This is a genomic window from Streptomyces sp. NPDC059788 (genome assembly GCF_042732265.1).
Lineage (GTDB): Bacteria > Actinomycetota > Actinomycetes > Streptomycetales > Streptomycetaceae > Streptomyces.
In genome coordinates this window covers 43,332-98,907 of sequence record NZ_JBHWHY010000012.1, presented here as the reverse complement: position 1 = coordinate 98,907, position 55,576 = coordinate 43,332, and the positions used below count along the sequence as shown (strand labels likewise).

Genomic DNA, 55,576 nt, shown 5'->3' with positions numbered 1-55,576 from the left:
GCAATGGTGTGTGAAGAAGGTGGCCGCCCCTTGCCGAAGGGGCGGCCACCGTCATGGCGGCAAGTGTGGGGGCCAGGGCCTTCCGACGGGTTGAGGTGACGCCTCGAAGGAGCGTGCGCGCCAGCATGGTGGTCTGCCCCGGGCGCCGACTCCCGCGGCGGCTGATCGCAACAGCCGCCGCTCTGAGACCCGCCCTCTTAGTGACCCATGGCCATCCCGCCGTCGACCGGGAGGTAGGCCCCGTTGGTGAAGGCGTTGTTGGCGAAGAGCAGCACCGCCGCGGCGATTTCCCCCGGCTGGCCCGGCCGCCCCACCGGTGTGCGCCGTACCAGTTCCTCGCGGCGCTCCAGAGGCAGGGCAGCGAGCATGTCCGTAGTGACGATGCCGGGCGCCACCGTGTTGGCGGTGATGCCCCGCTCCCCGTACTCCAGCGCGACCGAGCGAATGAATCCCTCCAGGCCAGCCTTGGAAGCGGCATAGTTGGCCTGCCCCGCCACACCCATGGCACCGCCGACCGATGAGATGGCGATGATCCGGCCGGTGCGGGCCTTGAGCATCGGTTTCAGCGCGCGCTTCACGACTCGGAAGACGCCCTTGAGGTTGGTGTCGAGGACGGTGTCGAAGTCGGCCTCGCTCATGGTGATGAGCAGTCCGTCGGCCACGACGCCGGCGTTGGCGACCAGCACCTCCACGGGGCCGTGTGTCGCCTCGACCTCCTTGAAAGCGCGCTCGACGTCCTCCGGGTCGCGGACGTCGCACTGGATGGCCAGAAGCCGGTCGTCCTGCGGAGGGTGGGAGCGATAGGTCACCGCCACCTTCTCCCCGGCGTCCGCGAACGCCTGGGCCGTCGCGAGGCCGATACCCCGGCTGCCGCCAGTGACCAGGACCGAGCGAGCCTTTTTGGGCAGGGTCATGTCATCCTCTCCGTATGCCGTCCCGGTCCCCCGGGAAACCGGCATGTCGCACTGTCTCGTCTACTCGGCCACAAACCTGGCGAACAGCCCTGGCACGTGGCCTGCTTGCCCTCTCCTCGAAAGGTGAGAGCGAAGTGGTGCGGCCCCCCTCTGCCTGTGTGTCACTTGCCAAAGTTGGCATGTGTTGTGTGTCGTCGATCGGGCCGGTGCGCCCTCCCGGGTGGCGGATCACCGTATAACGGTCTAGGAGCCGCCCCTCCTGCAACAAGCCGGTAGGTTGTTTTGCTCTGTGCACTCCATCCTGAGGGACGGCACTTGACCAATCAACGACGGACTAATTCCAGAACCAGAACTTCGTCTATTAACGGCAAAGGCAAGGAGAAAAACATGGGCCGTCTTCGCAGCCAGGACGAGGACGGGCGTCGCGCATTCTCACAGCTGCTCAGGACCCGACGGGAGCGCATGAAGCCCGAGCAGCTGGGGCTGCCCCCACGATCAACAGCCCGCACCGGACCGCCGGTGCCCGGCGTGACGCAGGCTGAGATCGACATCGCAATGAATTCCGGCATCGGCGTCTACCAGAAAGTCGAGTCGGGCGCGTTACGGCCCTCTCCCGGCTATCTGCTGCAACTAGCCCGGACGATGCGCTTCAAAGAGTCCGAATACATGCAGGCGCATTTACACTTGTACGGCACCGAGCCCAAGGCGGAACTGTTCCCCGACTCCGGCACCGTCATCCCGGCGGCCTGGGAGTACGCGGTGCACGGACAGCTCCACATGTCCTATGCCCACGACCGGTCCTGGCGCGTGCGATTCCACAATGCGACCTTTCGGACCATGTTTCCATCCGGCCAACCGCCGACAAACATGGCCGAATGGTTTCTGTTCTCCGACGAGGCCCGTGATCACGTCCTGATGGACTACGACCGCTCCTGGGGCCCCTTCCTGATGCCGCAGGTCCGGCTGGCGCTCAGCCGGTGGAAGGACGATCCCGAGCTACTTCGCATCTACGAGCTGATCCTGGACGACAAGTGCGCGCTGCGTCTGTGGGATCGCGGCGAGACCACGTATATGCACCCTGACGGGGACCGGCGCCCGATGAACCACGGCACCTGGGGGGAGGGCGAAGTGCTCCTGCTCGCAGGACAGCCCCTGTCCAGTCCCGGCGCCCGGCAGATGACCCTACCCTTCCTCCGCGGCGGCCAGGTGCTGATCCCGCCACAGGAGCCGACCGTCCCAGAGATATCCCTGGCCTCATCCTGACCACCTCGTGTGCCCGGTTCCCGCCGTACGTCGTACGGTGCAAACCCCGCCCATAAGCTCTCTTGCAGCGATACCGAGAGCTCCTGATCAGGAGATTCGTCCGTGGTGCACGTGATCCGACGACCGGTGTACGTCAACCGTCCCGGCATAGCCGAGGCAGACTACATCGTCGAAAATTCGCCGATTGTGGAGGACATCGCCACCTGGTTCAACCGGAAAGAAGACGACAGCGCCGAAGTACGCGAGGCGAAGTACGCGACGGCCAAGGAGGTCGCCTCCCGCATTGCGGGCCAGACCGGCGTCACCTACCGACGTTTCAACCGGCCCCTGCACGAGGTTGCCGAGCCCATCCCCATGCGCGAGCGCAATGACCGCGCCGTCAGCGCCGTCAGGCAGCTGTCCTTCACCGCCGCCGAGCGGGCGCTGACTGCCGCGGGCATCGACGCCGCCGACATCACCGGCCTCATCACGTTCAACGCCACCGGTGACCGTGCCCCAGGGCCTGACGCCGCGGTCATCAACGCCCTGGGGCTCCGTCCCGACATCTTCCGTGTTCCGATGACGCAGCTCGCCTGCGCCGGCGGGGCACACGCCCTTGGCCTCGCCGCCCGCTTAGTAGGGCCCGACGACAAGTTCCTGGTCGTCGGCGCGGAGGACCTCAGCACCTCATACCAGCGCAGCGACAACACGGCCATCGAGCACATCGCCTACAAACTGCTCTTCGGCGACGGTGGAGCTGGAACCGTCGTGAGCGGCGAACCGCTTGCCGACCCGGGCCTGGTCATCGAGGAGACCTGGCAGTACCTCCAACCCGACACCCTGGATGCCTACGCCACCCGGCATGAGGCCGACGGCCTGCATTTCGACAGCACCAAGGAGGCACTCAAAGCGGTCTCCGCCGTCCTGCCCCACCTGCCCTGGCCGGGCCAGGAGGCTGAGTTCGCCGTGCTGCACCCCGGCTCCCGGAAGATCCTCAACCTCATCGAGGAGAAGGGCGGTGTCTCCCCCGAGGCGGCCCGCCTCTCGCACGAAGTTCTGGCCAACGGCGGCAACGGCGGTGGGCCCACGGCGCTGCGCATCCTGGACCGCCTCCACGACGACCCGCCCGCCCCCGGCGCCTGCGGCCTGAAGATCGGCTTCGGGCCCGGGTTCTGCGCCGTGGCCTCCCGCGTGCGTTGGATTGCCTGACCCCGCACGCTCTTTCCGTCTCCGCACGATGCGGCTGGCGCCCCCAATGATGGTGGGGGCGTCAGCGCTTCGACGGTAGCGGACCTGACGCTTGGTCACATTTGCAATCCACTCAACGGCCGGTCCCAAATGCGGAGTTCCCGGGGCCAATCCGGGGCCTCCGAAACCCTCCGGCCAAGCCCCACCGTACGCCGTGCCCCGCGCTACGGCAGCCGTTCCCGCACATGCCGCAGGCCCCGTCACGGGCCGCGCCGCCGGCGGTACCACCAGCGGCGCGGCGCCGACGGCGGCCAGTGCCGCGGCGGTGAGGAAACCACGGCGGTCCAAAAGGGTTCCCTCGGTGGTCCACGGTGAGGCCCATACGGCGCTGTGGTCGCGGATGCCGAGGAGGAGCCAGTGCGGCCAGGCCCGTGCGCGCACTTCGTCCGCTGGGATGCCCAGGACGGCGGCCATGGCGAGTTGCGTGGGTTCGGTGGGGATCTGGGGGCGTACGGGGCGGGTCCAGCGGGAGAGTTTCTCCTTGCCAGTGTGACGCGGCGCGGTCCGGACGGGAACACGGTCCGGACTGAAGGCAACCGGAGCAACCTCCTCGGCTCTTTCGGACGGGTGGGCGGAGCGCTGTCATAGCGGCATGGCAGCGCCGCCACCCGGGCGGTGCTCCACCGAGGGGGTCTCGCGATGCAGCAGCCCCAGACCCCGGCGCCGTGGGCGCGGACGACGAAGGCGGTGGCCCCGACCGCGCCGAGGGTGACCGCCGCGGCGGTCACCGCCCTTCAGAGCCGGGTGGCCCGGGTGGCCGCCTCCGACACGCTGGAAAGCGCGCCGTTCAGTTACCACCACTGACCTGCTCCGGTCCCGGGAAGGCGTGGCCGCCGTCGCGCACCATGGCGGAGGCCACGCCTTCCGTCGTATTCGCCTCATTTGGAGGAGCACGATGGACTGCTCGCTGATGTTGACGTTCCTGGGCCACCAGACGTGGCTGGTGGAAGGTGGCGGGCGCCGGGTCCTGGTCGACCCGGTCCTGGGCCCCGGATTCGGGCTCTCGCCCGCGCTGGAGTTCCGCATCTGGCCGCCGCGCGAGATCGAGACGAGCCGAATGCCGGAGCTGGGGCAACAGTGCCCTCAAGAACTGTGCGCCGGCCTGGCCGACCGCCTCCGGGCGGTCGGCAGCGTGATCACCAGCCGGGCGCACCGGGTAAGCCGAGAGGTACGCTTGCCAACTTTGCCCCATCGGGGGCAAAGTTGGTTCCTCGTGTCCCCTGCCCCCCGGAAGGGCTGCACCATGAGCGCCAGTCTCGCCAGCGGCATCGCCCAGGCTCTGGGCGAACACGCCGACCAGTACGACCTCGAGGCCCTCACGGCCGCTCTCAGCGCCGGCGGCGCCACTGACGTCGATGACATTCCCGAAGAGGAGTTCTGGGCCACCGTCGACACGCACGCACTGCCCGACAGCCCCGAGCCGAGCGCACTCGATCGGTTCAAGACCGAGGTGGGGGAGGCAGTGCAGACGGAGGCCGGGGTTCCGGCCGTCTGGCGACGCGGGGGCGTGACTCTGAAGATCGAGGGTCACTCGCGCGTCAACATGTCGATGCCGCAGGTGTCAGCCGTCTACCGTGTCACCGTTGCGGGACGTGAGACCGTACGGCTCACCCCTGCCCAGGTGTTCTCCTGGCCCAGACTGTGGGAGACGGTCGAGTCCTACCTGGACGCCTGGACCGGCGCCGTGCAAGAGCGCCGCCAGGTATACGAAGAGGCCGTCCGGGCCGCGGGGGCCGCCCGGCAGGCCGCCCGGCAGGCGGATGCGGCAGCCAAGCGCGCCTACCAAGATCTCACGGTGCTCCAGCCGTCCGGCGAAGACCCGGTGCGGCACGCCACCATGTCGCGGGACGAGGTGGCCGAGTACCTCGGTATCGCACCCGGGTCCGTACGCCGTCAGATGAACCGGTGGGGGATCGAGGCCGACGCGTACGAGCGCGGCGCCTCCAAGAGCGCCGAGGCCCGCTACCCGGCCGCCGTCGTCCAGGCGCGCGCGGCCGCCCGGCCCGGCCAGGGCCGCCGCAGCGACCTCCGCTGACTTCAGCATCCGGCAGTTCGGGGTGTGCTGGATTCGCCGGTACTGCCCCGCCCCGCCGCTGGAATGAGTCACCATTTGTGCAAGTGAGCCCTGCCCGTACCGAGATCGGAGTCTGCCAATGACATGCCCCGAGATGCATCCGGCTCTGGTCCGCTGGGGCTACGTCGAGCCCTGCCCCGGCTTACGGGCGCCGGCGAAGTGGGAAACGGCCCGGCTGGCGGTGCAGGCCGGCGACTACCTGGCCCAGCACACCAACCGCCCGACCCCGTCGGAGAATCCGCCCGCGCACAAGGGCGGAAGCCCGGCCCCGTCTCCGCTCGTCGCGTACGGATGGGTCCGCGCACGCGGCTGGCGGCGGATCGTACCGGCCCACGGGCAGCAGTCGCTCGCGGCAATGGACCCCGCGACAGTGGCCCGCCGGATTACGGCAGCCAGCCAATCCGCGCTGCCCGCCGCACTACGCGGCCTGGTGGACAGGACGGTCCGCATTCTGAGGCACGACCTGGCGGACCTGCCCGACGGAGTGGCCCTCACGCTCAGCCAGGTCACCCTGCCGGACGAATGGTGGGCGTACCTCTCCAGCGGCTGGCTCTCCACCCTCACCGGTGCCCCGGGGCACAGCATCATGCTCCCTCTGCCTCCGGTGCATCAGGACCCGTACGACCGGTACCTGGCCGACGCGATGCGGTGGCTCGATGACGAGGACCGGGTCGATCTCGATCCGGTCAAGGAGGCGTTCGCCGCCCGTACCCCGGTAGCCCCAGCCCTGGTGGTTGAAGCCATGGCCGCTTTGCGCTACGACACACCAGGTATTCATGACCGGCCCACCCGGACAGCTCTGGCGCGCCTGCTATCCCTGTACAGCACGGGCCTTTGCTCCGACGACCAGGAACTGATCGACCTGAACGCGTTCCTCGGCAGGACGCGGGACACGATTTCCGCCAGCGGCGTTCGTCCCTCCTCGGACTAGCACGCGCCAACCATGCGCCGTATCGCGCGATACAATCCTTCTGTATCGCGCGATACTTCTCTGGTAGCGTCGCCGTCATGAACAACGCTTCCGCGGACGGACGGGGCGGAGACCCCGCCCTCTACTTTCCTGACGCTGATACCGCCTACGACGCGTGCCTTCGGTACGCCGACGACATCGCCGCGGTGAGCGACCGCCGTGATCCGCTGGTCCGCGGAGCCCTCCGGGTTTTCGAGGAGGAGGGGCTGGCCGCCAAGACCGTCATCCACCGTGCCACCGGCCTCGGGAGGATGACGATCGACCGCATCCAGGCCGCCGGCGCGGACCTGCCGGAGGTCACCGAGGCACACTTCCCCGACATGCTGCTGTACGCCCATGTGCTCGATGTGCAGGCCGATCGGGTGCGGGAGCAGGCCGCGGGAAAGACCACCGCAGCCGAGCGGGACAATGACCGCACGGTGGCCATGGCCCTCCACGGCATCGCGGACTCGGTGCGCGAAGTGCCAGGACCCGGCGGGGACGCCGACATTCAGGACCTGGCGGCGCGTGCGCGCCGTCAGGCGGCTGGCCTGCGGGCGGGCACGAGCTACCTCGACGAGGGCCGCCAGATCCAGCGCTCCGGAGGCGACTCCCCCTACGCGCAGACGATGGCTCAGCACCTCGAAGCCGTCGCCGCGCAGCTCACCGCCTTCCGGCTCCGCGGCGATGACGCCTTCGCCGACCTTGATGCCGACCTGGTCGCCGAAGCCGAGCGCCGCTCGAAAGCCGAGAGCACCGCGGCGCAGAACGCTCTTCTGGGGGAGCGCTACGCCGCCGCGTGGAAGCAGGGGCGCTCCGTCCACGGCAGCAGGGAGGCCGACGAGACCGCCATCCGCATCGCCGATCTCGCCCGGCGGCGCGACGAGCTCCAGGCGGAGATGGAGCAGCTTCTGGCGCGGGCCCGGCGGGAAATCTGCGGGGACGCCCTGCAACCGGCCGCGCCCGAGGACTGGGACGACGAGCTCCTGTCACCCGCCCAGGTGCGCGAGGTCGCCCAGGACCCGGTCGTGCGCCAGCACCTGACGGTGCTGCTGGGCGAGCAGAGCGTGGCCGACTTCCTCGCAGCCGACAATGAGGGAGCCTAGAGATGACCGAGATCAGCAGCCTAGACATCCTCGCGATGCGCCTGAAGAGCGTTCACCTGGAGGGCATCGATCCGCGGTTCCACCCGGGGCCGCCCGGAGCGCGGGGCCTGGACGGATATCACAGCGGGTCCGGACTGCTGGCGATGGCCACGGCTGGCCACCACCTCGACGACTCGGCCTACGAGGCCCTGGCCAAGCGCGCGTACAGCAAAGGGGGTTCAGTGGGCCTGAAGGGGCCCCGGGCCGCCTACGTGGGGGTGCATCTGCTGGCCGGCCACGTGGCCGCCGAGTCCGTGCTCGCCACCTGCCGGGCAGACGACTCGGCCCGGTGCGACACCGAGCTGATCGACGGCGTGCGCGGCGTCATCACCCATCTGTGGCCGACGCCGGCCGCGGCCTATGCGCCGTGGGACGTACGCATCGGAGGGCGCCTGCACCGGCACGTCCAAAGGTTCGACTACCGCGACTTACACCCCGCACTGTCCGACCTGGCGCGCACGGCCATGTGCCAGAGCGATCGGTACCCGGCGGCTCTGCGAAAGCTGCACCGGAGCGTCGGCCAGCACTGCGAGTACCGCCAGGACCGGCTGGACCTGCTCGGGGAGGCTCTCATGCGACTGCTGCCGAAGCAGACGGACGGCGAGGACCAAGCAGTCACGGAAGAACACGTTGCTCAGCCCCGATAGGCAGGACTCGATAGCTATGCCTGAAGCACAAGAAGGCTCCCCGGACGTCGCCGCGTTCATCGACTGGCTGGTGGAGCAAGCACCCAAGCACGGGTGGGACCAGGCCGTCATCGACTCGCGCATGGAGTACCCCAAGGAACTGCTCAGGCTCGGTCAGAAGATCATCGACCGAACACCGCCCAGCAAGAGGTTCGACCTCCCGCCGTTCGTGTGGGACGTCATGGAACTGGTCGGCAAGCACACGCACGAGCTGAACACGTTCCAAAGCGAGGCCGCCCAGCACTACTTCACCAAGTACACCCCGCGGTAACTCCACGCACTAGAGGCCCGGCCGCACCGAGCAGCCGAGCCCTTCTGCGGTCTGAAGCGAAGCGCTTGCGTGATCGCCCCGCTCTCAAGCGGGCCGGTCAAGCCCACGCCGATGGTTAGCCGTGCACGCTACCAACGGCCGCTGCCGAAACGTACGTCCAACCCGGAGACCAGGTGGGATGTACGAGAACCATTGCCGCCTGCGCCGGTCGCCACGATGGGACTAATCTCTGCGGCGGAGGCGCACTGCCGGGCTCCCTTGGACCCGCATCGCGGGTATGCGGCCCGTCACCGGCACGGGCTGACCTGTCATGGCCGTCTACCGGCCCCGGTCAAGCTCACACCCGCGGAGCGTCCTCATGTTCCCTCTCGCCCCTGCCCGCTGCCTGACCGTTCCCACCGCCGAAGGCGGGGACCTGGTGTTCGCGCACCTCCCTGGAGCCGGGGTATGCGTGTGGGCCAGGGCCCTGGCGCGACGCGTTGACGAATACCCCCGCCGGCCCGGACGGCGTGCCGCCCCCCTGTTCGGAGGCGGCATCCCTCATGCAGGATGGGTGGCGCTGGCGACGTTTTTCACCACCTGCACCGAAGACCCTGCCCCCGGCCCCTCGTGCACCTGTCCGTGCCTCAGATCGTGGGCACCCCGCCGCTCCCGATCCGATGTGGCCAAGAAGGCAGGCAGAGCAAGACCAACAAGGCATTCTTCGTCACGTTCACGGTCTCCCCGCTGTGCACCCTGGGCCCGTGGACCGGGGCCGCTCCCGAGCTGCTGCTGTCCTACGTACGAAAAGGCTCCTACTACCCAGCGGGGCGTTCGCGGGTGAAGCCGCGGCCATCTTCTTGGCCGCCGTCCGGGATATCCTCGGCTTCTTCGTCGCCGGGCTGGCCTTGCCCGCCACCGGCTTCTTGCCGGCGGGCGCCCGACGCGCCTTGCTGCCGCTGGGCCCGGCGGAGGTGCGGGGCTGGGGCACCGCGACAACGGCGTCCTCGCTCGCCGTCGGCAGGAACGCGGGCGTCTCAGGTTCCGCCTCCTGGGCCGCGGCGGTTTCGCCGGCCCGTCAGGTTCTTCCTGGCTCGTGGCCGCCGTGCTGAGCTCGGAGGACGCGTCGCCGGTCAGTACCCGCAGGTGCTGGAGGGCCTGGCGTGCCGATGACAGGCGCTGTTCGACCTCACGCAGCTGATTGCGCAAGCGCTCTTCGCGAGCGGACAGTTTTGGTACTTGCCGTTCGAGGTCGGCGAAGGCGTGCTGGAGGGCGGATGTTTCGACAGTAGGGGTCACTCTGTGTCCTTCGGCCACTGCCTGACAGTGATCCAGACTCCGTACGCGCCTCGCGCCGCATAGGGGCTCCCCCGTAGGCCGCATCTCATCCCTTCGGCCAGAACATATGTCCTGACCGAAGGGCAGCCCACCAGCCTCAAGTCCACCCGAGATTGCCTAGACCTGCGCTTCTTCAACGGCGGCCTGCTCGAGGGCAACAGCGAATACGCCGCCGCGGCGATGCGCGGCCATCTGCCGCCCGCCCCCTCTACGCGGCACTCGGCCTCACTCGGGCCCCACGCATCGCTCCGGTGGAGGCCGACGTCAAGCTGATCCGGTGACCGCCCTGGCCGTCGCGGGTACTCACGTGATCAGCCCCTCAGCGCCCCTGTCCGTGCCGCGAACTCCGCCAGTCCGGGCTGGCGGGCCGAGGAGTAGAGCAGATCCGTGGTGAGGACCTGGACTGATGGGCGCCGGGCTTCCTCGGGCGCTTGGCGTTCGATGGCGCGGAGGGAGGCGAAGGTGCGGGTGTGGTCGCCGAGCTGGTGGTACATGCGTGCGGCATCGGTGTGGAAGCGGGCTCGGCGCTCCGCGGTCGGGAAGGCGGTCGCGTCGATGCGACCGACGACCGGGGCCGCCTCGTCCGGTACGCCGAGCTTGTTGAAGATGCTCAGGCGGAATGACTCGCACTGCGCGCGGGTGGCCTGGATGGTGGCGCCGTCCAGGCCAGGGCCGTAGGGGATGCGCTGCCCGATTTCCTGGGCTTCGTCCACCAACTCCAGTGCGACCGTGCGGTCTCCGTAGTGGGCGCAGGTGTAGCCGCAGGTCAGCAGCATCGCCGCGCGTACGGCCCGGGCCTGGTCGATAGGGTCGTCGGCCAGCTGCCGGCTGGTGCGAAGCAGGAGGTCGGCGGCTTGGCGGTAGCGGCCCGCGCGGCGCATGGCGACGGACAGCATCCGGGTGGCTTCACCGAGCGGGGCGGGCTGGCCGCAGGCGCGAGCGGCGGTCAAGGCCCGGTCCGCCGCGACCCAGGTCGCTTCGGACCTTTGTTTGCTGGCGAATTCTCCTGCAAGGCTGTAGGCGTAGGAGGCCAGGGCATTGGCTTGCTCTCTCGCGTGGCCGGTGAGGTGGTCGCGGGTCGCGTCGGCGGCGGCGAGGAGCAGGGGCAGTTCGGTGCTCAGGGTCTGGTAACGGGCGTGACGGAAGTCCTCCCGCACCCGGCCAAGAGCCCGCTCGAGCCGGCTGATCGGCACGGGCCCGGCGGCAGGCAGATTGAACAGGGCCGTTTCCAGCCCCGCACCCAACTCGCCCGGCGGCTGGTCCGCGGCTGCCCGGGTGCCGGTGAGTAGGACAGCGCTGATCCCCGCTGCTCCGGTGAGAAAACCCCTGCGCCGCACGGTGCCCTCCTGCTGGCTCTCGCTGGTCCCCGTGGTCACCGTAGCGGCCACCGTACGGGTGCATCCTGGGCTTGGCGTATCTGGGACCGGTTCTCGCTCCGGTGGGTGAGCGGCGCCGATCAGCTCATCCGGTGAAATGCCCAGAGCGGCGGCGATATGCAGCAGCGTCACCCCCGGCGGGATGATTTCGCCGGCTTCGACGCGGCAGACCCACGAAGCGGAGTAGCCCACGAGCACCGCGAGCTGCGCCTGGGTCATCTTCGGCCGCCGGGCACCTCGTCGGCCCCGGATCAGTGCACCGAGGTCAGGGCGGCTACTGGCGCGAGCGGCAGCGCCACGCCTCGCCCGGCTGGACGGACGATGAGAAGGCCGAAGAGGCCAAGCTCCGGGGCCGTCGTCTGGAGCTGGCCGAAGCGATCGGTACGCACGACTTCTGGTTCACGCTGGCCGAGGCCGACCGGCCCAAGGTCCGCAGCGCTCTCAAGCACATAGACGACCCGCAGGACGGTGCCTGATCCGCAGGCCACGGCCGTCAAGCATGGTGCGCCGAGAGGCGACCGATGTGAAGCACCCCTACCGATGCCGGGTCTGCTGGAAGCGGGCGCCAATCATGACCGGCGCCGGGATACTGCCGACTGGCTGATGTCACCGCCGTGCTCATGGCCCTTCGCCTACGCAGCCCCACAGCCCCCGCGTCGGCGTGCGCTTGCTGCCCAGGCCGGCTCGACGTGGTGTCTGCGGCGGTCGACGAAACAGCAAGGTCGGCACCGACCTCACTATGGTGACCAGATGCATGCCAAGCGTCCCTTCTTTCCTGTACGCCCGATCCGAGACGTCAAGGCGGTCTACGCCCGGCAGTCCAGCTGCTTCGGCGACTGTGGGGTCGTCACCGTGGACTTCGAGCCCGGAGCCGAAGGGGTCGTGTTCGAAGTGGCCGTTCCTCTGGACATCCACGGCTTCACCGACATCGACCAGGCCGAGCTGTACTCGTTTCAGGCCGCGCTGGAGGAGGGAATCCGCGAAGAACTGGCAGAGCTGGACGCTGTGACCACCGCGGCGGTCACGGTCGTGCTGCGCAGCATGGAGGTCCACGCACAGGACTCCCGTCCCCGGTCCTTCCGTGCGGCCGGACGCATCGCCGTACACGCTGCGTTCGCCCTGACGGAGTCGTAGGCGGCGCGGCGCTGAGTTCTCGGTGTGTTCGACCAGCGCAAACAGGCCCGGGCTGTCCTCGGTGAGCCGGCCCCGCCAGGTCAGACGCTTCAGCTTCGCCCACACCGAATCCACCTTCGCAGCCCCCTCACCCAGCCCGATCACCACTGACACCGCCTTCGACCGCATGGCTCTCATGCGACTGCTGCCGAAGCACACAGACGACGAGGACTGAGACGCGCCCTGAGCCCCGGTCACGATCCGGCTGCGCCACCGCTCCCACCAACTGCAGTCGATCGCCATGCCCCGTGCTCTGACCATCGGACTGCGCTCCAACACCGTCCTCGACGATATTTGTCACGCCAGTGCCCTGGCAGCCCTGCGGTACCTGGCCGACTCGCGCTGTCCGTTGGCCGAGCTCCGTACATGCCGGGCCCGTTCACCAGCGGACGGTGTTGGCAGTGCACGGGAGCACAATGAGAGGAAGTCACCCTTCTGGAGCAACTGGAGCAGGATGGACCGGCGCCTCATTCAGACTGCGGTTTTCGGTAGCCCGGACTCAGACGACCCGGCACTGTGTCCCGAGACGCCCGAGGAACTGAAAGCCTTCCGGCGCGAGCACGACGGGATCACTATCTGGTGCGGCACCCAGTTCGAGGGCGGCTGCGGCCGGCGGTTAACAACCCGGCTATGCATGGAAAAAATATGCCACTTCGCCCATTACGGGAGCAGTGGGGCTGGCCAGCCCTGTGGCCGTAAAGACCGCGGCAAGGACGACGCCAACCACCTCTTCGCCAAGGCGCATTTGGCGTCGTGGCTGCGTACTCAGGGCATCACCGCTGAGTTCGTCTTCCCCGAGCCACTGGGATCCGCGGTGGCAGTCTGCCTTCAGGACGGGCGGTCTCTCCTTCTCCATCTCGACCGGAGCCGGCCCGCCCCGTGGGACTCCAGCACATGGGAGGTCATCCTGGGACCGGGCGTGCGCGACCCCCATGCCCTCACCCGGCGTGGCTACCTCCACCGCGTACGCTTCGTCGACCGCCCCGGCGGCGGCCGCGTCATGCTGTTCGGCACCGAGCTCCACGGCCGGGGCACGGAACACTGGGACGCCTTGGACGACATTGCCCTCGGCCCTGACGGCCTGGCTTCGAGGACCAGGCCGGCGCCCCCCACACACCGGCCCCGTTGCCGCAGCGAGCGGAGTCGGCGGGCGGCGGCAGGGAGATCGTTACCATCGCCCGCCACACCGCCCCGAGTCCCCGGCGCGCCGACCCCGTCCAGACGTTGCTGCGCCACCTCGACACCGACAACGCCAGTCCCAAGAAGATCCGGGCCACCGTCGAGACAATCCATCAACTGCTGGAAACGGACTTGCACCCCGACGACGCCAGCCGCCTGCGCTACGTCCTGCCCAAGTGTCAGCGGCGACTGGAACAGCATGCGCAGCACCGGCGAAGCATGGTTCGGCAGCTGAAGCAGGCTCCGACGGAGAAACTGCATTCGCTGGCCGTCCAACTGCTGCGGGACGACCCTGACGCCTCGCAGGAGGAGAGGGACATCGCCGATTCCCTGACCCTCCGCATGGACAGAAAGCGAGCTGAAAAACGGGCCGCACAACGAGCTGCTGCTCAGCTCGCACGCGAGGAGAAGCGTCGGGCGCAAGAGAAGCGGCATGAAGAGCGGCTCCAAGAGGAGGCGCGGAAACTCGAGGCCATGCGCCAGGCCATGGAGCAGGAACGGGCTGAGCGGGCCGCCGCTGCGGAAAGAGCGAACCGAGCCCGCGAGCGGGCGCATGAGCAGGCCCGTCAGGCCCGTGCCGAGAAGGCGGAAAGACTCGCCCCAGCCGTCCGCGGCGCCCTGAAGAAGGCGGCTCGCGAACATCGCGTCACCACATGGGTCGAGCTTCGGAACAAGACCGGCCTGCGCCAGCTCGAACACCTCAGCCATGAGGACAAGCTCGCACTGCTTACCCTCGTCGAGGCCGATACCGCTGCGGAGGAACCGTTGTGGTCCAGCCTCCTCGTCGAGGACGACATACGTCTTCACCGCGACATCTGCCGGCTTCTCGGCCGCCCGCTGCCCGTCGGCGATGCGGAACTCATTGATCAGCTCACCATGGAACGCCACTGGCTTCACCGCCAGCGGTGACCACCCGGGCCGAGCCCCGGTATCTGCCAGCGGATGGCGGCCTCGGTCAGGGCGTCAGCGCGGTGCATCGAGATTCCAGTACGCCGTCCGGCTTGTGGGCGATGCCAGGAAGGTGTCGCCCACGCGGACGCGCCGCCCGCTGACCGGAGCCGCCCGCTCGGTGACTCGCAGCCCGGAGGCCCCCCGCCCTGCGGCGTCCTCGCTGCAGCGCTGGCGAGGCCCATCCGTCCGGACAGGTGGTCATGCTGTACTCGGCTTTACGGGCCTCGGTATTGGTCTGCGCAGGCCAGGCCTCTTTCGAGGGTGGGGCCGGTGGATGGGCAAGGCGGTCGTCGGTCAGGACGCCGGGCCAGCCGACGTATCGGTGGTGGAGGCTGAGCGGTGTGCCCCAAGGTGAGTCACGATCCCGTTGCCCACGTGCCTATGTCCTGGTACGGCCGACGTCCGAGCAAGAGGACGACGGATGGCCTTGTTCCGCCATGGCGGACCATCACGGAGCCAGGGTCGCACGCGGGCTTGCGGTGCTGCTCACCGTGTCTCTTGAAGTGAGCGGCTGGTCGGTCGCCGAGTTGTCCCGGCGAAGCGGGGTCAGTCGGCTGACTATCACCAATGTGCTCGGCGGCCGGGTCTGGCCCGACCTGCTGACCATCGCCAATTTGGAGCTGGCCCTGGATCTCGAGCTGTGGCCCGGCCTGATGCGCGAGGCGGGAACGGTGGAAGGGAGCACGCAGAGCCGGTCGGCGGGGCCCGAGGCGCGGTGGTGGGCTCCGGAGGACCTGGCCGACCTCCCCTCGGACAGCGCACGGTGGGAGGAGATGCGCGATGTGGCCTTGGCGCAGAGGCGTTGCAACGACGCTCTCCTCGCGACGCTCGGCGATCACCTACAGCCGTACCTCAACGCGGAGCGAGAGGCCATCAACGGCGGGGCCCAGGTCCCCGCGCGTCGAGCTGGCTGGTGAGGCCCTGCTAAGGGGGCGGAGGTGACGAGCCTTAGCTCGCGGCGGGCAGGCTTCGGCGGACGTGCTCGACGAAGGCGGCGACGCGCTTATCCCGCTGCCGGGGTGCCAGTGACGTGGTGAGGTCGTGGACGTACCCGTGAGCGCGAGCGGACCGGACCCGGGACAGGAGCTGCATCGAGCGGTCAGCGACCACCAAGCCCTGGTCCAGGTCGTCATTTTGCAGATGCACGGATGCCTCTACCGCGAGGCGGATTCCCACCGCGCGCGTGTAGCGGTCGGTCGGCATGGCGTCCGCCTGGCGACTCCAGGCAAGCGCGTCGCGCGAGCGGCCCAGGTCCCGGTAGATCTCCGTGGCGTCGGTGGCCAGGCGTTCGTGCGTGTAGTAGTTCATCCACACTGGTTGGGTATCGGGCCGTGCATGGCCGAGCAGGTTCTCCGAGAGGACGAGGGCGGCGGTCGCCTCGTGCGCTTCCCCGGCGCGTGCGTGGGCACGCGCCTGAGCGAGCTTCGCGAACGACAAGACCTTCGCGCCGTCCGGAAGGTTCTTCGCGCGCTCGTAGGCGCCCTCGGCCATGTCCACGGCCTCAGACGGGTGTCCTCGCAGGAAAGCGGCCAGGGACATGGTAGTCAGCACGTAGGCGCCGACCTGGACGTCCCCGGCGGCGCGCGCTAGGCGCAGGGCCTGGATGAAGTGCCGTTGCGCCGCGCCGTGATGCCCAGCATCGAACGCGCTCCAGCCGATCTGACGGGTCAGCTCTGCAGTGGCCCGGAAGAGTGCCTTGCCGGTTTCCTCGGTGTAGGTGCCCTGCAACAGCGGGGTGGCGTACTCCCGCAGGCATGTCGCGATCGAGGACGATTTCCAGTTCCCCCCGCCGAAGCGGGAGTCCGCCAGGCGCGCGTCCTCGACGGCCTGCCACAACTGGTCGAGGTCCCCGCGCCCTACGCACCGGGCGCCGCGGTGGCCGGTGGCGGCGTCGGCCGGAACGGCGAGCCACCGGGTGACAGGGACGGCGAAGGAGCCGACGGCGAAGGAGCGGTTGAGGAATGCTCTGCGGTCCACGTGTCTCCAGAATGTGGTGACGCCGCGTACGGCGTCGGCTGATTCACGCGGGAAATCCAACCCCACGTCAGGGTTCCCGCCTGGCGGTTCGCTCATGTTGATATCGGCGACGCTGACCGGACGCCCGAGGCGTTCTTCCAGCGCAGCGGCGATGCAGGCGGGGACCGGCGGGCGGGGGATCATGCCGCGCTTTACCCAGTTGGTAACACTCGTATGGGTGTACTGCGTCAGAATTCCGGCTTGCCAGGTGAGTTCGTTGACGCGCAGCGCGAGCGCGTCGCGGCTTGCCCCGGATGCCTTCAGCAACCGATCCAGATCTGTGTTCGGATGCCAATTGCGTTCCTGCCACCGCGTCACAGTGCCCCCCAGCTACGGGTTCCGAGAGGCGAGGATAGCGCCGCGAGGGCGGGCGCAGACCGCTCACAGCGTTACCGGTTCATGTGATGTGTGAGCCCCTTCGCGTGAGGAGTCGCCCGCCCGTCCCCGGAGGTTTTCTGGGGTTCCGGCCCAGCCCCTTGGGCCTGGCCCAACTCCTCTTGGAGGCACCAGTGGAACACGTGCTCGTCACCGGCGGCGCCGGCTTCATCGGCTCGCACTTCGTGAAGAGGCTGATCAAGGCCGAGGACATCGCCTGCGTCACCGTCCTGGACGCCCTGACCTATGCCGGTCATATCGAGAACCTGGGCACCGTTTTCCTCTCCGACAAGCTGCGCTTCGTCCACGGCAACATCCAGGACGGCGTAGTGGTGAACGGACTGATGGCGTCCGGCCCTACCGCCGTGGTGCACTTCGCCGCCGAGTCCCACGTCGACCGCTCCTACGACGCGGCGGGTGGGTTCCTGTCCACGAACGTGCTCGGGACGCAGGTCCTCGTGGACGCCGCGCACCGCCACGGCATCGAGAAGTTCGTGCACGTCTCGACCGACGAGGTCTACGGTCCCCTCGCCCAGGGCACCGCGACCGAGCGGGCGCCTCTTCGCCCCTCCGTTCCGTACGCTGTGTCCAAGGCGGCCGGTGACCTGGTGGCGCTGGGGGCGTACCAGACCCTCGGGCTCCCGCTGTGCGTGACGCGCAGCAGCAACAACTACGGGCCCTGCCAGTACCCCGAGAAGATCATCCCCCTGTTCGTCACCCGGCTCCTGCGCGGGATGCCCGTCACCCTGCACGGCCGGGGCCAGCATGTGCGCAACTGGCTGCACGTGCAGGACAACTGTGCCGGGATCGAGGCGGTCCTGCGCCACGGCAGGCCGGGGGAGATCTATAACCTCGGCGGGGGCACCGATCTGTCCAGCAGGGAACTGACACAACACCTGCTGCGCCTGTGCGGCGCGACGTGGGACGCGGTCACCTACATACCCGACCGCCCGGCCAACGACGTCCGCTACGCGATCGACTGGACCAAGGCCCGCGACCAGCTCGGCTACCGGCCCCAACGCCGCCTGGAGGACGGGCTGGCCGAGACCGCCGAGTGGTACCGCCGCAACCCCGACCGCTGGGCTCCGATGTCCCGCAACCTGCTCCCCGCCGTCCCCGTCGCTCGCACCGCCTCTGTCGAACCGGAGGGCGAGCATGTGTGAGCACTGGCCCCACGGCGCACTGATCGTGCTGGGCGCTTCGGAGGAGCAGATCGCGCTCTACCAGGAGGCACGGCGTTGCCGAATCCCGACCATCGCGGTGGACGCGCGCCCAAACGCTCCCGCGCTCGCGTTCGCCGAGGCCACCCTTAAGATCTCCACCCGGAACACCGACGCCATCGCCGAGGCGCTCGGCGACGTGCGCCCCGCCGGGATCGTGGGCGGCGCGAGCGACGCCGCGCTGGCCAGTTGGCACGCCCTGGGCCTGCGGTACGGCACCCCGTATGTGTATCCCAGCAGTGCCCTCGCGGCCGGGGACAAGGCCGCCTTCCACGCGATCGCCGCATCCTGCGGCATCCCCGGGTACGGATGGACCGCGTCGGACGAGCCGGACAAGGTGTGCGCGGAGGCGAAACGGTTGCGCTTCCCGCTCGTGATCAAACCGGCGGACGGCTCGGGCAGCAAGGGCATCACCCGCCTCACCCGCTCCGAAGACCTGCACGCCGCCGTCGCACACGCCCGCTCCTACTCCGCCTCCCAGACCGTGATCGCTGAGGAGCTCATCCAGGGCCGCCCCCTGGCTGTCGAGGTCTTCATGCAGGCCGGCAGGGCGCTGATGACCTGCATCACGGACAAGGACTTCATCGGCCAGAGCTTTGTCGTCAGGCGACTTTGTACCGCGCAGCTGGCGCCGGCGGCACACCACCGGATAGAGGCCACCGCCGAACGGCTGTGCCGCGCGCTCGGCATCGCCAACGGGCCGGCGAACTTCGACCTCGTCCTCGGCACGGACGGCCAGGAACGGGTCATCGAGGCCAACCCACGTCTCGGAGGTGACGGCGTCCCGCGCCTGCTCGCCGCCGCCTACGGCGTGGACGTCGTACGCGCGCTCATCGCCCTCGCACTCGGCGAGCCGTTCGACCACCACCTGACGCCGACGCGCGCCGCGCACGCGGCGCTGGAGCTGACCGGCTCACCGCACGCCACCGAGGGCGAACTGATCACGTGGGAGGGCGTCGCCGAATCCCGCGGCATCCACGGGGTCACCGATATCGAGCTGTACGCCAAGCCAGGCGACCTCATACGGCCGCACGACCAGTCCGGCCACAAGATCGGCCTGCTCGTCGCTGCCGGGCCCTCAGGCACGGACGCGCTCACCGCTTTGGAGACCGCGAGCGCGCTGCTGCGGCCGGTCATCCGCCCGAAGGGGGAATCGTGAACAACCAGTCAAGGCCGGACGCTGCACGCAACGCCAGCCCCTTCCTCCACGGTCACGAGGCGGCGTCCCTCGCCCGCGTGCTGGCAAGTGGCCACTACGGGCACACCGAGGTCACCGAGGAGTTCGAGCGCCGGATCGCACGCTACCTCGGCGTGCCCGACGCCGTGGCCGTCGCCTCCGGAACCGCCGCGCTCCACACCGCGCTCCTGGCCGCCGGCATCACAGCCGGTGCCGAGGTGATCGTGCCGTCCATGACGTTCTGCGCCACCGTGCAGGCCATCCTCGCCGTCGGCGCGGCCCCGCGCTTCATCGACATCGACGCCGCCACCCTGTGCGTCACCCCGGACCTCGTCAGGAAGGCGATCACCGACTCCACAGGGGCGGTGATCCCGGTCCTCTTCGGCGGCCGGGCCATCGACCTCACCCCGATCCGCGCGGAGCTCACCGAGCGCGGCATCACCGTCATCGAGGACGCCGCTCACGCCTTCGGCTCCCGCAACCCCACCAGCACCCGCCTCGTCGGCGGCGACGCCACGGTGCTGACCTGCTTCTCCTTCGGCCCGATCAAGAATCCGACCTGCGGCCAGGGCGGCGCAGTCATCCCCCGCACTCCCGACGAAGCACACACCCTCCGCCGCCTGCGGTTGCTGGGTGTCGCACAGTCCCCGAGCGAACGCGCCCAGACCACCACCTACCAGGTCCACGGGTTCGGCCTGCGCTACCAGCTCTCGGCCCTCAACGCGGCGATCGGCCTCGCCCAGCTCGACCACTTCGAGAAGGCCGCCGCCGCCCGCCGCCACCTGTGGCGCACCTACCGCGCCGCCCTCACCGGCCTGCGCGAGGTCACGCTCATCGACGTCGGCCCTGACCACGCTGTCCCCCACCTGTGCCAGATCCGCCTACCCCGACGGGACGAGGTCTTCGCGCACCTGCGCAAGGCACACATCGGTGTCGGCGTCCACTACCCGCCCAACCACCTCCAGCCCGCCTTCGCGACCTGGCGCCGCCCGCTGCCCGCCACCGAGCAGGCCGGTGAGCAGATCCTGAGCCTGCCCTTCCACCAGCACCTCACCGAGGCCGACATCGCCCACGTCGTACACGCCCTGCGTGCCGCGCTCGATGCGACCGGCACCACCCCGCACACCTAGCAGGGCTCGGGAACTCAGTCGGATGCGGCGGCCAGCAGCACCTCCACCAGCCGGTCCGCCGCATCCGGGCGCCCCTGCGCCCGCGCCGCAGCCGCCATGGCATCCCTGCGTCCGGGGTCTTCAAGGAGCCGGCCAACCGCCCCGCGAAGGCGCTCCCCGGTGACCTCCCCCACCAGTGCGACGGCCGCGCCGGACGCCTCCAGGTGCCGGGCGTTGTGCACCTGCTCGTTCCCGGCCGAGGACGCGAGCGGGATGAACACGGCGGGCTTGCCCAGGGCGGTCAGCTCGGCAAGCGTTCCGGCGCCGCTGCGCGAGATCACCACATCGGCCAGCGCCAGCACGTCGGGCAGCTCCGGCCCCACAAATGGCGTCAGGTGATACCGGGCAGCAACGCGGGCGGGAAACGCGGCCGCCCGCCCAGCCAGCGTCTCATAGTGGGCGGGCCCGCACTGGTGCACCACGTTGGCCCGCTCCAGCAGCCACGACAGCTCCCCGCCGACCACGTTGTTGATCTGCTGCGACCCCTGCGCCCCGCCGGTGACGTACACCGTGGGCAAGGCACGGTCGAAGCCGGGCCCCAGGGCGGCCACGGCCTTGTCCGGGTGCCCGGCCAGCACCTCCGGGCGCACGGGGTTCCCGGTGACAACCGCAAGCGGGCGCACGCTCTCGGGCAGGAGCGGCACACTCGACTCCGAGGACACCGCGATCCGCGAGGCGCTGCCGGCCAGCCTGCGGTTGGCGAGCCCGAGCCGTACGGTCTGCTCGTGCACTACCAGCGGGACTTTGCGCATCCGGGCGGCAAGCCCGGTCGGCACTGCCACGTAGCCGCCTGTCGCGAGCACCACGTGCGGCTGGAATCTCGCGACCGCTGTGCGCGCCTGAGCAACACCGAGCGGTACGCGCGCCATGTCCCGCACGTTCGCGGGCGACACCATCTTCAACGGATTCGACGAACGCCTCACCTTGCCGGTGGCCACCGCAGTGAACGCGATCCCCTCCGCGCCGGCAACGCGTGCCTCCAGACTGTCGGCACTGCCGATCCACAGCACATCGAGCGAGCGCCCCTGCGCCGTCAGCCGCTCCCGCAACGTACGGATCGCGGTGAGAGCCGGGTAGGTATGCCCGCCGGTGCCTCCCCCTGTCGCGATCAGACGGAAGACTGCGGGGGGCCGAGAGGGGATGTCCACACCAGGCACCCTAGCGGCCCAAGCGGCCCTCTTCGCGCGAATCGTCGATCTCCCGCCCCGGTTGCCGACTCGCGGATCGACGTCCGTGCACTTCTCACCTCGGCGCCCTGGCGCCAGCGCTTTTGGCGTGCGCACACGTCGGGCCATGTGGCGCAGCGAGCGCGAGAAGCCCGGGACGTAGATTGCACAATCGCAGGTCGCTTTCATGCGAGTCGGCAGCGGTACAGGCCGTACGGCGCCCCGCGCACGAGGCTTGCCCTGGGGCAGGGGGCGACAGGGCCCGGGTGCCAACGTCGCACGGCGCGCTGCGGCCGGTGGTGTCATGAGGGACTCGGGTGGCCCGGCCGGGCCGTAGTTCGAAGCCAATGCCAGGCCGGGCCCCGCAGTTCGGCCCCGGGCCGCGGTCAGGCCGCGGTCGGTGTGCAGCGGGCGGCGAAGGCGGCGAGCACCATGAAGTCGTTGTCGCGCAGCCCGTGCCGGGGATCGACGCGGTGCAGCAGCGCCGGGGCCGGGTGGTGGGCGGTGACGTACGCGCAGTCACGGTCGGTGATCTCGTCGTCGATCCAGCATCTCCCTCTCGACGGGGGGCTAGTGCGCAAGTCGCAGCGCAGCAGCTCCTCGACGCGCTCGTCACTTGACGGCGGCCCGCTCGATGAGAAGTGCTGCGAACCAATGCTGTACGGAGCGGTCGGCCTGAGCGAGAAACGTGTCGAGGGCGGACTGGTTGGCGAGGCTGAGTTCCAGCGTCTCGACTCGCCCCTCTCCCCCGAGGACCTGGCGCCGGGTTACTCGCACGGGTTCCGCGATGCCTCGCCCCTCAGAACACGGGGCCTGCCGCAGCAATCTGGCCTCACATCCCGCCCATTTCTTCACCCCCGGCATGCTGTTCTACAGGGGGTGTTCACAAGAGCACCTGGCCAGGCACAAGACTCGGCCCCGGTGATGCTCGTTTCCCAGGAGTCGGAAGATCGCTTCCCGGGACCTTCGCTGTCCTGTTGCTTGCCTGCTCGGGTCAGCTAGGTCTGCTCCAGGTACTCCAGGAGGTCTATCAGACCCATCGCTCCGGCCAGTTCGACGGCGCTCAGGTCCGGTGTGACGGCTGCCCGGAGGGCTTCCGACGTCTGCATGGCTGCGCAAAGAGCGATGTTTGCCATCTCGGCTCCTTGGGCGACCCTCAGCCCTTCGCCGACCTTCGTGTAGTCCGCTAGCGCGGCTCTGGCCAGCCATTCTGTGTGCGTGGGGCTCGCCACCTGCCGGAGGTGGTCAATCATCGTGATGAGATCGGGGATGCCCCACACGACGAAGGTGAACCGGTGCGTCCGAGTGGAGACCTCGATCTGCCTCTTGGGGCCCCACGAGGCGTCCCGGACGCCTGTAATGGCGGGCAGAAAGATGCTGAAGCGGCCGCGCAGACGGTTAAACCGGTGCGAGTTGAACACGAGTCGGTAGTTCGTCACATGCAGTCGGCCGCCTATGGCTTCTTTGCCATGCATGCCGACCACCCACATGAGCTGGCCGAAGGCGAACTGGCTCAGCCCGGTCTCGTCGAGGCTGACGACAGCGTTCGCGTTCTTGCTGACGTGCACGACCTCACCGGCCAGCAAGTCGTTCGCAGTGAGTGCCAGTGCCATCGGGCTCCCTTATCCGAGTGGCGCAGCACCCAAGCCGCGCTGCAGGTATCCCATCACGCCCCCTCGGCATCACGCCCAGTTCCCTCTCCAGATGGCTTGATCCAGAACTACTGCCCGAAGTCAGTTCCCAAAGGGCGCTCTTCCAGTTCCTCCGGTCGAACAGTCATGGCGCTCCAGCGGCAGCCGGAAGACGCATGCTGCCTGCTGCATCCCTCGTAGCTCGGCTGGTTGCGTAGTGACCGTCCTGGGGCCTGTGCGCCTCTGGGGCAAAGGTGCTCCCCTGCCCTTTCGTGATCTTCAGCAGTCTGCTGGTGTGCTCTAACGAGCTGCATATAAGCGGCAGTTGTCGCTTGGTGACAGAGGTGATCATCCCCCTCAAGGTTCTGTCTGTCTGGCATACGGTGTGGGCGGGACTCTGGCGTTCTGGCAGAGGCTCTGCATGGTCCTGGGAGTTCAGTTGGGGGCAGGCGATGACATCGCTATTCGAGCGGCTGGATGAGGAAGAGGCCATCGCCCGGGGCGAGCTGTCCGCTCTGAGGGACAAGGTCGCGCAGACAGAAGAACGGCTGGCCCGCCTGGCAGCGCTCGAAAAAGAGGAGCCGACCGCCCGGATCAGTTGCTCGATGAGCGCCATGATGGCCGCGGAGAGCCTGTACATCCAGGCGGAGCAGGCGGCCCACAGGACCCGTGATCCCGACCTCACCGCCATGATCGCCCGAACGCCTCGTCCGGAGGCGCCGTAGCCCGCTAGGGTGAGATCCGCGGCCGCGCCCAACCGCCCACGGGACCACCGGTTGGTGCGGCGGCCCCTTTCTCCCCGCGTCTGCGGGGGTGGCCCTCTGCTCCGCGCAGCCCGTTGCAGAGGTGCATCCGTGGTCCCCGCGCATGCAGGGTTGGCCCGTATACCTTCCTCTCCCTGCTGTTCGGCGCAGGGATGGCATCAGCGCGCCGCGCTGATGTAGCGACCCGTGTCCCGCCCGCGCCGAGAGGCAGTGCCATGACCGAACCCGTCCCCGCCCCCGCCGAGCAGACTGCCGCCGCCGTGGCGGCCGCCTATCCCGGCCTGCGCCAGGCTGAGCCGCACAACATCGGCGACCCCCTGTCCACCGTGAACCTGAACCCTGACCTGACCGCCCGTTACACCTGGGGCGGCTACGACATCCACGTCGCGGTGGGACATGAGGACCACCTCAACCGCGCGGACGTGGAAGACCGCTCTCTCCAGCGCGAGGTCCGCGCCTATGCCACGCTCCCGGTCCCCAAGGTCGTAGACGCCGAGGTGCGCGGCCACGTCGAATGGGGGATGCGGAACCCGCGGCCGGACATCCGCTTCCCGACGGCGTACAGCGCGGCGGCCGCCGCGCTCGACGACTCGCGACTGGCCAGCGCCGTCCTGGCGACGGTGGCGCTGGCACTGGATTACATGCGGATCGCCACCGAGCACGCTGGGCCCCACGCCGCAGACGCCGCCGAGGAAGCCCAGTGGGAACGCGACCGCCCCAAGGGCATCCCCCGGTCTCGGTGGCAGCAGCAGAAGAGGGCGGAACGAGCCGCCCGCCGCGGGGAGCCGGAGACCCCGTAGCAACAACCGCGGTGCGTGCCACTGCTCCGTGTTCTGGCGGGCAGGGCCTGCGTAAGAGCCGTCTTCCCCCAACAGGAGGCCGAGAACATGCCGACCGATCAGTCGACGGGGCACGCACAGCCGCGCGGGCACGAGGTGAAGATCACTCGCCAGGTCATCGGCAGTGGGGACTACCGCCTCTGGGTGAGGGTTCTCCCTGCCCCCGGCTTCGGCGACCGGGCCCGGCGCCTTGGCGGACAGCGCACCAAGGTCAGTCCGCGGTACGAGTACTGGCGGTTCAGCCCGCGCGTTGAGACCGCGGTCCGCGATCTGTGCTTGGACATCTGGGGCACGGACGGCACCTGGGTGACCGACCCCGACCGGGTGAACGTGCACTGGGACATCTGGGACGTACGGGATCAGCAGCATCTGTGGCTGGCCGGGCGTTTCATCGCCGGACGCGACGAGCGCGACGAGCCGGTGAAACTGGGCTGGGGGGTTCGCATTCTGAGCGGTGGGTTCCAGGCCCGGGGCGGTTCGAGGCCAAACCCGCGGGTGGCTCCGCGCGAGTATGAGGACACGGTGCTGGAGATTTCCGACGTGCCGCGGGGCGCCGCCGAGAAGGCCGTCGCCGCGCTCGGCGGTTTTGCGACCCTGGTGGAGCAGGAGCACGCGCACGGCTGGAGTTGGAAAGAGCTGTGGGAACGGCGTGAGCAGCTCCTAGCCGACCTGAGCGCCCTGAACACCGTGCTCAATGGCACAGCGCCGCCCGGTCCCGAGCGCTGCCGCTGCGGCGAGCACGAGTGCATCCCCGATGGCTACAGCGTCGAAGAAGTCGCCCAGTTCGCCGGCGTGACACGACACGCGGTATGCGCCTGGTGCCGCTCCGGCGCCATCCCCGCCGTAAAGGTTGGCGGCGGGCGATGGATCATCCTCAAACCACTGCCCGAGAAGGTCAACCGTACCCGCATCGCGCGGCCCGAACTGGACTGAAGCCGCGTGGCGGGACGGTGTAATACATCGTCTCCCTGTCACGTCTTTCGGGGTGAAGGCAAAACGCCTTGCGCGGGCCACCGCCCGATCCGATGGTGGCCCCCGCCGTACGGAGCACCCAAAGGAACCCGCCGTGGCCACTGCCGTCGCACCCATCGCCGTACAGCTCGCGCCCGAATTGACCCTGGAAGAGGTCAACCAGCTTGCCAGTGCTGGCCCGGCGGCCTTGCACATCACGATCACCCCCGCCCTGGCCAAGGGTCTGCTGACGCAGAACCGCAGGAACCGCCACATCCGCGAAAACACCGTCAACGACTACGTACGGGACATCCAGAACAACTCTTGGCCGCTCAACGGAGAGACGATCAAGCTGTCGATCAGCGGCGATGTCCTCGACGGGCAGCACCGACTGCTGGCCATCGAGAAGGCCGGCACTCCGGTCGAGACGTTCATCGTCATCGGCCTGCCCCCGGAGACCCAGGCGACGATGGACACCGGAATGCGCCGCACCGTCGCGGACGCGCTGGCGCTCAGCGGCGAGGCCAACGCCGCCACCGTCGCCTCGATCCTGCGCCGGGTGTGGGCGTGGGAGCAGGGCGACCGGAAGTTCACCCGGCGCAACTCGCCGACCACAACCGAATCTCAGATGCTGCTGGGGGCGCACCCCGAGATCCGGCGCTCCGCCGAGATCGCCAACCGCACCCGAGCGGCGTTCCCGCACATCCCGCAGTCGGCGTTGGGCACCGCGCACTTCCTGTTCAACGCGATCGACCCGGGAGAGGCCGCGTGGTTCTTCCAGCGGCTGGGCGACGGCGCAGAGCTGCCCTCCGGGCACCCGATCCTGGCGCTGCGCAACCGCGTCACCTCCGAGCGGGCCAAGGAGGGCACCGTGCCGTGGGCCCGACAGCTCACCTACCTCGTTCACGCGTGGAATGCGGTGCGCTCCGACCGCCGATTGAGCCGACTTCAGGTGAAGGCCGGCACGGTCCCGACCCCGAAGTAGCGCCGCCGAAACGGTCCTGCCGATCCGGCCCGCCCGCATGCTGCACCCGGGCGGGCCGCCGTACGGAACACCCGAGGGATCCCATGCAGAAGCTGTACACGGCCAGCACCATCAACGACTTCGTTCTCGACGAGCTGTACGAGACGCTGCGCCTGTACCAGCACGGCGCGTTCAGCGTGGCCTGCCCCGAGTGCCACGTGGGCCCCGGCGAGCTGTGCCTCGCCCGCCGGGCCGTGCACCGCGCCCGTCGCCGGGCGTACCGGGCCAAGTTGGAGGCGGTCGAACTCGTGCCGCTGCTGGCCGCCGCCTGATGCGCTCCGCGCCGAGCAGCCCGTATCTCCTCGCTCTCCGGGACTGCCTCGTCCCGGAGTGCCCCGCTGCCTTCGACTGGTCCCAGCCCTGGCCCGACGGTTGGAAGGGCGCCGCCGGACCCGGCGCCGGCGTTCTGTTCGCCTGTCCCGCACACAGCCCCGTCTGGCACCAGCACCGGCCGGTGACCCGGCACTACCCGCCTGAGGGCGGGGTCGCCGCGGTGTGCGCCTGCGGCTGGATGACCAGCATCGCCCCCACTCTCGGCACCTTGGAGGCGGCCTTCCTGGAGCACCTGGTGCCCGAGCTCACCCGGCCGTCGGTCGGTCCGCATACAGCGCCACCTTCATCTGACACCCCGAGCGGCTGTGAAAGCGGCTCTGGAAACGCCTGATGAGATCCGGCCCGACCCCGTCCCGCAGGTGCTTCACGGTCTCCTCGGAAGACGTACGGGCGTACAGGGTGGTGTGGATGACCGTGACCAGGTGCACCGACTCCAGCACCTCACGCTGCTCACCGTCGAACTCGGCGACCGTCTCCCCCCAGGCACGGGCGATGCCGGGGGCCACCTCGGGGGTCTTGGACTCGACGAGCGGCCACGCGTAGCCGGGCCCCTTCTCCCGGGCCACCCGGAAGGATTGCCACACCTCACTGCCCGCGTGCCCCTCCGGATAGCCCATGTTGCGGGCGAGGGCCGCCCAGCCGTTGCCCTTGATGTAGCGGTGGCAGCGTTCGCACGCGTACCACAGGCCCGCCTCGATCGGGAAGTCCAGCGTTGTGCCGGGGGTCAACTCGACCTGGCGCAACCAGGAGCAACCCGGCCAGTTCACGGGCGAGCCGTGCCCCGGCGCGGCGGCCGGGCTTGTCCTTGGGTGTCGTGTTCACCCGGCGGAAGCTAGGAACACGACCCGGCTTACGTCGCGCCCTGGCGGCTCGGCCTATACCGGCGGCCGCGACACCCCGGACACGTACGCCTTCAGCCCGTACCGAGTGAACTTGCCGCCGGGCACGATCTTCGCCCCGGCCGGCGGGGGAGCGGGGGTCTTTCGCTTCGCGCGGACGCTCTGGTCGCCGCCGATCAAATGCCTGTTGTCGATGGCGGCTGCGCAGTCGCCGCCGACCACGGCCGCGTACGGGCGGCGGCAAGCCCGGCAGTAGGTGTCCAGGGCGTCAATGCGCTGCTGCGTCTTGGTTCGGAAGGAGCCGCGGAAGTCGGCGACGCGGGCCACGGACTCATCGACGATGATCTCGGCGGCGACGACCCAGGTGTGGGGGTGCTCAGGGGTGTCGGTGGAACGGGCCGTGGACTCTACGGTCACGTGCTGATCTCTCCCATGGGAATCCGGGCCCGCTCCAAGGCCGTGCTTACTGGGGGAGACGTGCGAGTACCCCGATCCGTTACGTCAACGAGGCGGCCGCGGATGGGCGCCCGGGGTCCTATTACGAAGGGGTGACGGCGGCCGTCAGCTCGCGGACCCCGGCCGTGCGGGGGTGGCGCTGGGCGAGGTCGGTGACGATCTGGCGGATGGCGGGCCGGTCGCGGACTTCGCCGCGCGAGGCTCGTACGGCGTGCAGCAAAGCATCTGCGGCCGGTTCGGGTCTGGCCATCTGCCACCAGGCGCGCGCCATATCCGTGTGCATCCGGGCCCGGCGCTCGGGCGTGGGGAACTGGCCTTCGTGCAGGTCCGTACCGGCTTCCAGGGCGGCGCCGGCGTCGCCGAGAGCCCAGTGGACGCCGACGGCGTACAGGGCGACGGCCGCCGGGGTCAGCGGGAGCAGGCGCTCGCGCGGGGCCTGTTCGGGCAGGAGGCGGGCGGCGCGCTGGGCTTCACCGATCGTGGCCAGGGCCTGGGTCCGGTCGCCTGCGCGGGCTGCGCTGTACGCCTGGGTGCAGAGCATCTGGGCGTATGCGGAGGTCTGCGCGCTGTTGGTGAGTCCGGTGGCTTCGACCTGGGCCGCGGCCTTGAGGATGAGGCGTTGGGCGGCGGCGGGCTGGTCCTGGTGGCGCAGGACGATGCTCATCTCGCGGGCGGCGGCCGCGGCGGCGAGCGGGGAGCCGGACAGGTCGGCGTAGACGGTGGCGCGGTCGGCGGCCTGCCGGGACTGCTCGTAGCGGCCGATTTTCGTGAGGACCTGGGAGAGCAGGCTGTAGGTGGTCGACAGGCGGGCGAGGGCGAGTTCCTGGCGGGAGCGGGCCGCCACGTGCGCGTCGCCCAGTAGGCCGGGCAGCTCCTCTAGGAGCTGGACGTGCCGGCCGGCGTCGAACAGGCCGCGGGCGTGGGCCAGGCGCTGGTCGAGGGGCGCGGCCGAGCCGCTGGGGTCGGGGACGCCCGCCAGCGCGGCATCGACGCCGATCAGGAACTGCGCGGGGGCCGCGAGTCCGGCGGCGGCGAGCAGGGTGCGGCGGCGCATCGGGTCCTCCTCGGCTTGTGGACCATCGCGCGCCACCTTAGTGGCCGGGGAGGCGCCGAGGGCGAGCGACGCGGTCAGAACATCCGTCGGGATGCCCACCTCGGCGGCGGCGCGTCGCAGCAGACACAGATCGGAGGGGCAGCGGCGGGCTTCGAGCCGGGAGACCGTGGAGGTCGAGCACCCCAGGCGCTCACCGAGGTCTTCCTGACGCCATCCGCGCGCGGTGCGTCCGACCTTGACGAGCCCGCCGGGGTGCCGGGCAGTGACGAGGGAGCGGACCTTGGCGGAGCACCACAGGGGGTCGTCGGACACAGCGCCTCCCGCGCGCCAGGGGCCGGGGCCCGTTCCACGGTAGTGACTCGTCGTGCCCGCGTCGATGCCGTGTGCAGCATCTGCAAATGGCGTGCGCAGCGTGCAAGTTGACCTCCGGTCGGACGGGTGTCGTGGTGTCGTGGGCATACGGCGCGCACGGGGCCGGGTAGGCCGGCAAGTGGACGCTCGCAGTTGCCACACCGTGCTTGCCGTTCGGACGTTTCCGCGCGTAGATGACCGTCGCGGGGGCAAACTGGTGCGCTTCATCCGCCACGCGACACGGAGACCGGCACAGTGACCTTCACCCTCATCACCGACCACCCCGCATGGCACGAACCGCACGGACAGCGCGTGCGCCTGGTCGAGTACCAGGACACCCCGTGGCTCGCGGTGTGCGCACCGGACCAGGCGCTCACGCTGCGCCCGGCCGCCGCGGCAGGCGAAAGCCAACGGCCGCCGCTCCTGACCGTGACGCCCAGCGCCTTGCCCGCGCCCCGCACGGCCGCGACCCTGGTGCAGCAGCTCGCCTCCCTTGGAACGGTGCAGCGGCTGACGAACCCGAGCCTGTGGGACGCGATCACCACCGCGATTCTGCGGCAGGTCGTGCGCGCGGACCAGGCCCGCCGGGTCTACCGCGCCTGGTGCCAGGAGCACGGCCCGGCCGTGTCCACTCAGGCCGGTGCCCTGTCGCTGTGCCCGGCCCCCGAGACCGTACTGGACCTGAGCGACCAGCAGTTCACTGACACGGGCACGACGTTCCACCGCACCGCGCTGCGCGCCGCGGCCGCCGCCTACCGCGACCACCACCACACCTGGAAGCACCTCGGCCCGGACGACCTCGTCAAGGCGCTGCAAGAGGTGCCGCGGATCGGCCCGTGGACGGCGGCGGCCGCGGCCGCCGACTACACCGGCGACTTCGCGGTCTACCCGCACGGCGACCTCGCGGTGCGCACCTGGGCCCGCCGCGCCGCCCCCGAGCACGCCTTCCCCGATGGCGAGCGCGCCTTCAGCGCCTACTGGCGGCGCCTGGCCAACGAGGACCGTACCCACCTGCACGCTCTGACCCTGTTCACGCTGACCTGGGGGAGCCATGTCCGCACCGCACAGCCAGGAGACACCCCGCACGCACCCGCTTGACCTCATCGCCGGATCGGATCGATCCCGCACTCTCGACGCCCTGTTCGTCAACGCCCCGTTACGCGACTACAGCCTGCGGCCCCGGGTCAACGACTACACCCTGCCCGTGCTCGGCATGGCCTACATCGCCACCTACGCCCACCAGGCCGGGTTCAACGTGGGCGTGCTGGACGCCGAGGCCCACGGCCTCGGCGTCACGGAGACCACCGGTCTGATCAACGCCGCCCGGCCGCGCTGGGTCGGGATGAACCTGCTGGCCCCCACCTACGAGCTGTCCGCGCGCATCGCGGCCGGGCTCGACGACGACATCGCCCTGGTGGTCGGTGGCCACCAGGCCAAGGCCATGCCGCAGCGCATCCTCGCCGACCCGCGCATGGGCCGCCTGCACGCCCTGGTCATCGGCGAAGGCGAAACCCGTACGGCCGCGCTGCTCGGCGACGCCCGGCGCCGTACGGAACTGCCCGGCGTGCTGTGGCGCGACCGGCTGCTGAACACCACGGCAGCGGGCATCGCACCCCCCGGCACCACCGGCCGGCACCTGGCCCCCGACATCGACGCCCTGCCGTTCGTCGACCGCCGCTACCTGCCCCAGGACCCCTACACCGCCGTCGACGGCCGCATCGAGGCCAATATCGTCGGCAGCCGCGGCTGCCCGTATGACTGCGGGTTCTGCGGTGCGGCCGTCTCCGCCAACCCCGACGTCAAGATCCGCACCCGCCGCCCGGACAACATCATCGCCGAGCTGGAGGACCTGCACGCCCGCTACGGCGTTACGGCCTTCCGCTTCGTCGATGACCTCTTCCTGGGCGCGGCTCGCATCATCCGCCCCGCCATGGACGCCTTCAGCGCGCACCGCATCGGCGAGCGCTACGTGTGGGACGCGACGGGGCGCATCAACGTCCTTGACCGCGCGGACGATGCTTTGCTCGACACGCTGGCCCGCAACGGCCTGCGCGAGGTCGCCCTGGGTATCGAGTCCGGCAGCGACCGCATCCTGGCGGCCATGGACAAGCGCATCACCGCCGCCATGACCGAGCGCGTTGCCCGCCGGCTGATGGAGCGCGGCATCCAGGTCAAGGGGTACTTCATCCTGGGGTACCCGGGCGAGCAGCCCGACGACCTGGCGGCCACCGAAGCGCACATCCGCGCGCTGTGGGACCTGTCCGACCATCTGCCCGGCACCTTCCGCGCCTCGGTCTTCGAATTCCGCCCCTACCCCGGCACCCCCGTGTGGCAGCAGCTGACCGCCGCAGGTCACGATCCGGCCGACCTGCTCGCCTACAGCGACATCGACCTCACCGACCACGGAGCCGACGAGACCATGCGGGCCCGCGACGAGTTCAACTTCAGCGTCGGCATCCAGTTCGGCGGCGTCCCCCTGCCCAGTCTGCGCACCAGCCTGGCCGCCCTGACCCGCGAACAGCACGCCCGCACCGCCCGTCCGGAACTCGCAGCATGACCCAGCCCCCGCCGCCGGGACGACTGGTCACGCTGGACGGCCCCGGCGGCGTCGGCAAGTCGACCACCGTGACCGCCCTGACCGCGCGCCTGCGCGAGCGCGGCGAGACGGTCCACGCCACCACCGAGCCCTCCCACAGCGCGCTCGGCCAGTTCACCCGCGCCCACGCCGACCACATCCGCGGCCGCGCCCTGGCCTGCCTGGTCGCCGCCGACCGCTACCACCACCTGCACATCGAGATACAGCCCCACCTGGCCGCCGGTGACACCGTCGTGTGCGACCGCTACCTCGCCTCCACCCTCGTCGTCCAGCGGCTCGACGACGTCCCCGAGCCGTTCCTGCTCGCCCTGAACGCCGACATCCGGCTGCCCGACCTGGCGGTCGTCCTGACCGCCGTCCCCGAAACGATCGCCGGCCGCCTGGCCCGCCGCGGCGCCCACCACCGCTTCGAGACGGACCCCGAGGTGCCCGCGCGCGAGGTCGCGCTCTACCGGAGCGCCACCACCACTCTCGAACGCCTGGGCGTGCGGGTCCTCACCATCGACACCAGCGTCCTCACCCCGCAGGAGGCAGCCGCCCGGATCACAAGCGCCCTTGCCCCGCCAGCCGCTAGCGTCGAGCCGACCACAACGGCCCCGACGAGCACGGTGACCCCATGCCCACAGCAACCCCCGTCGTCGACACCCACGTAATCCTGCGCGACGGCGACAAGATCCTCCTGTCCCAGCGCGGCAGCCCCTACGGCTACGGCCGCTGGCACCTGCCCTCGGGCAAGCTCGACAGCGGCGAACCCCTCCCCGTCGGCGCAGCCCGCGAACTGTGGGAAGAGACCGGCCTCACCATCGACCCGGACCACCTGCGGCAGGTCCACGTCGTCCACCACCAGCAGGCCCCCGGCAACGAACGCATCGGCTTCTTCTTCCTGGCCACCCGATGGGAGGGCGAACCCACCAACCGCGAGCCCGACAAGTGCCTCGACCTGCGCTTCTTCGACGTACACGATCTGCCGAAGGACATCATCGAGTACCCCGCCGCCGGCCTGTACGGCTACCTGATGAACCCCGCTCCGCTCACCCTGCACGGCTGGCCAGAGCCATGAGCCACACAGACTGCGGGACCCTACCCCGAGGAGCGCTCCGGCGCGGCCGGACACGTCGATACCGTGGATGCACTGCTGGCTCTCGGGAGGAGCGACAGCGACGTGGACCGTCGGAATTTCCTGACCGCCACCGGCGGCACCGCCCTTCCGCCCTCGGCCTCCCCGACGCCGACGCCGTCACCCGCCGCGTGCACACCGCTCCGGCCGACGCCGTACGCGTCGGCCGGGCCGATGTCGACGCCGTCTTGACCATGGTCCGAACCCTGGGTGACCTTGCTGCCGAGTACGGCGGCGGTCACGTGCGCCACCTCGCGATCAGCTACCTCAACCACAACGCCGGGCCCTGGCTGAAGGGCCGCTTCGACGAGGAGACCGGCCGGCAGCTCTACGGCGCGACCTCGCAGCTCACCCACCTGATCGGCTGGATGCCCCAAGACCACAGTGACGACCCGAGCGCAGCCATTCCGTACTACGAGCAGGCCCACCGCCTCGCCGCGGAAGCAGGCGAACCCGAGCTGGCCGCCACCGCGCTGCGCGGCATGACCGTGCAGGTCCTTGCGATGGGGCCCCGGCACCGCGCCCGCGCGGTGAACCTGGCCGAGCAGTGCATGAACAGCGCCAAGGACCTGAGCGCCCCCCGGGCCAGGGCGTACTACCAGACCACCCTGGCCGAGGCGGTCGCCCTCGACGGTGTGAGTCTGCGCGTATAAGCACGTGCCGACCTGGCCCGATGCCCTATTCTGCGATCAGATGACCGAGTTCGCCGACGAGGCCCGCACACGACTGGCACACCTGCTGCGCATGGCAGGTAGCGCAGTCGATGAGGAACGCGCCCGTATCACCGACCATGTCTCGAACACCCCAGATCCGCCGCTGCTGGGCCCGTACGGCATCCGTACGGCCAGCTGCCCGCGGTGCCGGTGGACGATGTGGGAGCACCGGGACGTCGACGGGAGTGCCATCTCGGTCTGCTCGCGGTGCGGCCACGTACAGGGAGTGAGCCCGTGACGGAACCGGTAGAAGGTGTGCAGTGTCCGGCCTGCCACCAGCCGATGGAGCCTCCGCTGACCGAGCGCAGCAACTGGTGGTGCTACGGGTGCGGGCGCAACGGCGTGCTCGGTGAGACACCCGAGGACATTGAGGACCGCGAACGCGGCAAGCACCGCGCCCTACGCCTCCTTGAAGAGGCGCTGGCACGGCGCGGTGTTGACTGGACCGAGCACCGGAAGGACCGTGGGGTCATGCCGCCAGGTATCCAAACGCGCGAAACCCCCTGCCCCGAGTGCCAGCAGACCGGGGGCCAGGGAACCATGTACAAGACCGTCGAGGTGGACGAGGACGGCAACGAAACTGGCGAGTCGCAGTGGGTCTGCGGCACGTGTGGACACGTCGAGTAAGGCCGTACAGCCCGGCTGCGCCCTCACCCCGCAGCCGAACGACCTGCCCACCGGACCACTCACGCTGATGCTCGCACAACGTGAAGCGTAATGAACCGTCGGCGGGCCCCCGGGTAACCCGTGGCGTACCGTTTTGCTTGTCTGAGCCAGGACGGCGAATCCGCGCGTGCGCGAACGGAGTTGAGTATGCCGCAGTGGAGCGAATACAGCACAGGACAGCGCATCAAGATCCTTCGGGGCCGGAATCTGACACAAACCGAGCTGGCCGAAGCAACGGGGCTAACGGTGGACACCATCGCGCGGGCGGAGCGAGACGTAGCCCTGACGCTCCCGACGCTGCTCGCGGTCTCGGCAGCGTTGCACGCCGACGTGTCGGTGATCGTTGGGCAGCAGGCACCTCGGCGAGCTGTCACTCGTCAGGACCGCAGGGTGTTGCAGACACTGTCCAGGACGGTGCACGACACAGCGGCCGGCATCCTGCCCAGCACGGTGGACGAACCGCCGACGCTGGAGGAACTGCGCACCATCACGGGCACGGCTTGGGATCAGTACTGGGCCGGCAACTACGTAGAGGCGGGCGCGGTCGCCGCACCGTTCTTGCAGAATGCTGTCGTACGGCTGCACGCGCAGCCAGCAGGACAGCAGGCCGAGGCGTGGTCCGTGCTGTCCGACGCCTACCGCATCAGCGCGTACGTGGCCAACCTGCTCGGGTCCCGCGACCTTGCGTACGCAGCGATCGGACATGCGCACAAGGCTGCCGAGCAGGCGGCCGACCCGATGCGCGCCGCCCTCGTGGATTCCGGTCGCGCGTGGGTCTACCTGCGCGATGCTCGACTGGAAGACGCGCTCAACCTGGCGACCAAGGCGGCCATGGACATCGAGCCCCGCTTCTCCGCTGCAACACCGGAGGAACTGGTGGTGTACGGCTCGCACGTGAATTTCGCGGCCGTCGTGGCGAGCCGGAAGGACGACGGCGTCCGGGCAGGAGACTTCCTCTCGCAGAGTCACGCCATCGGCACCCGTCTGGGCAATGAGTGCCGCGCCTACGGGACGCTGTTCGGCCCGGTAACCGCCACCACGCAAGCCGTCGGGATCAAAGTGGCGCTTGGAGAGACGGGCACCGCTCTGAGCCTGGCGGACTCCATCCATGACGTCTCCGGCCTTCAAGGGGCTGCCCGTAACCGCTATGCCCTGGACAAGGCGATGGCGCAGGCCGACGCGAAGATGTGGGACTCCTCGCTGGAGACCCTGGAAGAAGTCTGTCGGGAAGCGCCGGAGTGGGTGCGCCACCAGGCGCTGCCAGGAGTGATCGCGGAGAAGATCAGCCTCGGCTCCACTGCCCGGGTCCGCCAGATCTCCGAGCTGCTCGGGGTCGTGGCGACGCCATACGGACAGAGCTTCGCGCCAGCGAACCGCCGTACGGCTTTGTGAGGTGAGCGTTACGCAGAAGACGTTGACGTAACCAAAACCCGTACGGGGCATACGGCTTGAAGGGCCTTGACGAACCCCAAACCCGTATGCTCCTGCCGGGTATGGGGGTTCGCGAATTCCCAAACCCGTACGCCTCTGCCCTTCCGTCGGACTTTCGTCCACGGGACGGTTCATGCATGGGTCGATCACCAGGGACAACTGGCCGCCGACGCAACCTCCAGGACGCCGCCAACGGCATTTTCCCCAGCCGGGTGCACGTAGTTCTGTACGCCTGCATCGACGATGAGCACGCCGCCGACGCCGTCATGGCGGCTCTACGGGCCTACGCCACAGCGCGGGACTGGGTCGTCGTAGAGAAGTACTACGACCTCTCGACGGCCGAGGCACGCCTGGGGCTGAGCCACGCCGTGGACATAGTGCGGTCCGGCAAGGCCCACGGTGTGGTGGCACCCAACACCACGCATCTCACCGGGTCTCGCTTCGGGCAGGGCTCGCTCGCAGACCTGCTGCAGGTCATCGACGGTGCGTTCGTCGACTACCTCACCAAGGTTCCGACAGCGCCAGTCACCCCTGGGGCGGCGTCATGAGAACCGCAGCCCACCCTGACCCCATCCACGGTTCGTGCATCAGGCTGCTCGTACAGCCGCCGTCCGAAGAAGGCGACGGGATATCCCTGAGCCAGCTCAGGGCGATGAGCCGGGCGTGTGCGGAGGAAGTCTGCCCGTACGCGCCCGATTACGGCGACGCGGCAGCACTGGTCACCTCGGAGCTGGCCACCAACGCACTGCGGTACGGGGCCGAGGACGACGAGCCCGTGTACGTCGCATTCCCCACGTGTCCGCGCGCTTTTCAGGTCCGCGTCCTGGACCCGTCCCCGAAGCTGCCCGAGGAATGCGTGGCCCACGACGATGACGAGGCAGGGCGCGGCCTGTTCCTCGTCCATCACTTCACCGCGCAGTACGGCGGCCGTCTCGACGTCGAGGTTACCGAGGCTGGTAAGGCCGTGGTGTGCACCCTCCCTTCCCCCGTACTCCGCCTCGCTGCGGTGGAGGTGCCCGCATGACGTCCGGTTTCAGGTGGGGTGGCCGGCCCGTCCCCCGCTGGCGCCACCACGCCTTCCGCGCCCGCGGACTCGACAACGCCGCGGCACCATCCGCGCAGGCAGGCGACTACGTCACGGTCGACTGGGGGGAGCGCCGCAGCACGGCGTCGGACCGGGTCGTCACATGGTGGGTCTCACACAGCGAGTCCGTCCCCGACAGTTCCGAATCCAAGGAAGAGGTGTCCGGCGGACGGGCGGTGGACGCCCTGCACGCGGTCGACGGGCTGCACGCCCAGGCCGAGAAGCTGCAGCTGCGCCCCGGACACCCCGCGGAGCTGATTCTCGGCACCCCGGACCAGTCCGCGGTCCGCCAGGAGTACGCCCGTCGCCTGACCGCCGACTGCACCCCTTCACCATCACGGTCACCGCTCGCAGGGTGCGTACCACGCTGTCGATCGGCTGCTCCGTGGAGACGGCCGCCGTATCTGCCCTCGCCGTACCGACGGGCGTCCTGTCGGGGGGTGCCGCATGATCCTCTCCGCGTTCCTCGAAGGCCGCTGCTGGCGCGGCTGCGAGTCGACCGGTTTGCCCATCAAGGTGGATTTCGTCGGCCCGGCCGGTGTGTACGGCCAGCATCTGCCGCTGTTCCTGTGCCAAGGACATCAGCAGCGCCTGCTGGAGTGGGGACGGGATGGTGTCGGCAGCTCGGCGTGCTGGCTGTGCGAAACCGTCGGCGTCGCCGTGGACCTGGTCGGCGAGAACTACCCCGTGCTGACCGCCGTCAGCCGCTGGTCCGACGGGCGGTCCGTGTGCGCCCAGTGGACCCGCCGGGACCGCCTCTACGGCTGCGCCCCCTGCCGGCGTGTGCTCCAGCAAGCCGCCGAAGGCGCCTACCAGCGCCAGGACGTAGGCCGTCGGCGCGCCGACGGAATCGCGGCATCCCCTCCTCCCCACGGCGGTCTGACCGCCGCCCCGCCCCGACGCCGATGCCTGTCGGCGTTCCCCTTCGACTGGAGACCCTGATGGCTCCCCCTACCCCGCGATGCGTCCGATCCGGCCTCCTGCTCAACCACCGTGGCGAGGTGCTGGCCGTACGGACCGTCGGCGCCCCGGGCGGCGTCTACCGGCTGCCCGGCGGCGACCCCGGCGAGGACAACGCCGACTGGCTCGGCCTGGCACGCACCGTGCACTACGAGACCGGCCTGAAGGCCGTCGTTGGCCGGGTCCTCGCCCGGGACACCAACGTCACCGGCCCGTTCCCCTACTCCCGGTACGTGCACTTCTGCGGCCGGGTACCGGAGCACCACAAGCTCACCCTGAGCAGCGTGGATCACCACCGGTGGGTGACGGCCGACGACCTGGAGGAGTTCTTCGGGCCGTCGGCGGCGCTGGTCGCCGACGCTCTCAAGGCGCTGGCCAACGGCACCGTCGACGCCCAGACACTGGCGGTGTAGACGGTGGGCCACCTCATCAGCAGCGCCGGACGGGCGCCCGCCGGGCGCCGTCGTCGGCCGCGCTACGTCATCCGCCCGGCGGAACACGCTGATCACCAGGTCGTCCGCGAACGTCTGCCGGGGCTGTCGCACTTCATTCAGGGGGACCCTGTGTCCGTCGGCTTCGCCGACTGCCCGCTGATGTCCGTGCTCGGCCACGTGGCCCGAGGGCATCCGCTGACCTGGCTCCTGCTGGACGACTCGCAGATCCGCGGCTGTGCCCTGCTCGTCAAAAGGCGCGCGAGCGATGAGCGCTGGCGGCCTCAGCCCGGCATGGCCCTGTGGATCGACGACCTGTACACGGACCCCGACGGGCCGGACCCCGAAACATACGGACCGCTGCTCACGGGCTGGTTCGCCGACTACGCCGCACGCTATGAGGAGGTGGGCTGGCTGGCTGCGTGGATCGCCGACGCGGCGATGGCCGATGTCCTGGCCGACCGTCACGGCATGGAGGCCCTGCGCAGTACCCCCACCTCGGCCACGCTGCTGCGCCGCCGGCCGAAACTGCTGCCGCATCTGAACCGCCACATCCAAGCGCAGCTCCCCCCGTGCGGGCCCCGACGCCGCACGCTGCGCACCGACGAACTCCCCCGGGCGGACTGAAAGGACAGCTGAGCTAGGGCTGGGTGTGGATGGGGACCCGCACCCTGGTGCGGCTTGTGCCGAAAGCCGCACCAGCCTCCGCACGAAGGCCCGCACTGGCTCCGCGGGGCTTCTCGGGGAGGCGCCGCCGTGGACTGATGCCGGGCCCCCTCCTGGGGGAGGACCCGACATCAGACGGGCCAGGAACCATGGGCCTGGCCGTCGGCTCGCCGGGCGCTGGACCTCGCGCGGCGGGCCGCCACGGTGGTGACGACCACACGCTGTACCTGTTCGAACTCTCCCGGCGGCGCTGCTACCGACCCAGCGCCCTCGTCGGGAGATGCGGTGCTACGGCGGCACCGCACCGCGCAGTGCTCCTTCAGGGACTTCTGTCTCCCCTGGAAGTAGTAGCCAGCCCGTGCTCCAGCGGCCACCAAGGGACGGGTGCGCGGGGCCGTCGGGCTCCTCTTGTGGGGCCCGACGGCCACCCAAACTGCTCCGGCCGCGGAGACATCTGGTCCCGCGGCCGGAGCGCATGGCCAATTTCCGTCCGAAGCCTGAAACAGGAACAGGAAGATGCTCCCCGACCACGACGTGCACCAGCCGCAACACCGCCCCACCGTCCCCTACATCGCACTGCGCACCGGCGAAGGCCCTGCCACCAAAGAGCTGAAACTGGAGCTGCGCAGCGCCGATACGTGGGGGCTGGCGTACGCCGATGAGACGCCCGGCGACCGCGACAGCCTTGATGTCCTGTGGCGGCGCTACCACCAGACCCGCGACCACGCGGGCCGGCCGACCGGCGCCCCGGTGGCCGGGCGGGTGCACCCGGACCGGCTCCGGGAGACGATGAGTCACCTGACATGCGCGGTCTGTAACCGCCCTGCCAGTCAGACCACCGACGGCTACCTGTTCCTGGAACCGTCAGGCGAACCCGTCGAGGGCCGGCTGACGGCGTGGCCCCCGGTATGTACGGACCACGTCATCGCCTACGCACACATCCGCCCGGACCTGCGTCACGGCTACACCGTGATCCGGTCGGCCGACCCCAACCTCTACGGCGTGCGCGGCCGACGGCTACGGCTCGCCGGCACCGCATTCGAGACAGTCGACCCCGACACCGAACTGCCCTACGAGGAAGCGCAGGAGCGGTGGATCATCGCCGAAAAGCTCCTGCGGCAGCTGAAGCACACGACCGTCGCGGTCGAGTACGCCGACCTCACCATCGCCTCCGCCTCCAGCGTTTCAAGGAGCGCCCCGTGACCCTCAGCACCCAGTACGACCTGCTGACGGACGCTGAGATCTGGTGCCTGACCCATCTCGCCGACGGGCCGAGCACGGCCGCCACAGCCCGCAAGATGGGCAACAAGCCTGAAACGGCCCAAAGCCACTTGTGACGTGCCCACGACAATCTGGGAGAAGGGACGCGCGCGATGGTGCTGCACCGCGCCTACCTCAAACGGCAACTCCCGCTGCCGCCCGCCACGAAGGCACCGCGCCGCTTCACCAGCGACGAACTGCGGGTATGGAACCTGATCGCCACCCGCCCGACGCCGATAGGAGCGGCCGGGGCCCCCGCCCGGGCCGCCATCAAAGCGCTCATGCAGAAAACGGGGGCCACATCCGAAGAGCACCTGGTCAGGCTGGGCCACCAATACCGCCTGCTGACCGGCCCCGACGAGACCCCATAACCAACCGCTTCCGCGAGGCACCGCACGCAGCCTCGCGGGAGGCGCGGAAGTGCTTTGCCGCGCCGAGGGGCCCGCTTGCGGACAGGGCCCCGGCCCTCCCCGAGTACACCGCCACGTCCGTCGGCGGTGCGCACGGAGAGGAAGGGCCGTCCCGCGCACCCCCTGCGCGGGACGGCCGGGCCGGCGTCGGGCGCGCGCCCGGCTTCGACAACACCGAGGGGCCTCATGAGCACCACGCCATCCGCACGGACTCCGCCGACCGTCCCGCACCGGACGCCCCCGATCACCTCGACCCGTAAAGAGACCCGGTTGACCCACTTCCTGCCTCCGGCCCCCGCGGCCCACCGGTCGCTGCCGCGCGAGCCCGGCACGTACTACTGCGGCGACACCCGCATATGCATCGACGGCTCCACTGCCTTCACCGTGCCCCTGCACCTCATCGTTCCCGCCCCCAGCCACAGGCCCCACTTGCCGTCCCACTCCTCACCCCTGCGATCGGAGCGCACCGCATGACCACGCCCCAGAGTCCCGAGCCGGTCTGTGAGGTACGCCAGGAAGCCGGGCCCGACCACGACGCCCTCGGCACCCGGATCGCAGCCCACGCCGAGATTGCGGCCCCCCTGGTGGAAGAGGTCACCGGCCTGCGGCTGCCGCGCCGGCCACTGATCCGCATCGTGACGGACCAGGACCTGCTTGCCAGCGACCGGGAGTACAGCACGGGCATGCTGCACCGCCTGCGCGGCGAGGCATACGGCTTTCAGCTGATCGACGAGACCGAGTTCTCCGCCGCGCTCACGACCCTCGACCAGGGGGCCCACGACCTCATCGCCAAGCACAACATCGCTTTCGCCTGCGAGGACGCCCGGATGCGGCCGCAGGTCCTGGTCATCGCCAGCTCGGTCGTCTACGCCGGGCACGGCAGCGAGCAGCTGCTGCGCACCGTCGCCCACGAGCTGACCCACCTGGCTCAGTACCGGGCGAGCAAAGGGCGCGCCTTCGACTTCTCCAACACGCCCTACGGGTACGGCCAACGTCCGCCCGGAGCCGCCCAGCCGATCGCCTGCGCGACCAGCTTCCTGCTGGAGGGCCACGCGACCTGGGCCGACCGCCAGGTCACCACCAAGCTCCTCGGACAGCCCGTCGGCTGGGCCGACAATGCACGGCCGCCGCAGACACCGTGCGCATACGAGGACGGCTGCGCCTTCGTGGAGGCCGCCATCGCGGCGCTCGGGGTCACCACCTTCAACACGGTCTGGCCCAGCTTGCTGCACCTGTGCCCAAACATGACCGAGACCGAGGACGTGTCCGCCTGGATGCGCCGCGCATTCCTCCCCACCTCGACCCCCACCCTGCACGCCGCAGCGCAAGGCTGACCGGCCCCAGGACTGCCGCGCCCGATGGGTCATGACCCGGTGCCCGGCGGCCACGCCTCCCCGCAAGCCGCCGGACACCCCTCCCCCATCGCGCCACCCTCAGGAAGCACCCCATGAACACCATCGCTACCCCGCGCCCAGGTCATCCGCTCGCCGTCTGGAAAGAACGCACCGTCCCGTACATCATCCTCTGGTCGGACGAACGCAAGCTCTCCCACGACGACCTGGTCCTCACCGGCGGCCGGCTGGGATGCCGGGCCGACTGGCCCGAACACCGGGACCAGCACAGCGGGCTGTGGGAATCCTGGAAGGACGACTACGGCACCGGCGAGCCCCGGTGGGGTCGCAACCGCTCCGAACGGCAACGAACCGCGATAGAACACCTGCTGTGCCAGATCTGCGCTCACCCCGTCGACCGCACCGACCAAGGCCTGTTGTTCCTGGCAGTGATCCGCGCGACCGTGAAGGAGCTGGCGTGGTGGGCACCGTCCTCGCAATCAGCGTGTTGCCGACGCCCCGGAGCCAAGCGCAGCGCTTCGCCGCCGTCACCCGCGGGGCCGGCGCCACCGGCGCTTGGGCCTTCCACTACTACCTACTACCCAGCCTTGGCGTGGATCGAGATGGGAGCGTGCAGCGTCGCGGCAGGCGTGTGGCTGGTCAGTGGGCGTCTGCTCGTTCGGCCGATGCTCGCCGACCTGACCGCCCGCGGCCGGTCGATGCCCGCGGACGGACTGTACGTCGTGCGCGAGTTGGAAGAGGCTCGTGCGAGCGACCGCCTGTGCCATGCGCTGGCCGTTGACGTCGCCCACCGGCAGGTTGTGGACTATCAGGCTGGCCATGCCGCCGCCCATCGCCGCCCCCGCCGGCGACCGCTCGAAACGCCCAGGTGGCTGTTCGTCAGCTGCGTCCCGCCGGCCGGGGGCCGGGAAGCGGTCTGGCGCTATTTGCTGCGCACCAGCTCCGGCCGCCCCGCACACCTGACCGGCGAGACCCTGCGCGCCTTCACCCGCCGACGCGGCAGGCCCGACAGCAGCCCGGAGACCAAACGCCGCACCCGGCGGCGGGGTTCAACTCGGGCGAACCGGCCCGCGATCCGACTAATAAAGCCATCGAATGCTTCCTGCCAGTGAGCAGGCACTACGCTGGCGTCCGAGGTCGCCACATAATCATTGACTATCCACACAACACCTAATGATCAATGGCGGCCGCACTTGATTGGACGCCACCGGAACCAGTAGTCCAGACCCTCGACCCGGTAGCGGCGGGCCCCAGCGTCAAAGCGCACCTCACCCACCAGGCGCCTCGCGTCGTCCGGCGCCTGACGGTACTGCGCCAGCAGCAGGGCCAGCTCGTCGTAACGGGCATCGATCCCGCCCTGGCCCGGGTGGGTCTCCAGCTCCACCGTCCCGGCCTCACGGCATTCGTTCCACCTGGCGAAGATCGCCCATTGTTCGCGCTCCAGCTCCACCGCCGCGTCGCTCGCAGGCCAGATGCGGTACTCGTCGGCCTCATCGGCGTCATCCCAGTCGTCGCCCTGGAAGTAGTGCGGCTTGCCGTCGACATCGGCGAGGCCGACGCGCGGTCCGCTGTACCACTCCAACTCGACGTACACGCGCTCGAAGCCGTCCGCGATCAGCTGCACTTCGTCCCAGGTCTCAGCCACACGCGCAGGCTACCGACGAGCGGCCTCGATATCCATGATCACGATCTACGGCTGGAGTGTTAGGGAGTGTTCACGGGGTACCACCCTTGCCAGGCCCCGAGGAAGACGTAAGCCTGGCGGCTCGGAAGGGGCTTCTGCCGCACTCCCCGGGCGAGGTCTGTCACCATGGGCGCTTACCGTCAGGGCACGACGGCCAGAGGCATGACCACGAACTGGGCCGTGCAGCGCCGCGACGTAGTTACCCGGCCGATCCGGTCGCTGGCGGGTCCCTGACGTCTCCACCGATGACCGCACGCGGCCAGGCCGTTCATTCCCGCATGTGGACCACTAGCCCCGCCCCACCACCGAGTTGCCCGTTCCTCCAGTTCTGCGTATCGCGCCAGCACCGATCAGCCACATCCGGCCCTCCCGGGCCGCCTAACAACTTACGGAGCCACCGATGGTCAACGATGCGCTCGTCGCCGAACTCCACCGCCGGGCTGAGGAAGACCAAGCCGCCCGCCGCCTGATCGCCGAGACCGGCCAGAGCCCGGACCTGCTCCGGATCGATGCCAGCAACACTGCCTGGCTCCAGCAAGTCGTCGCCGAGTACGGCTGGCCGGGTTTCGTTCTGGTCGGCGAACGGGGCGCGGACGAAGCATGGCTCCTGGCCCAGCACGCCGACCGTGATCCTGGCTTCCAGCGCCGGGCACTCGACCTGCTCAAGGCCGCCGTCTCCGCAGGTGAGGCCCTGCCACGTCACGTGGCGTACCTCACCGACCGGGTGCTGGTCGCCGCTGGCGAACCGCAACTGTATGGCACTCAGTACCTCCCGGGCCCGGACAACGCGCTCTGTCCGCATCCCGTGGCCGACCCGGACCAGCTCGATGCGCGCCGGGCAGCGATGGGCCTGGAGCCGGCCGCTGAGTACGACCGGCGGATGCGATCCTGACCCCGAGACCGCCAGCAGACGTGGCTCTTGCAAGGCGGTGACCGGGGCGCCGCATCCGCGCTGCCCAAGATCGGCCTGGTGGTCGCGGCCACCATGTCGGTCAGCGTCTCCTGCCGGGTGCGGGGGCGGCCGACCCGCCTGGCGGTCTCTTCGGTAGGCGGGTCGGGCGGTGCGCCACTCGGGACAGTTCGGCCGCCGAAGCAGCCTCGGAGTGCCATCACCTGCAACTCTTACTCGATCACGAAATGGGATGGACAAATCAAACACTTTGCGCGTACTCACGTCGTGCCACTCGCAGTGTCCCTCGGGGCGGGTGTACTGCTTGGCCTAGTGGGCCCCCTTGCTGGAAATTGGGGCAATCCTGTTTGCATCGCCCTGGGTACCGTTTTCTCTGGAGGGTGGCCGTGGGCCTGTTATGCGTTCTCGGTGGGCTACTTCCGTCGATCCAAAATCGAGTCAACGTTGCTTTCGGCATGGGGGCTGGCTCTCGGCGTGGCTACTTACTATCTGTTCAAAGATGCGAGTCCCGCTGTTCCGGTGGGGCTGCAAGCTGGCACTTCCGGTGAGCAGCTTCACTCCAGAATTCTCACGTGGGGAATAGCGGCTTTCGCGCTCGGGGCACCCGTGGGGTTTTTGGGAAACGTGGCACGAGTTCCAGGTATCGGCGGTCTTCCGTTCCGGCTGATTATTCCGCTCGTAGCCTTTTTCGAGACTTCCGTGCGGCTGACCGTAGAGGCGGACGGGCAGGTGCCGGCTGTCGGCATGACGTGGAATGTGATCCGATGCGTCGCAGGCGCTGTTGCGGTGGCTCTCGTGGGGCATACGATCTGGAGTTGCTGGCACGTGCGGCGTAGGCGTTCCTCGGGGCCGGGCGAGCACCGCGCCGAAGAAGTCGTCACGTCGGTGTGACCTTCAGGGGATTAGGTTGTAGTGCGCGCGCAGTTCGCGATCGCCGATGCCGCGCATAGCCTCGCGGGCCTGATCGCGTAGATCCGGCCACCGTCGATGAGGTCGCTGGTCAGCTCCGTGTCCGTGTAGGGCGTCGGCGGGGCACTGTCGTCTGCTGCCTGCAGGAAACGGCTTACAGAGCCCTCGCCGACGGTGACGACCACTGCAGAGATCAGGCCGCTGTCCCACTGCATAAAACCGGGGGGCGTCACAGGAGGGAGGGGCAGCCGTCCTCACGCAGCCTGGCGCGCAGCACCTGTCCCTCGCGCCGCTGCCACAGACGCTCGCGGTTGTGCCAGTATCCGGTAGCGACAAGGCGGTACTGCGGGTGGCTCGCGGCGAAGGCGGTGGCCAGTTCCGGCTGTTTGTCCTGTCCCAGGCAGGGGCGGGCCGGCTTGGCCATGGGCGGGCAGTGCCATCTGTGGTCTTGCGGCCCTGCAGATCCTCGCGGGTGTGTTTCCAGGGGCTGCGGTCCATGACGGCGGCGATCTCGATGGGGGTCACCGAGCGGCTGCGCCGGGCGCGTTCTTCGGCGCCGCCCTGTTCGTAGTCGCCACAACAGCCAGCGCGCACGCTCGCCACCGGCGATGACCTGGTAGGGCTGGACGGTCACGCTTGCTGCCGTCGTCCAAGCCCGCCTTCCCCAAAGAGCGCGAGGGCGGCATCAGAGGCCGCCCTCGCGCTCCCCCCTGGACTGCCCCGTGTGGCCTCCAGAAGGGCCCCATCCGCCAGCGCACCTGTGCCGGCCTCACAATCAACAACCGCGTCTTGGTGTCCGCTACGTCTGCAAGGGAAACGTGCGCTGGGAAGCATCCGGCCGTCGTGGCGGCCCGGGGCCGGCCTGTCGTATACGTGAACTCTCGGGCTGGCCCGATGGCCGCGACCGCACGGCGCGCAGCTCCGTAGCCTCTCTGGCGCGTCCCCGGCTCCCGCCTCCTATCGCTTCATCGCTACGCCCGCGTACAGGGAGACCTCGACGTCCTTGAGGCTGGTGGGCGTGTCCGGCATCCAACGGTGCGCCACCTCGACGCCGGGGCTGACGAGGTCAAGGCCGTCGAAGAAGCGCAGCACCTCCTCTTTGGACCTGACCTGAGCGTCGATCTTCTGTTCCGCGTAGATGTCGACGAGCAGGTTCCAGATGCCTGGGAGGAAGTCGCCGGTGCAGTGCGACAGGGCCAGGAAGCTGCCCGGGGCGAGGGCGTCGACCAGGCTCTGGACGATGGCGTAGGGATGCTTGGCGTCCGGCACGAAGTGCAGCAGCGCGTTGAGGGACAGCGCGACGGGGCGGCTCAGGTCAAGGACCGTGGAGAGTTCTTCGTCGTCGAGGATGCTTTGCGGGTCGGTGACGTCTGCATGCAGGTATGTGGTGCGGCCCTGTTCCGTGCTGGTCATCAGCGCTTCGGCGTGACGCAGGACAATCGGGTCGTTGTCGACGTACGCGATGCGTGCGTCGGGTGCGGCTTCCTGGGCGACTTGGTGGAGGTTGGGCTGGGTGGGGATGCCGGTGCCGATATCGAGGAACTGACGGATGCCGGCTTCGGTGGCGAGCCAGCGGGTGCTGCGGTGCATGAATGCGCGGTTGGCCTGGGCGACGGTCCGCATGTGCGGGTGGATTTTCAGTACCTTATCGGCCGCTTCCCAGTCGACCGGGTAGTTGTCTTTGCCGTCCAGGTAGAAGTCGTAGAGCCGGGCGGAGTGTGCCTTGCTGGTGTCGATGCGGTGAGCGGGCTGGCCGGGCAGTGTCATGGGTCCGTCCGTCGGTGAGCGGGGCGGGGTACGCCGGTGGGCGGGCAGGTGGGGAGTTACAGGAGGAAGTCGGCCTGACCGGCCTTGACGCCCGCGACGAAGGCGCGGAACTCCTCCTGGGTGTAGACGAGCGCGGGGCTGTGAGGGTCGGCGGTCTGCGTGAGTGCCACAGAGCCGTCTGAGAGGGGCATTGCTGCCACGCACTGGCCGCCGTTCGGGCCGCTCCACGGCTTGTGCCAGCCTTCAGCGCCGAGGTCACTGGCCGGCATGCCGTTACGTATAGAGACGTTGTTACTCATTTGCCCTCATTAATGGCTTGTTCGAGCATTTTTCGTGTTTCTCCGATTTTGGCCGCTCGGACCGTCATGCGGTCCAGCGTCTCCAGGTAGCTGGCCACGTCGACGTCCCGGTCTCTGAACTCCCCGCTGGTCAAGGCCTCGACATAGACGGCGTCAGGCAGTTCCTGCACCTTGAACCGGAGGAAGGTGAACGGGCCGAAGGCCCCCGGGTGGGCTCCGATGCCCAGCGGCAGGATCTGCACTCTGATGTTCGGCCGCTGCGAGAGGTCCAGGATCCGCTGGAGCTGTGCGCGCATGACGTCGGGCTCTCCGACAGGGCGGTGCAGAACGCTCTCTTCCATGAGGGCCCACAGAGTGGGGGCATCTTCACGGAACAGCAGGTCTTGGCGCTTGGTGCGCACCGCGACCCTGCGTTCAAGTTCGTCGCTGGTTCGGTGCCGGCCTTCGCTGAGGACGGCGCGAGCATAGTCCTCAGTCTGCAGCAGGCCCGGGACGTAATGGGGTTCATAGGTACGAATGAGACTGGAGGCGTCCTCCAGGGCCACATATGGGCTGAACCAGGTCGGCACGACATCGCGGAAGCGATACCACCAGCCAGGTTCGTTCGCCTGGTCGACCAAGGTCGTGAAGTCGCGAGCCTCTGCGGTCGGAAGCCCGTAGAACTCCAGGAGTACGCGTACGTTGGCGTGCCGGAAGCTGGATTCCGCCTTTTCCATTCTTCGGATGGTCATGGGCGATGCACCGATCTCCCTGGCGGCCTCTTCCAGTGACTTGCCAGCACGCTCACGCAGGTCGGTCAGCCGTCGCCCCAGGATGATGCGCCAGAACGTTGGTGCGCTTGACGATCTTGTGTCCCCCACGACGCCCCCTCTCGCTCGTCAACATCTCTGCACACGAGGCTAGTTGACGCTGCAACAGTTGTGCTACCGCTCATGCTGAGATTATCAGCTCGTGCGGTTGCCACTTGTGATGTTCAGCGAGCATAGTGACCGGTGATGCGCATCACGACCGTTTCTGGTCGGGGTGCTGGGGGGGGGTCCGCCGCAAGCTGCCCCGCCGCCCACCCTCCGCTATCGCTGAGCGGCGTAGCGGACGAGAGATAGTCGAACGTCTGCCCGAAGAGCGGTATGGAGTGCGATTGGTCATGGCGAGGAAGGGGCAGGCTTCCGACGCGGGCAAGACCTCCACGGGCAACGTGGAGCTTGCCGCCGCACTCGAAGAGGCCGGATGCACGTACGAGACGCTCGCTACGCACGTGAACCGTCTGGCGCGCCGCCAGGGGCAGGTGACGAAGTATGACAAGGGCTCGGTGTCCCGCTGGATCAAGGGCATGCCCCCGCGTGCCGACACCGTCTGGTTCATCGCCGAGGCGCTCAGCGAACGGCTGGGCCGGGCGGTCCAGCCGCAAGATCTCGGCTTCACCACTGCCGACGAATGCGCGCCGGTCGTGATCCGCTCGCTGCTCTACCGCGAGAATCTGAGCGAGACCCTGCACACCCTGTCGGAGCTGTCGACCGAGGACGTCAGCCGCCGGGCATTGCTGGGGGCTGTCCCCTTCGTCAGCAGCGCGCTGCCAGCCCCTCAGCGCAGCTGGCTGTTGTGGGCCTGGGAACAGGCTGAATCGGAGGCGCCGGCCCTTGCCGCAGTCTCCACCAGTGAGCGTGTGGGCAAGGTCTACGCGACGATCTCTATGTTCGACCAGATGGACAATGCCTACGGCGGCGGGGGCGTACGGACGAGCATCCTCACGTACCTGAACCTGGAAGTCCTGCCGCTGCTGCGCCGGGGCGTGCGAGGCACGGAGCGGGCCCCGTTGTTCACCGCGGCCGCCAAGCTGGGGGCGACGGCCGGCTGGAGCAGTTACGACTGCGGAGAGTACGGACTGGCTCAGCGTTACATGGTGCAGGCGCTGCGTCTGTGCCAGGAGGGTGGCGACCTGGTGCTGGCGGGCCAGATCCTTGCGGGGCTGTCCCACCTGGCCACGAGCCTGGGGCACCCGGAGGACGGGGTCTACCTCGCCCGGGCCGGCCTGCAGACCGCGAAGGACGCCGGCAGCCCCCTCGGACTGATGCGGCTGTACGCCATGCTGGCGCGCGGTCATGCCGCACAGCAGCACGGTGACGAGGCCCACCGGGCGCTGGGGGCGGCCGAGTCCGTCCTGGAGCAGAGCGCGGGCGTGGACCAGGAGTCGGCCTGGGTGCGCTACCTCGACCACCACTACCTTGAGGCGGAGGCCGCCTGCGCCTACCGCGACCTGGGCCAGGCCCATCGGGCGGAACAGATGGCGGCGGAGTCGGTCCGCGCCAATCCCGACCGCCGTCGCCGGAAGGCGATCAGCCAGTCGGTACTGGCCACCGCCTACCTGCAGCAGGACCGGCTGGATGAGGCCCTGGCCTCGGCCCGTTCCGCACTCACCAGCCTGGAGACCGTCCGCAGCCAGCGCTCGGTGCAGGCGCTGCAGGACTTCGGCTTACGTCTGCAGACCCGGTGCAAGGAGCCAGCAGTCAGGTACTTCCTGCACATCGCGAAGCCGGTCTTGCGCCGCGCCTCCTGAAGGCAAGGTCAGTACCCCTCCGGGGTGGGGCTGTTCTGCCCCCGGTCCACGACGACGTGGGCGCCGGTCATGCCGCTGGACCAGCGCGAGAGCAAAAACGCCACCACGCGGGCTACCTCCTGCGGCGTCACCAGTTCTCCGGACGGCACCTGCGCGGCGAACCGGGCGAAGGCATCTGGCTCCTCGGCCCGCATCCGTGCCCAGCGGCGCCCGGGGATGAGCATGGAGCCGGGAGAGACCGCGTTCACCCGGATGCCCTGAGGGCCGAGTTCGTTCGCCAGCGAACCGGCCATGCTGATCAGCGCGGCCTTGGCCGCGCCGTACTGGGCCCGCGGCGCGGGTTTCCATCCGTTGATGGAGGAGATCAGTACCGCGGAGCCGCCACCGGCCGCGGATAGATGAGGCGCTGCGGTTTTCAGCAGCCGCTGGGTGTGCAGGACATTGATCGCGAACGTAGCGGCCCAGTCGGCGGTTTCGGCGTCCCCCAGGCTTGCCCCGCGGGCGCCCCCGGCGCACGCCACCACACCGTCCAGCCGGCCGAACCGGTCCGCCGCCCGGTCGACGAAGGCTTCCAGGACGGCCGGTTCTGTGACGTCGAGCGCCTCGGTGTAGAGGCGGCCGCCGTCTGCCGCTACGTCCTTTTGCAGCGCGCGCAGATCGTCTTCGGTGCGGGCACACGTCGCCACACGGGCGCCGGCAGCGGCGAGCAACTGGACAATCTCACGGCCGAGGCCGCGGCTTCCCCCGGTGACGACGAAGCCTCGCCCGGCGATCCCCAGCGGATTGTCGACAAAGTCGAGAATTTCTTGGCGCGCCATTTTCTCCATTACTGGACCGTACGATTCATGCCTACGCCTAAACAACCACCCTGCCTGCCCTGCGACCCGCCCTGCGCGCGCGGTCGGTCTGCTCGTTGGGCCACGAGGTGAGCGCTCTGGCGCATCGCACAGGATGAACAAAACCGCAGTTCAGCCACGGTACGGCGCCGTGCCCTGAAACCGCGGCGCGCCTGGGACGGCTCTGCGGTGCCGCTGGCCACGACCTCAGAGGACAGGTCGGCCTCCTACGGTCGCGGTGTTCCGGCCGTCTCTGAAGGGCGTGTGAAATCCATGCCTACGCCTGAACAACCGAACAACCGCCGATACCTCTAGCCACGCACTGCTCAAGGCGCTTAAGTACTGGTCAGCGCATTCGCCGCCTCGGCCGAAGCCAGGGCGGGCGTTAACCGCCGGCGCGTACACCGGCGGCCGATGCCCGCCGGCCACCACGAGCAGTCCGCCACGTCGTGATTGTCCACGGCAGCCAAAAGCTGCCGCTGACGATCCCCCGGCAGACCGATCGTGCCGACTCGGCCTGTGCACCCGTTCCCCGTCCCTTGTCGATGCCGAGGACACCCCCATGTCGCAGCGCACCGCCCATCTGTGTCTGCACCACCCGCCGTGCCCGCCCGCTGAGAGCGCGGACCGGGAGGCGGCACACCTGATCAGCTATCACCACGAACAGGGATGGGGGCTGCGCTGCAACGGCGTACTGGCGTTCGATGACACGGGTGAGCTATTGCCGGACGGCCGCGTCATAGCGCCGCACCGGGCGCTGGATCGAACGGAGGTTGCGGCGGCGTGAGCCTCTCCACACGAGTCCGGCTCGCCACTTGCGGGCGCCCGCTCTTCGCACCCGGTGCAAGCCTCACCGACGCCGCAGGCCCCCGACTGTCGTCTCCGGCCGTACTGCACAGTTCCCCCGTGATCGGCCGTCTGAACCAGGCTGCAACTCCGGAGGCGAGCCAAGCCGCCGCCCTTGTTGGCGCTGGAGCGGACCGGCCGGGCACCTCGGTACGGGCCGTGGTGTGGAACGTGCTCAACGGTGGCTTGGACGGGGACAGCGCGGAACGGCTCTTCGGGCAGGCCGAGGTCCTCACCAGCCTGCGCCCCGACATCCTGTGCCTGCCGGAGTGCTTCCGGTGGGAGGAGACCTACCATCGGCGCCTTTGGTGGATGGCGCGGCGGCTGGACATGGAGCCCGTCGCCATGCTGCGCTCCCGCCTGGGCAGAAAGCCCGTCCAGAATCACACGGCGCTGCTGTACCGGCCGTCGAGATTCCGTGTGCTCGGGTGGGAGCGACGGGCCGAGGAGATGTTTCATCACGCTCTGATCCGCGCCGTGTTGCGGCCCGCCGACGCGGTGGACGACCGTGACGATGTCCTCGTCCTGGGGACGCATCAGAGCTGGACCGACGGGGACACGCGGCTGGCCGAAGCGCGGTGGATGACCGACTTCGCCGGCGAGTTCCCCGGCGTGCCGCCCCGAGGCCTCCTCCTGGGCGACCTGAACATCCCGGACCGGGAGCCGGAGAGCTGGGACCTCGTCCCGAAGAACTTGCACTCGCGCTACCGGCTGGTTCTGCCCGACGGCGCGTTCGGTGGCGTAGACCAGCGGGCGCTGCAGGTGCTGCTCAGTTCCGGTTGGCAAGACCCTCAGGACCTGACCGGGGTCAAAAGAGCTGCCACGGTCGGCTACTGGTACGCGAACGAGCCCGTGGCCTGGTGCCTGGACTACGCCCTGGTACACGGCCTGCACGTTCGGACGTACTACACCTACGACACGCCGCGGGCCCGGACTCTGTCCGACCACCTGCCGGTCGTGCTCGACGCGTTCTGGCCCCGCCAGACTTCAGCGTCGAAGGAGGCGGCATGAGCTATCAGCCTCTTCCTCGACGGGCCCTGGTCTATGCCCGCACCACCGCTGTTCCACCACACCTGGTTGTCAGCCGGCTCCGCGACCGCGTCCGCGGGCGTGGGCTGGTGGTGCGCCTTGCCCTCGGCGACCAGCGGCGCGGCGGTGTGCCGGACGTGCCGCCGTCCTCCCGCCCCCGCTGGGACCAGCGCATCAAGCCGCTGATCGAGGCCGGAGAGGCCGAAGTTCTGGTCGTGCGCTGCGTTGAGGACGTGGCCGTCGGCGCGTCGGAGCGCGCCGAGCTGGACCGGCTGCTGACCCGGTGCCGGGTAGAGATGCTGGTCATCGAGCCGGACGGAGCCGAGGAGAGTTCGTCGGCGCTCGGCGTCGGCTCCTCGCACCTGTCGTCGGGCGGCACATGAGCACCCCGGCCCCTGAGCTGCCGTCCGTCGCCCCCGAGGCGGGCGGCCGGCGGGGCCCGTCCACCTCCCCCGTGGCCGGGCCCCGCCCACCTCCCGGCCTGCCGCGGCCTGGATCAGTACGAGACCGCCCCACCCGCCTGCCGACAGGAACAGCGATGTTCGCGGACTTGCCCGTCAGTACGCACCAGCCACAGCCCCCTGGCATCCCGGCGAGTGCCCAGGCCGCACCGCAGGCCATCACGTCATTCTGCGACCAGCTCCGCTTTCGACGCGGCGAGGTCCGGTCCTTCACCATGCGTGAGGCCACCGCAGGCGACCGCCGCGCCGTCGAGGAACTGGTCACCGCGCGGACGGAGGCGCTGCGCCGCCGCGGGGTCAACTGCGTGACGCCGACTCCGTCCGCCCTCGACCTGATCGGCGCCCGCGATGATCTGGGCGGGCCGATGGCCTGGGTGTTCTGCCAGGACGACACGGTGCTGGGCTGCACCGCGGTGCTCGACCGGACCGCGGGCATCGGGTGGAGCGCGGGCCACCGCATAGAGCCGGCTCTGATGCTCAGCGGCCTCTACACCCACCCCGCCCCCCAGTACAGCGAGGTCGGTTGGTGGATCACGTGCTGGCTGCGGGACTACGCCCGCTGCCGGCCGCAGGTGCAGTGGCTGCGTGGCACGGTGTTCAGCGACCGGCTCCAGCACAGGGTCCTCGCGCGGGAGGACGGGTGGGAGGCCGTCGCGAGCTCTCTTCCGCACACCTACCTGCTCCAGAGCCAGCCCCGGCCCCTGCCCGAGCTGCCGGTCGTCAACCGGGGGCCCGGTGATGCGTAGCCGCCTTACCGCCCTGCTCGCGGTCCCGGCCGGATGGGTGCTGCTGCTGATGGTGACGGCCTTCGTGGTCACCGTGCTGGGCCTCGCCCTGGCCTCCGCGAAGGACGGTGAGAGCTGACCGGCTTCCGCGCGGGTCTCCCGTCCCGCCCGCGCGGACGGCGCAGTTGGAGGGGGACTGCGCCAGGTGTCCCGGCCGTGTGTCTGCGGCCCCTGCCACGGCCGGGACACCGCCCCCACTCCAGCCCCACGACAGTGATCAGCCAGCCTCGCCGCGCAAGATCAACGACCTACGGAGAACTGATGTCTGATCCCACCCAGATGACACACCGCCTATCCGGTCTCGTCGTGATCCGCCGCGCCGGTCACCTGGGGCAGGTCGGGGTGGTGCAGCCCAACTACGCCGACGACCCCGAGCGCAGCTGCCAGTTGGTCGGCGGGCAGACGGAACCGGGCGAGCCGCCGCGGGTGGCCGCCGCGCGCCACCTGCTGCGCGAGACCGGACTGCGGCTGCCGCTTATGCGCCTGGTCGCGGTCGACTACACCGACGCCGAGGAAACAACCGGCCGAAAGGCCTGCCAGAACCACATCTATGACGCCGGGGTTCTGGAAGACGGCGTGCCCATCATGCTGCCGCCCAAGGCCCCAGGGGAGAAGCAGCCGGAACTCGCGTGCTTTCGGTGGCTCACCCTCGGCCGGCGGCCCAGCGACCCGCCCGGCACCGACTACCTCACGGACTACACCCAGCCGGGGCAGGGGTCGCGCATCCGGCACGCGGTCGACGCGGCCGTCAGCGACGGGTTCGCGGAGCTGCACCGCGGCGTGCCCTGGTGAAGGCTTCCGCCCTCCGCTCCACCCTTCCGGTGCCCGGCCGCGGCCGGGCACCGGGGCCACCCCCGCCCACCGAGGAACAGCGATGACCGAGGAAGGACTGGTATACGCCGGGGGAGCGGGGCTGTATG

At 69.5% G+C, this 55,576-nt stretch carries 62 protein-coding genes; 46 read left to right on the top strand and 16 right to left on the bottom strand.

The annotated features are described in order from the left end of the window. Window positions 1-197: 197 nt before the first annotated feature. Window positions 198-914: a 3-oxoacyl-ACP reductase FabG gene (fabG, locus tag ACFV57_RS13225; RefSeq protein WP_385229815.1), complete on the bottom strand. Its 717-nt coding sequence runs from the start codon at window positions 912-914 to the stop codon at window positions 198-200. Between the two features lie 387 nt (window positions 915-1,301). Between fabG and ACFV57_RS13220 the strand changes: the two genes are divergently transcribed. The 8 genes from ACFV57_RS13220 (at window position 1,302) to ACFV57_RS13185 (ending at window position 8,529) form a co-directional block, all read left to right on the top strand. Beyond that, the gene (locus ACFV57_RS13220; RefSeq protein ID WP_385229812.1) at window positions 1,302-2,177 is read left to right on the top strand and encodes a hypothetical protein; all 876 of its coding nucleotides are present in this window, start codon (window positions 1,302-1,304) and stop codon (window positions 2,175-2,177) included. 102 nt (window positions 2,178-2,279) lie between these two features. Further along, window positions 2,280-3,365, top strand: a complete 1,086-nt coding sequence (locus ACFV57_RS13215) for a PhlD (protein ID WP_385229809.1) — start codon at window positions 2,280-2,282, stop codon at window positions 3,363-3,365. Between the two features lie 678 nt (window positions 3,366-4,043). Next, entirely contained in the window at window positions 4,044-4,208 is a 165-nt protein-coding gene (locus ACFV57_RS13210) for a hypothetical protein (protein ID WP_385229806.1), read from the top strand. Between the two features lie 439 nt (window positions 4,209-4,647). Beyond that, window positions 4,648-5,439, top strand: a complete 792-nt coding sequence (locus ACFV57_RS13205; protein ID WP_385229803.1) for a hypothetical protein — start codon at window positions 4,648-4,650, stop codon at window positions 5,437-5,439. Window positions 5,440-5,557: 118 nt separating this feature from the next. Further along, a complete protein-coding gene (locus ACFV57_RS13200) occupies window positions 5,558-6,409 on the top strand; it encodes a hypothetical protein (RefSeq protein ID WP_385229800.1) in 852 nt (283 codons plus the stop codon). Between the two features lie 77 nt (window positions 6,410-6,486). Beyond that, window positions 6,487-7,533 (top strand): hypothetical protein, encoded by a 1,047-nt coding sequence (locus ACFV57_RS13195; RefSeq protein WP_385229797.1) that lies wholly within the window; start codon window positions 6,487-6,489, stop codon window positions 7,531-7,533. 2 nt (window positions 7,534-7,535) lie between these two features. Next, window positions 7,536-8,219 (top strand): hypothetical protein, encoded by a 684-nt coding sequence (locus ACFV57_RS13190; protein ID WP_385229795.1) that lies wholly within the window; start codon window positions 7,536-7,538, stop codon window positions 8,217-8,219. Between the two features lie 16 nt (window positions 8,220-8,235). Further along, window positions 8,236-8,529, top strand: coding sequence for a hypothetical protein (locus ACFV57_RS13185; protein ID WP_385229792.1), 294 nt, complete (start codon window positions 8,236-8,238; stop codon window positions 8,527-8,529). A gap of 1,628 nt (window positions 8,530-10,157) precedes the next feature. On the opposite strand, the gene ACFV57_RS13180 is transcribed toward ACFV57_RS13185, so the two are convergent. Further along, window positions 10,158-11,441 (bottom strand): helix-turn-helix domain-containing protein, encoded by a 1,284-nt coding sequence (locus ACFV57_RS13180; RefSeq protein ID WP_385229789.1) that lies wholly within the window; start codon window positions 11,439-11,441, stop codon window positions 10,158-10,160. A 35-nt stretch (window positions 11,442-11,476) separates the two neighbouring features. On the opposite strand from ACFV57_RS13180, the gene ACFV57_RS13175 reads away from it, so the two are divergent. The 4 genes from ACFV57_RS13175 to ACFV57_RS13160 all read left to right on the top strand — a co-directional run bounded on the left by ACFV57_RS13175 (window position 11,477) and on the right by ACFV57_RS13160 (window position 15,442). Beyond that, a complete protein-coding gene (locus tag ACFV57_RS13175) occupies window positions 11,477-11,698 on the top strand; it encodes a hypothetical protein (RefSeq protein ID WP_385229786.1) in 222 nt (73 codons plus the stop codon). A 274-nt stretch (window positions 11,699-11,972) separates the two neighbouring features. Further along, window positions 11,973-12,356, top strand: coding sequence for a hypothetical protein (locus ACFV57_RS13170; RefSeq protein WP_385229783.1), 384 nt, complete (start codon window positions 11,973-11,975; stop codon window positions 12,354-12,356). Window positions 12,357-13,520: 1,164 nt separating this feature from the next. Then, window positions 13,521-14,483: a hypothetical protein gene (locus ACFV57_RS13165; protein ID WP_385229780.1), complete on the top strand. Its 963-nt coding sequence runs from the start codon at window positions 13,521-13,523 to the stop codon at window positions 14,481-14,483. Between the two features lie 479 nt (window positions 14,484-14,962). Then, window positions 14,963-15,442, top strand: a complete 480-nt coding sequence (locus ACFV57_RS13160) for a multiprotein-bridging factor 1 family protein (protein ID WP_385229777.1) — start codon at window positions 14,963-14,965, stop codon at window positions 15,440-15,442. Window positions 15,443-15,473: 31 nt separating this feature from the next. Here ACFV57_RS13160 and ACFV57_RS13155 read toward each other — a convergent pair whose 3' ends face one another. Further along, complete coding sequence (locus ACFV57_RS13155; protein ID WP_385229774.1) at window positions 15,474-16,859, bottom strand: sporulation associated protein; 1,386 nt, start codon at window positions 16,857-16,859, stop codon at window positions 15,474-15,476. Between the two features lie 191 nt (window positions 16,860-17,050). Between ACFV57_RS13155 and ACFV57_RS13150 the strand changes: the two genes are divergently transcribed. Genes ACFV57_RS13150 through ACFV57_RS13140 form a run of 3 tightly spaced genes read left to right on the top strand, consistent with a single transcriptional unit; the run spans window position 17,051 to window position 20,443 of the window. Then, window positions 17,051-18,079, top strand: a complete 1,029-nt coding sequence (locus ACFV57_RS13150) for a dTDP-glucose 4,6-dehydratase (protein ID WP_385229771.1) — start codon at window positions 17,051-17,053, stop codon at window positions 18,077-18,079. Next, entirely contained in the window at window positions 18,072-19,295 is a 1,224-nt protein-coding gene (locus ACFV57_RS13145; protein ID WP_385229768.1) for an ATP-grasp domain-containing protein, read from the top strand. Before ACFV57_RS13150 ends, ACFV57_RS13145 begins: the two co-directional genes overlap by 8 nt. Next, window positions 19,292-20,443, top strand: a complete 1,152-nt coding sequence (locus ACFV57_RS13140; protein ID WP_385229765.1) for a DegT/DnrJ/EryC1/StrS family aminotransferase — start codon at window positions 19,292-19,294, stop codon at window positions 20,441-20,443. Before ACFV57_RS13145 ends, ACFV57_RS13140 begins: the two co-directional genes overlap by 4 nt. A 14-nt stretch (window positions 20,444-20,457) precedes the next feature. Here the strand turns inward: ACFV57_RS13140 and ACFV57_RS13135 are convergent, their stop codons facing one another. The 4 genes from ACFV57_RS13135 to ACFV57_RS13120 all read right to left on the bottom strand — a co-directional run bounded on the left by ACFV57_RS13135 (window position 20,458) and on the right by ACFV57_RS13120 (window position 23,261). Beyond that, window positions 20,458-21,630, bottom strand: coding sequence for a glycosyltransferase (locus ACFV57_RS13135; protein ID WP_385229762.1), 1,173 nt, complete (start codon window positions 21,628-21,630; stop codon window positions 20,458-20,460). A gap of 404 nt (window positions 21,631-22,034) precedes the next feature. Beyond that, window positions 22,035-22,229 carry a hypothetical protein gene (locus ACFV57_RS13130; protein ID WP_385229759.1) on the bottom strand — a complete coding sequence of 65 codons (195 nt, stop codon included), beginning with the start codon at window positions 22,227-22,229 and terminating at the stop codon, window positions 22,035-22,037. A gap of 31 nt (window positions 22,230-22,260) precedes the next feature. Further along, window positions 22,261-22,425, bottom strand: coding sequence for a hypothetical protein (locus ACFV57_RS13125; protein ID WP_385229756.1), 165 nt, complete (start codon window positions 22,423-22,425; stop codon window positions 22,261-22,263). 221 nt (window positions 22,426-22,646) lie between these two features. Next, window positions 22,647-23,261 carry a hypothetical protein gene (locus ACFV57_RS13120; protein ID WP_385229753.1) on the bottom strand — a complete coding sequence of 205 codons (615 nt, stop codon included), beginning with the start codon at window positions 23,259-23,261 and terminating at the stop codon, window positions 22,647-22,649. A gap of 290 nt (window positions 23,262-23,551) precedes the next feature. On the opposite strand from ACFV57_RS13120, the gene ACFV57_RS13115 reads away from it, so the two are divergent. From ACFV57_RS13115 to ACFV57_RS13095, 5 genes are all read left to right on the top strand, one after another. Continuing rightward, window positions 23,552-24,004: a hypothetical protein gene (locus ACFV57_RS13115; protein WP_385229750.1), complete on the top strand. Its 453-nt coding sequence runs from the start codon at window positions 23,552-23,554 to the stop codon at window positions 24,002-24,004. A gap of 254 nt (window positions 24,005-24,258) precedes the next feature. Further along, window positions 24,259-24,843: a hypothetical protein gene (locus tag ACFV57_RS13110; RefSeq protein WP_385229747.1), complete on the top strand. Its 585-nt coding sequence runs from the start codon at window positions 24,259-24,261 to the stop codon at window positions 24,841-24,843. An 87-nt stretch (window positions 24,844-24,930) separates the two neighbouring features. Continuing rightward, window positions 24,931-25,815 carry a helix-turn-helix domain-containing protein gene (locus tag ACFV57_RS13105; RefSeq protein WP_385229744.1) on the top strand — a complete coding sequence of 295 codons (885 nt, stop codon included), beginning with the start codon at window positions 24,931-24,933 and terminating at the stop codon, window positions 25,813-25,815. A gap of 133 nt (window positions 25,816-25,948) precedes the next feature. After that, a complete protein-coding gene (locus ACFV57_RS13100; RefSeq protein ID WP_385229741.1) occupies window positions 25,949-26,818 on the top strand; it encodes a hypothetical protein in 870 nt (289 codons plus the stop codon). 83 nt (window positions 26,819-26,901) lie between these two features. Continuing rightward, window positions 26,902-27,129 carry a hypothetical protein gene (locus tag ACFV57_RS13095; protein WP_385229739.1) on the top strand — a complete coding sequence of 76 codons (228 nt, stop codon included), beginning with the start codon at window positions 26,902-26,904 and terminating at the stop codon, window positions 27,127-27,129. Between the two features lie 306 nt (window positions 27,130-27,435). On the opposite strand, the gene ACFV57_RS13090 is transcribed toward ACFV57_RS13095, so the two are convergent. The 3 genes from ACFV57_RS13090 to ACFV57_RS13080 form a co-directional block, all read right to left on the bottom strand. Next, a complete protein-coding gene (locus ACFV57_RS13090; RefSeq protein WP_385229736.1) occupies window positions 27,436-27,957 on the bottom strand; it encodes a hypothetical protein in 522 nt (173 codons plus the stop codon). Between the two features lie 108 nt (window positions 27,958-28,065). After that, window positions 28,066-28,446, bottom strand: coding sequence for a hypothetical protein (locus ACFV57_RS13085; RefSeq protein ID WP_385229733.1), 381 nt, complete (start codon window positions 28,444-28,446; stop codon window positions 28,066-28,068). Window positions 28,447-28,567: 121 nt separating this feature from the next. Further along, window positions 28,568-29,851, bottom strand: a complete 1,284-nt coding sequence (locus ACFV57_RS13080; RefSeq protein ID WP_385229730.1) for a helix-turn-helix transcriptional regulator — start codon at window positions 29,849-29,851, stop codon at window positions 28,568-28,570. A 294-nt stretch (window positions 29,852-30,145) separates the two neighbouring features. Between ACFV57_RS13080 and ACFV57_RS13075 the strand changes: the two genes are divergently transcribed. From ACFV57_RS13075 to ACFV57_RS12990, 18 genes are all read left to right on the top strand, one after another. Continuing rightward, on the top strand, window positions 30,146-30,988 hold the full coding sequence (locus tag ACFV57_RS13075; protein ID WP_385229727.1) for a hypothetical protein: 843 nt from the start codon (window positions 30,146-30,148) through the stop codon (window positions 30,986-30,988). Next, window positions 30,942-32,447 carry a B12-binding domain-containing radical SAM protein gene (locus tag ACFV57_RS13070; RefSeq protein ID WP_385229724.1) on the top strand — a complete coding sequence of 502 codons (1,506 nt, stop codon included), beginning with the start codon at window positions 30,942-30,944 and terminating at the stop codon, window positions 32,445-32,447. The genes ACFV57_RS13075 and ACFV57_RS13070 overlap by 47 nt, the downstream gene beginning before the upstream one ends. Continuing rightward, window positions 32,444-33,139 (top strand): dTMP kinase, encoded by a 696-nt coding sequence (locus ACFV57_RS13065; RefSeq protein WP_385229721.1) that lies wholly within the window; start codon window positions 32,444-32,446, stop codon window positions 33,137-33,139. Before ACFV57_RS13070 ends, ACFV57_RS13065 begins: the two co-directional genes overlap by 4 nt. Then, entirely contained in the window at window positions 33,103-33,546 is a 444-nt protein-coding gene (locus ACFV57_RS13060; RefSeq protein ID WP_385229718.1) for an NUDIX domain-containing protein, read from the top strand. The genes ACFV57_RS13065 and ACFV57_RS13060 overlap by 37 nt, the downstream gene beginning before the upstream one ends. Before the next feature lie 188 nt (window positions 33,547-33,734). Next, window positions 33,735-34,256 (top strand): hypothetical protein, encoded by a 522-nt coding sequence (locus ACFV57_RS13055; protein WP_385229715.1) that lies wholly within the window; start codon window positions 33,735-33,737, stop codon window positions 34,254-34,256. Window positions 34,257-34,296: 40 nt separating this feature from the next. After that, window positions 34,297-34,554 (top strand): hypothetical protein, encoded by a 258-nt coding sequence (locus tag ACFV57_RS13050; RefSeq protein WP_385229712.1) that lies wholly within the window; start codon window positions 34,297-34,299, stop codon window positions 34,552-34,554. After that, entirely contained in the window at window positions 34,551-34,943 is a 393-nt protein-coding gene (locus ACFV57_RS13045) for a hypothetical protein (RefSeq protein WP_385229710.1), read from the top strand. Before ACFV57_RS13050 ends, ACFV57_RS13045 begins: the two co-directional genes overlap by 4 nt. A 186-nt stretch (window positions 34,944-35,129) precedes the next feature. Then, window positions 35,130-36,374, top strand: a complete 1,245-nt coding sequence (locus ACFV57_RS13040) for a helix-turn-helix domain-containing protein (protein ID WP_385229707.1) — start codon at window positions 35,130-35,132, stop codon at window positions 36,372-36,374. Between the two features lie 176 nt (window positions 36,375-36,550). Next, window positions 36,551-36,961 (top strand): hypothetical protein, encoded by a 411-nt coding sequence (locus tag ACFV57_RS13035; RefSeq protein ID WP_385229704.1) that lies wholly within the window; start codon window positions 36,551-36,553, stop codon window positions 36,959-36,961. Further along, a complete protein-coding gene (locus ACFV57_RS13030) occupies window positions 36,958-37,437 on the top strand; it encodes an ATP-binding protein (protein WP_385229701.1) in 480 nt (159 codons plus the stop codon). The genes ACFV57_RS13035 and ACFV57_RS13030 overlap by 4 nt, the downstream gene beginning before the upstream one ends. Before the next feature lie 507 nt (window positions 37,438-37,944). Continuing rightward, window positions 37,945-38,439, top strand: coding sequence for a hypothetical protein (locus tag ACFV57_RS13025; protein WP_385229698.1), 495 nt, complete (start codon window positions 37,945-37,947; stop codon window positions 38,437-38,439). After that, window positions 38,439-38,870 carry an NUDIX hydrolase gene (locus ACFV57_RS13020; RefSeq protein ID WP_385229695.1) on the top strand — a complete coding sequence of 144 codons (432 nt, stop codon included), beginning with the start codon at window positions 38,439-38,441 and terminating at the stop codon, window positions 38,868-38,870. Before ACFV57_RS13025 ends, ACFV57_RS13020 begins: the two co-directional genes overlap by 1 nt. Before the next feature lie 3 nt (window positions 38,871-38,873). Continuing rightward, entirely contained in the window at window positions 38,874-39,515 is a 642-nt protein-coding gene (locus tag ACFV57_RS13015) for a hypothetical protein (RefSeq protein ID WP_385229692.1), read from the top strand. 555 nt (window positions 39,516-40,070) lie between these two features. Next, window positions 40,071-40,757, top strand: coding sequence for a hypothetical protein (locus ACFV57_RS13010; RefSeq protein WP_385229689.1), 687 nt, complete (start codon window positions 40,071-40,073; stop codon window positions 40,755-40,757). Then, on the top strand, window positions 40,754-40,891 hold the full coding sequence (locus tag ACFV57_RS13005) for a hypothetical protein (RefSeq protein WP_385229686.1): 138 nt from the start codon (window positions 40,754-40,756) through the stop codon (window positions 40,889-40,891). Before ACFV57_RS13010 ends, ACFV57_RS13005 begins: the two co-directional genes overlap by 4 nt. Window positions 40,892-40,927: 36 nt before the next feature. Continuing rightward, complete coding sequence (locus tag ACFV57_RS13000; RefSeq protein ID WP_385229683.1) at window positions 40,928-41,185, top strand: hypothetical protein; 258 nt, start codon at window positions 40,928-40,930, stop codon at window positions 41,183-41,185. Between the two features lie 509 nt (window positions 41,186-41,694). After that, entirely contained in the window at window positions 41,695-42,558 is an 864-nt protein-coding gene (locus tag ACFV57_RS12995; protein ID WP_385229680.1) for a hypothetical protein, read from the top strand. Window positions 42,559-42,671: 113 nt separating this feature from the next. Beyond that, entirely contained in the window at window positions 42,672-43,688 is a 1,017-nt protein-coding gene (locus ACFV57_RS12990; protein WP_385229677.1) for a hypothetical protein, read from the top strand. Between the two features lie 65 nt (window positions 43,689-43,753). Here ACFV57_RS12990 and ACFV57_RS12985 read toward each other — a convergent pair whose 3' ends face one another. Next, window positions 43,754-44,221 (bottom strand): hypothetical protein, encoded by a 468-nt coding sequence (locus ACFV57_RS12985; RefSeq protein ID WP_385229674.1) that lies wholly within the window; start codon window positions 44,219-44,221, stop codon window positions 43,754-43,756. A 439-nt stretch (window positions 44,222-44,660) separates the two neighbouring features. Between ACFV57_RS12985 and ACFV57_RS12980 the strand changes: the two genes are divergently transcribed. Then, window positions 44,661-45,152, top strand: coding sequence for a DUF6624 domain-containing protein (locus tag ACFV57_RS12980; RefSeq protein ID WP_385229671.1), 492 nt, complete (start codon window positions 44,661-44,663; stop codon window positions 45,150-45,152). A 1,156-nt stretch (window positions 45,153-46,308) separates the two neighbouring features. Here ACFV57_RS12980 and ACFV57_RS12975 read toward each other — a convergent pair. The 4 genes from ACFV57_RS12975 to ACFV57_RS12960 all read right to left on the bottom strand — a co-directional run bounded on the left by ACFV57_RS12975 (window position 46,309) and on the right by ACFV57_RS12960 (window position 49,005). Further along, window positions 46,309-46,503: a hypothetical protein gene (locus tag ACFV57_RS12975; protein ID WP_385229668.1), complete on the bottom strand. Its 195-nt coding sequence runs from the start codon at window positions 46,501-46,503 to the stop codon at window positions 46,309-46,311. Between the two features lie 533 nt (window positions 46,504-47,036). After that, entirely contained in the window at window positions 47,037-47,846 is an 810-nt protein-coding gene (locus ACFV57_RS12970) for an SAM-dependent methyltransferase (RefSeq protein ID WP_385229665.1), read from the bottom strand. 56 nt (window positions 47,847-47,902) lie between these two features. After that, the gene (locus ACFV57_RS12965; RefSeq protein ID WP_385229662.1) at window positions 47,903-48,145 is read right to left on the bottom strand and encodes a DUF397 domain-containing protein; all 243 of its coding nucleotides are present in this window, start codon (window positions 48,143-48,145) and stop codon (window positions 47,903-47,905) included. Further along, the gene (locus tag ACFV57_RS12960) at window positions 48,142-49,005 is read right to left on the bottom strand and encodes a helix-turn-helix domain-containing protein (protein ID WP_385229659.1); all 864 of its coding nucleotides are present in this window, start codon (window positions 49,003-49,005) and stop codon (window positions 48,142-48,144) included. Before ACFV57_RS12960 ends, ACFV57_RS12965 begins: the two co-directional genes overlap by 4 nt. Before the next feature lie 284 nt (window positions 49,006-49,289). On the opposite strand from ACFV57_RS12960, the gene ACFV57_RS12955 reads away from it, so the two are divergent. Continuing rightward, window positions 49,290-50,699 (top strand): hypothetical protein, encoded by a 1,410-nt coding sequence (locus ACFV57_RS12955; RefSeq protein ID WP_385229657.1) that lies wholly within the window; start codon window positions 49,290-49,292, stop codon window positions 50,697-50,699. A gap of 8 nt (window positions 50,700-50,707) precedes the next feature. Here the strand turns inward: ACFV57_RS12955 and ACFV57_RS12950 are convergent, their stop codons facing one another. Next, the gene (locus ACFV57_RS12950) at window positions 50,708-51,526 is read right to left on the bottom strand and encodes an SDR family NAD(P)-dependent oxidoreductase (protein ID WP_385229654.1); all 819 of its coding nucleotides are present in this window, start codon (window positions 51,524-51,526) and stop codon (window positions 50,708-50,710) included. A gap of 592 nt (window positions 51,527-52,118) precedes the next feature. Between ACFV57_RS12950 and ACFV57_RS12945 the strand changes: the two genes are divergently transcribed. The 6 genes from ACFV57_RS12945 (at window position 52,119) to ACFV57_RS12920 (ending at window position 55,448) form a co-directional block, all read left to right on the top strand. Then, window positions 52,119-52,322, top strand: coding sequence for a DUF5999 family protein (locus tag ACFV57_RS12945; RefSeq protein ID WP_385230025.1), 204 nt, complete (start codon window positions 52,119-52,121; stop codon window positions 52,320-52,322). 119 nt (window positions 52,323-52,441) lie between these two features. After that, window positions 52,442-53,392 (top strand): endonuclease/exonuclease/phosphatase family protein, encoded by a 951-nt coding sequence (locus tag ACFV57_RS12940; RefSeq protein ID WP_385229651.1) that lies wholly within the window; start codon window positions 52,442-52,444, stop codon window positions 53,390-53,392. Then, window positions 53,389-53,793, top strand: coding sequence for a hypothetical protein (locus tag ACFV57_RS12935; RefSeq protein WP_385229648.1), 405 nt, complete (start codon window positions 53,389-53,391; stop codon window positions 53,791-53,793). The genes ACFV57_RS12940 and ACFV57_RS12935 overlap by 4 nt, the downstream gene beginning before the upstream one ends. 155 nt (window positions 53,794-53,948) lie before the next feature. Continuing rightward, window positions 53,949-54,617 carry a hypothetical protein gene (locus ACFV57_RS12930; protein ID WP_385229645.1) on the top strand — a complete coding sequence of 223 codons (669 nt, stop codon included), beginning with the start codon at window positions 53,949-53,951 and terminating at the stop codon, window positions 54,615-54,617. Continuing rightward, entirely contained in the window at window positions 54,610-54,735 is a 126-nt protein-coding gene (locus ACFV57_RS12925; protein WP_385229642.1) for a hypothetical protein, read from the top strand. Before ACFV57_RS12930 ends, ACFV57_RS12925 begins: the two co-directional genes overlap by 8 nt. A 182-nt stretch (window positions 54,736-54,917) precedes the next feature. Continuing rightward, complete coding sequence (locus ACFV57_RS12920; protein WP_385229639.1) at window positions 54,918-55,448, top strand: NUDIX domain-containing protein; 531 nt, start codon at window positions 54,918-54,920, stop codon at window positions 55,446-55,448. Window positions 55,449-55,576 lie beyond the last annotated feature (128 nt).

Coding starts and splice junctions, on each gene's coding strand:
- fabG (WP_385229815.1), bottom strand. CDS start 914: ATGACCCTGCCCAAAAAGGCTCGCTCGGTCCTGGTCACTGGCGGCAGC.
- ACFV57_RS13220 (WP_385229812.1), top strand. CDS start 1,302: ATGGGCCGTCTTCGCAGCCAGGACGAGGACGGGCGTCGCGCATTCTCA.
- ACFV57_RS13210 (WP_385229806.1), top strand. CDS start 4,044: ATGCAGCAGCCCCAGACCCCGGCGCCGTGGGCGCGGACGACGAAGGCG.
- ACFV57_RS13205 (WP_385229803.1), top strand. CDS start 4,648: ATGAGCGCCAGTCTCGCCAGCGGCATCGCCCAGGCTCTGGGCGAACAC.
- ACFV57_RS13200 (WP_385229800.1), top strand. CDS start 5,558: ATGACATGCCCCGAGATGCATCCGGCTCTGGTCCGCTGGGGCTACGTC.
- ACFV57_RS13195 (WP_385229797.1), top strand. CDS start 6,487: ATGAACAACGCTTCCGCGGACGGACGGGGCGGAGACCCCGCCCTCTAC.
- ACFV57_RS13190 (WP_385229795.1), top strand. CDS start 7,536: ATGACCGAGATCAGCAGCCTAGACATCCTCGCGATGCGCCTGAAGAGC.
- ACFV57_RS13185 (WP_385229792.1), top strand. CDS start 8,236: ATGCCTGAAGCACAAGAAGGCTCCCCGGACGTCGCCGCGTTCATCGAC.
- ACFV57_RS13180 (WP_385229789.1), bottom strand. CDS start 11,441: ATGACCCAGGCGCAGCTCGCGGTGCTCGTGGGCTACTCCGCTTCGTGG.
- ACFV57_RS13170 (WP_385229783.1), top strand. CDS start 11,973: ATGCATGCCAAGCGTCCCTTCTTTCCTGTACGCCCGATCCGAGACGTC.
- ACFV57_RS13160 (WP_385229777.1), top strand. CDS start 14,963: ATGGCGGACCATCACGGAGCCAGGGTCGCACGCGGGCTTGCGGTGCTG.
- ACFV57_RS13145 (WP_385229768.1), top strand. CDS start 18,072: ATGTGTGAGCACTGGCCCCACGGCGCACTGATCGTGCTGGGCGCTTCG.
- ACFV57_RS13120 (WP_385229753.1), bottom strand. CDS start 23,261: ATGGCACTGGCACTCACTGCGAACGACTTGCTGGCCGGTGAGGTCGTG.
- ACFV57_RS13110 (WP_385229747.1), top strand. CDS start 24,259: ATGACCGAACCCGTCCCCGCCCCCGCCGAGCAGACTGCCGCCGCCGTG.
- ACFV57_RS13105 (WP_385229744.1), top strand. CDS start 24,931: ATGCCGACCGATCAGTCGACGGGGCACGCACAGCCGCGCGGGCACGAG.
- ACFV57_RS13095 (WP_385229739.1), top strand. CDS start 26,902: ATGCAGAAGCTGTACACGGCCAGCACCATCAACGACTTCGTTCTCGAC.
- ACFV57_RS13070 (WP_385229724.1), top strand. CDS start 30,942: ATGTCCGCACCGCACAGCCAGGAGACACCCCGCACGCACCCGCTTGAC.
- ACFV57_RS13065 (WP_385229721.1), top strand. CDS start 32,444: ATGACCCAGCCCCCGCCGCCGGGACGACTGGTCACGCTGGACGGCCCC.
- ACFV57_RS13060 (WP_385229718.1), top strand. CDS start 33,103: ATGCCCACAGCAACCCCCGTCGTCGACACCCACGTAATCCTGCGCGAC.
- ACFV57_RS13050 (WP_385229712.1), top strand. CDS start 34,297: ATGACCGAGTTCGCCGACGAGGCCCGCACACGACTGGCACACCTGCTG.
- ACFV57_RS13040 (WP_385229707.1), top strand. CDS start 35,130: ATGCCGCAGTGGAGCGAATACAGCACAGGACAGCGCATCAAGATCCTT.
- ACFV57_RS13035 (WP_385229704.1), top strand. CDS start 36,551: ATGGGTCGATCACCAGGGACAACTGGCCGCCGACGCAACCTCCAGGAC.
- ACFV57_RS13030 (WP_385229701.1), top strand. CDS start 36,958: ATGAGAACCGCAGCCCACCCTGACCCCATCCACGGTTCGTGCATCAGG.
- ACFV57_RS13025 (WP_385229698.1), top strand. CDS start 37,945: ATGATCCTCTCCGCGTTCCTCGAAGGCCGCTGCTGGCGCGGCTGCGAG.
- ACFV57_RS13020 (WP_385229695.1), top strand. CDS start 38,439: ATGGCTCCCCCTACCCCGCGATGCGTCCGATCCGGCCTCCTGCTCAAC.
- ACFV57_RS13010 (WP_385229689.1), top strand. CDS start 40,071: ATGCTCCCCGACCACGACGTGCACCAGCCGCAACACCGCCCCACCGTC.
- ACFV57_RS13000 (WP_385229683.1), top strand. CDS start 40,928: ATGGTGCTGCACCGCGCCTACCTCAAACGGCAACTCCCGCTGCCGCCC.
- ACFV57_RS12995 (WP_385229680.1), top strand. CDS start 41,695: ATGACCACGCCCCAGAGTCCCGAGCCGGTCTGTGAGGTACGCCAGGAA.
- ACFV57_RS12990 (WP_385229677.1), top strand. CDS start 42,672: ATGAACACCATCGCTACCCCGCGCCCAGGTCATCCGCTCGCCGTCTGG.
- ACFV57_RS12980 (WP_385229671.1), top strand. CDS start 44,661: ATGGTCAACGATGCGCTCGTCGCCGAACTCCACCGCCGGGCTGAGGAA.
- ACFV57_RS12975 (WP_385229668.1), bottom strand. CDS start 46,503: ATGGCCAAGCCGGCCCGCCCCTGCCTGGGACAGGACAAACAGCCGGAA.
- ACFV57_RS12970 (WP_385229665.1), bottom strand. CDS start 47,846: ATGACACTGCCCGGCCAGCCCGCTCACCGCATCGACACCAGCAAGGCA.
- ACFV57_RS12965 (WP_385229662.1), bottom strand. CDS start 48,145: ATGAGTAACAACGTCTCTATACGTAACGGCATGCCGGCCAGTGACCTC.
- ACFV57_RS12955 (WP_385229657.1), top strand. CDS start 49,290: ATGGCGAGGAAGGGGCAGGCTTCCGACGCGGGCAAGACCTCCACGGGC.
- ACFV57_RS12950 (WP_385229654.1), bottom strand. CDS start 51,526: ATGGAGAAAATGGCGCGCCAAGAAATTCTCGACTTTGTCGACAATCCG.
- ACFV57_RS12935 (WP_385229648.1), top strand. CDS start 53,389: ATGAGCTATCAGCCTCTTCCTCGACGGGCCCTGGTCTATGCCCGCACC.
- ACFV57_RS12930 (WP_385229645.1), top strand. CDS start 53,949: ATGTTCGCGGACTTGCCCGTCAGTACGCACCAGCCACAGCCCCCTGGC.
- ACFV57_RS12925 (WP_385229642.1), top strand. CDS start 54,610: ATGCGTAGCCGCCTTACCGCCCTGCTCGCGGTCCCGGCCGGATGGGTG.
- ACFV57_RS12920 (WP_385229639.1), top strand. CDS start 54,918: ATGTCTGATCCCACCCAGATGACACACCGCCTATCCGGTCTCGTCGTG.